Origin of the sequence: Streptomyces sp. AK010 (assembly GCF_014207295.1) — a bacterium.
In the GTDB taxonomy this organism is placed as follows: Bacteria; Actinomycetota; Actinomycetes; order Streptomycetales; family Streptomycetaceae; genus Streptomyces; species Streptomyces massasporeus.
Genome location: NZ_JACHCX010000028.1, coordinates 1 through 57,671, shown reverse-complemented (window position 1 = coordinate 57,671; position 57,671 = coordinate 1). Strand labels below are relative to the sequence as shown.

Genomic DNA, 57,671 nt, shown 5'->3' with positions numbered 1-57,671 from the left:
GGGAGAACGTCTGGCTGGAGGCGGGCCTGCTGGCGGACCTGGTCGCCGACGAGGAACCGGAGGCCGTCGTCTCGTTCGTGCCGCCCGTCCACCTCTATGGCGCGCTCGCCAGCGTGGTGGTGCCGGCCCGGATGGGGCTGCCGGTCTGGTACCGGTCCTCGTTCGCGGGCCGGATGCCCGATACGGGCTGCGGACGGGTCGTCGTGGCGGCGACTCCCTGGATCTTCAGCCTGCTGCTCCAGCACATGGACTGGGTCGAAAAGCTCGACCACCTCACGGTGTTGTACGGCGGTGCGCTGCTGCCGGACGACGCCCACCGGTTCCTCGCCGCGGCGGGCCCCGAGCGCGCACTCCTCGTCGAGGTACTGGGCTCCACCGAGGCGGGCGGTACGGCCACCCGCCGGTGGCGCGGCGGTGAACCGCCGCACTGGACCCTGTTCCCCGACGTCTCCTTCGCCGACTCCGTGCCGATTGACCCGGCGGGCGAAGAGGAGGTGCCGCTGGCCGTGCGCAGCCCGCGGCTGGCGTTCCGGCCCGGGGGATCGCCGCCCGCGGTCTTCGAGGGTGACGACCAGGTGACGCGGACCGGTGAGCGCACCTTCCGGTTCGCCGGGCGCCGCGGCCGGCTGGTCAAGGTCAACGGACGCCGCGTCAACCTGGACGAGATGGAGAACGCGCTGCGCGCTCTGATCGACTGCCGGGATCTTGCGATCCGGCCGGTGACCGACTCCATGATCGGCGAGCACTTCGAGCTGCTGCTCGTCCTGCATCCCGGCGTGACGCTGGCCGACACCGATCTGACGGCTGGTTACCAGCGCCTCGGCATCCGGCCCAAGCGGGTCCGCGTACTGAACAAGATCGAGCGCTCTGCCCTGGGCAAGGTCCGCCACGCCCAGAACACGAGCATGACCGACGTGAAGGATTGACATGACTGTTGCCCTTGAGACCGCGAACAGCGACACGAGCAGCGGCCGGCGGCTCGCCGAGATCGTCTCGAGTGCCGCCTGGGACGCCCGGCTCGAACCGTGCACGCCCGCGGAGGTCGCCCGCCTGGAGCAGAGCGCGGCCACGATCGCGGAGCACCTCGCCGGTGGCCAGCCCATCTACGGGCTCACCCAGGGTTTCGGGCCGCTGGTGCTCTTTCCCGCCACCTCCGAGATGGAGCAGGGCAGTTCGCTCATCTCGCATCTGGGGACGAGCCAGGGCCGGCTGCTGTCGCCCGAGACCAGCCGGCTGGTGCTGCGTCTTCGTCTGAACAGCATGCGCAGCGGCTTCTCCGCGGTCTCCCCCGAGTTCTGGCAGGTCCTCGCCGACCTGTGGAACCGCGGCTTCACCCCGGCGATCCCGCGTGACGGCACGGTCAGCGCGAGCGGTGACCTCCAGCCGCTGGCCTGCGCGGCCCTCGCCTTCACCGGGCTCGGCGAGGCCTGGGTGCGCGGCGACGACGGCCAGTGGCGGACGCGCCCGGCGACGGAGGCGCTGGCCGATCTGGGCGTGAAGCCCCTCGAGTGGCCTGTCCGGGAGGCCCTGGCGTTCGTCAACGGCACCGGCGTGGGCCTGGCCGTCTCGGTCCTCAACCAGCATTCGGCCACGCGACTGGTGAGGGCGCTGTCGGTGCTCACCGGCCGGCTCGCGACCCTGCTGGGAGCCAACCCCGAGCACTTCCACGCCGGGGTGGGCCAGGCCCGGGGACAGATCGGGCAGCAGGTCGTGGCGGGCTGGATACGTGACGCGCTGCCCGAGGGACTGGAGCGGTCCGAGCAGCGTCCGCTGCAGGAGCCGTACAGCCTGCGCTGCGCGCCTCAGGTGCTCGGTGCCGCACTCGACCAGATCTCCTTCGCCGGCGAGGTGCTGCTCCGTGAAGCCGAAGGCTGCACCGACAACCCGATCACGTTCGAGGGGGAGCTGCTGCACGGCGGCAACTTCCACGCGATGCCGGTCGGGCTGGCCTCGGAGCAGATCGGCCTGGCCCTGCACACCGCGGTCTATCTGGCCGAGCGTCAGCTCGGTCTGCTGCTCAACCCGGCGACCAACGGCGACCTGCCGATCATGCTGACCCCGCGCGCCGGCCGGGGCTGCGGTCTGGCGGGTGTCCAGATCAGCGCGACCTCGTTCGTCTCGCGGATCCGGCAGCTGGTCTACCCGGCCTCCCTCACGACGCTGCCGACCAACGGCTGGAACCAGGACCACGTCCCGATGGCGCTCAACGGTGCCAACGGGGTAAGTGACGCGCTGGAGCTCGGCTGGCTCACCGTCGGTTCGCTGGCCCTGGGCGTCACCCAGCTCGCGGCGATGGTTCAGCCCGATGCGCGGCTCAGCGGCGTGTGGGCCCGGCTCGCGGAGCTGTCCCCGCCGCTGGACGCCGACCGGCCCATGGCGCAGGAGGTCCGGGAAGCCGCGCAGCTTCTCTCGGAGCACGCCGCAGAACTGCTCGAGGCTCCCGGCGCCGGCCGGGAAGGATGAGGGGCCGCAGATGAGCCAGGCGGCGTCCGGTCCGCACTCCCCCGTGGTCCCTGACCCGGACGACGTGGACGACTTCTACGACCGCAACAACCGGGTGCTGACCGAGCTGTTCGGCGGCAGCATCCACTACGGCTACTGGCACGGGCCGAACGACATCAGCGGCCTGGAGGTCGCCGGCGCCCGGATGACGGACGAGGTCCTGGACCGCCTGGACGTGCAGCCGGGAATGAAGGTGCTCGATCTCGGCTGCGGCACGGGCGGGCCCGGGGTGCGCCTGGCCAAGTGGTCCGACGCGGACATCACCGGAATCTCCGTCAGCGCCCAGGACGTCGCCCTCGCCTCACAGCGCGCCCGGGACGAGGGCGTCGCGGACCGCATCAGGTTCCAGCAGGCCAACGCGACCCGGATGCCGTTCGAGGACGGCACCTTCGACCGTGTGCTGGCGCTCGAGTCGGTGGTGCACATCACCGACCGTGTCCGGGCGCTCAAGGAGATCGCACGGGTCCTGAAACCGGGCGGCCGTGTGGTCCTGACCGACTACATCGTCCTCGGCCCCGAGATCGAGGACGAGGACAAGAGGGCGGCCACCGCACAGATCCTCTCCGCGATGCGGACGGCCCCGATGGTGCGGGCCGACGCCTACCCGGGCTTCCTGGCGGCGGCCGGTCTGACGGCGGTGGAGATCACCGACATCACCGAGCACACCAAATACACGCTGGGGCGCCTGCACCTGGCGATGGCGGCACACAGCCGGGAGCACGGTGCCCTGCCCCCGGAACTGAAGCTCGTGCACGACATGTGCGAGGGCATCGACTGGGTGGAGTACGCCCAGCAGCCGCAGACCGACGGTGTCGTCCTCGTGGTGGGGCAGATCCCGCCGGCCCGCGACTGACCAGGAGGTCCCGCACGCGCCCCTGCCGGCCGAGGTCACCCAGGCCTCCACACCGGCAGGGGCTTTTCCGCGCGTGCCGCACCACCTGGGTGTTTAGAAGTCGTCGAGGAGTCTTCTATACCCGCTCTGCCATGATCCGAATGAGAGACCAGGCACGAACGGAATGAGAACCCCACAGTGATCAACCCCCGTCCTTCAGCCGGTACGAGGCCACCTCTGATTCCGCAGCAGAGGACCGTCAGGAAACAACCACCACCGAACGGCACGGCGGTACGGCGTATGGCGCACGATGGTGGGGCCATGGAAGCAAGAGCGGTGACGAAAAGGACCGCTCTGCAGATTTCTCAGGGAATATCCATAGGCGAGTGGTGCGATCTGGGACGCCATATCTTCGTCATCGCGGACTCGTCGGCCTGGTGGCTCGGGGACTGGCTCATCTACGGCCAGGCCAAGTACCCGAACCGCTACAAGCATGCGATCGCCGAGACCTCGCTCGACTACCAGACACTGCGCAACTACGCGTGGGTGGCCCGCCGCTTCAGTCCGGACCGGCGGCGCGAGAAGCTGAGCTTCCAGCACCATGCCGAGGTCGCCGGCCTGCCCGAGGAGGACCAGGACCGCTGGCTCGGCCAAGCCGAGGAGCAGCGCTGGTCGCGGAACGAACTCCGGCGGCAGATCCGCCGCAGCCGGGAGGTGGAGCGCGGCGCCGCCGCGGACGTCGTGCACTTCCAGGTCAGTCTCATCGCCGACCAGAAGCAGCGGTGGGAGGCCGCCGCCGAACGGACCGAAAAGAATCTGGCCGACTGGATCATCTCCACCCTGGACAACGCGGCCATCACCGTGCTCGCGACCGAGGAAGAAGAGCACTGAAAATTCCCGGAACGCTACGCACACCGCCTCTCCGGTAAACCACCGGAAAACGGGGCTCCGCGTCGTCCCGAAGATTCCGTCGATTGCTGTGGACAGCCGATGTGATGCAGCATGTCGCCATGACCGAGGAACTGACCGGAATGACCTTGGCATCGAATCTTGAAATGACGCTTGGGATGCGGTCCCCGCGCAACAGAGTCGAACGCAAAAGCATCCTGTGGTGGACGACGGCGAATCTGGCCAAGGCTGTCGGCGTGCTCGGTGCCCTGGCTCTGCTCCACGCCGTGTCCGAACCGTCCCGGCCATGGCTCGAGCCGGTGCTCGGGGTGCTCGGCGTCGTCTACGCGCTGCGCGTGACGGTCGCCCCGACCTGCCGGTATCTCATCCACCGCTGGGAGGTGAGCGACGAGGCGGTGTACTCCCTCAGGGGCTGGGTGGTCCGCGAGTGGCGGGTCACCCCCGTCTCCCGTATCCAGACCATCGACACCATACGAGGGCCCCTTCAGCAGCTCTTCGGTCTGGCCACGCTGCGGGTCACCACGGCGTCCCGGCAGGGCCAGGTCATCATCTCCGGCCTGGACGCCGACGTGGCCACGCGCCTCGCGGCGGAGCTCACCGCCGTCACCCAGGCCACACCCGGAGACGCGACATGAGCGCCGGCACCGCGGTCCGCCCGGAAACGGACTCGGCCGGCTGGCTGCGCCTCGACGTCCGGGTGGTCTGGATGGACACCATCGCCTTCCTGCTCTCCATGCTGCCCAGCTACCTGACGGTGTTCCTGCTGGACCTCCAGCCCGGCTCCGCCGCGGTCTGGGGCTCGGCCGTGAGCAGCGCGCTCGGCGCCGTCCGTCCCCTGGGAGACCTGTTGCGCTGGCTCAAGACCAGGTACCGGGTCACGGACGAGCGGGTCGAGCAGCGCGTCGGCGTTCTGGTCCGCAAGTACCGCTACGTCCCCCGGGACCGGATCCGCAGTGTGGACGCCACGGCCCGCTTCTGGCACCGGCTGGCCGGGCTGCGGGTGGTGCACATCGGCTCGGGTGACGCGCAGGCCCCCTTCCGCCTGAACGCGGTCTCCAAGGCCACGGCCGAGCGACTGCGCCAGGAACTGCTCCGCGGGCGGACGCCGCCCACCGCGCCGCCGGCGGAGCAGACGGCGGCGGCGGCCGCCGCCGAGCACGACGAGGCGGCCGGGGAGACGGAGTTGGCCACGCTGCGATGGTCGTGGATGGCCTACAACCTGGTCAGTATCTGGGCGTTCTTCGTCGCCGGATTCCTGATCGCCGGCGTCTACTGGTCCCTGTTCCTGGTGGGCATCGACCTGCGCAGGACGGTGGGCTCGCTCGTCGACCGCGTCGGCATCGGGCCGGGCTGGACCATCACGCTCGGTACCGTCGCCGTGTTCCTGATCGGCCTCATCGGTCTCGCAGTGGGCTTCGTCACCGAGAACTACGGCTTCCGGCTGGTCCGTACGCCCACCGAGCAGGGCACCGCGCTGGTCACCCGGCACGGGTTGTTCCAGACCCGCGAGGTCCACCGCGACGACGCCCGCCTGCGGGGAATCCACCTCAGTGAGCCGCTGTTCTGGCGCTGGATCGGCCTGGCGGAGACGGAGGTCATCTCCACGGGGCTCGGCAGCTGGTCGCTGAGCAGTGAGCCCGCCAGCCGTATCCTGCCGCGCGGGCCGGTCACGGAGGCCCGGCGCGTCGCACGCCTGGTGCTCGACGACGACGTGCATCCGCTGGAGGTGCCGCTACGGCCGCACCCGCGGGCGGCGCTCTACCGGAGGCTGTGGTGGGCGCTGTGCGTTCCCCTTGCCGCGGCGGGACTCCTGGCCTGGCTCGGGGCCACCGGCGCGGTCGCGGCGTGGGCCTGGCTCGTCCCCGTGACCGGGCTGCCCGTCACCGTCGTCCTCGCGGTCGTCGCCCACCGGGCCCTGGGCCACACGGTGGTGGGTCGTTACGTCGTGCTGCGCTGTGGACTTCTCAGCAGGTCCACGGCGGCGCTCCAGACAAAAGCGGTCATCGGCTGGACAGTGCGCCAGTCATTCGTGCAACGTTGGCTCGGCTTGATGACCGTGCGGGTTTCCACGGCGGCCGGATATCGCACTTACCAGGCACCTGACATCGGCGCAGAAGACGCCGTGGCCTTCTTACGTCAGGCGAGTCCGGAGCTACTTTCTTCCTTTGTCGAAGAACGTGAGTCACCACATCCCCTTTCCTATACCGACGGATTGTCAGAATGATGCGGGAGACGTTTCTTTCCGAGGACTTCCGAGTGAGCGCACTCGGTCTTGGCTGTAGTTCCATGTCCCACGGTTACAACCCGGGCGACCGTGACGACGAGGAGTCGATCCGGGTCATCCGCCGGGCCGTCGACCTCGGCATCGACCTCTTCGACACTGCGGACGTCTACGGCCCCTACACCAACGAGCAACTGCTGGGCCGGGCGCTGCACGGCAGCAAGGGCCAGGTGGCCAGCAAGTGCGGCCTGGTGCCGGCTCCCGACGGCACCCTCAGCAGGAACGGGGCGCCCGGCCATCTGCGGCGCGCCTGCGAGGGGTCGCTGCGCCGGCTCGGCCGGGAGACGATCGACCTGTACCAGTTGCACCGTGTCGACCCGGCGGTACCGCTGGAGGAGTCCTGGGGGGCGCTGGGCGAGCTGGTGACCGAGGGCAAGGTGCGGGCGCTGGGCATCTCGCACGCCACTGTGGAGGAACTGACGCGGGCACACGCGGTGTTCCCCATCACGGCCGTCCAATACGAGCTCTCGGTCTGGGCCACCGGCAACCTGACCACCGTGCTGCCCTGGTGCCGCCGCAACGGCGTGGGTTTCCTCGCGTTCGCCCCGCTCGGCCGCGGTTATCTCTCGGGCACGGTCGACCGGTCGGGGCTAGACGCGAGCGACTCCCGCAGCCGGGACCCGCGCTTCGCTCCGGACGCCTTCCGCGCCAACCAGGTGATCGTGGAGGTGCTGCGTGCCATCGCGCGGCGGCACGAGGCCACGCCGTCGCAGGTGGCCATCGCCTGGGTCCTGGCGCAGGGCCGCGACGTGGTGCCGATACCGGGCACCAGACGGCTGTCCTGGCTCGAGGAGAACGTGGCCGCCTGTGACGTGCAGCTCACCGAAGAGGACTTCGCCCAGATCGCCGGACTGCCCACGACCACAGGCGAGATGGGCTGGGACCGCGACAGGTTCCCCACAGCATTGGAGCAGCGCTGATGTTCCCGCACACCCAGACCCGCAGGATCGTCCTCGACCCCGCCTCCACCGCCGACGCACGGGACAACGTGGTGAGCACGCTGCTGCGGACGGGGCTGGAGAGCGTGCGCCCCGTGGGCGACCCGGCAGCGGCCCTGATGGAGCGGTGCTGCGCGGCCTTCCTGGTCAGGCAACGGGCCAGCGGCGCCGTGCTCGGCTTCAGCATGCTGCACGGCCTCAGACCCGCCGGGCACGTCCGGTGCGGGCTGTATCTCGACCCGCAGCAGGCGCGGATGGGGGTCGGAGCGGAGGCCGTCCACCTCACGGTCAACTACGCCTTCGCCGCGTACGACGTCACGAAGGTGATCGCGCAGACGACCCGGGCGAGCTTCGCCGCCTTCGGGCTGAGCGAGGACGAACCCAGCCGGACGGCGGTGCTCGATGACTTCCTCTATTTCCGCGGGCGTTTCTGGGACCTGCACACCTTCGAGGTCCAGCGGTGGGAATGGGAGTACTACATCGGCCGGAATCTGGACCGGCTCCTTCCCCCGCCACTGAGCTGGCGCACCGCTCCGGCGTGACGACGGCATCAGGAATTCCCGGACCTCGACAACGGCAACCTCCGTGCGGATCACGGCCGGAATATCTAAGGAGAACGTGTGGCAGGCCAAGAAGCGAAGCCGACCGTGGTGGTGCTCGGTGCTTCGGGTCTCCTGGGCACAGCCGTCGCCCGTGAGCTGGCGACGCGGCCGGTCCGGCTGCGCCTGGTCGGGCGGCGGGCCCCCCGGGTGCCCCGCGCGGGCGTCGCGGACGTCGAGACGCACCGGGCGGACCTCACCACGGCCGGCGCCGTAGCCGAGGCGGTCGAGGGAGCCGACGCCGTGATCCATCTGGCCGCCTACATGACGGGGCCCAACGCCTGGCGGGTGGCGGGCACCGACTCCGCCGCCGAGCGGGTCAACGTCGGGACGATGCGCGCGCTGGTCGCGGCAGTGCGGGCCCAGCGCCGGCGGCACGCACCGGCGGTGCTGTTCTCCGGGGCGATGTCCCAGTGCGGCGCCTCGGCCGTCGGCCGCATCACCAGCGATCTCCCGGACCGGCCCCTGACCGGGTACGACCAGCAGAAGGCGGACGCCGAGCGCACCCTGCGCGAGGCCACTCGCGAGGGCCTGACGCGTGGTGCGACCCTACGGTTGGCCACCCTGTACGGGCAGGGCACCGACCCGACCGACCTGGACCGCGGCGTGGTCGCGGTCATGGCCCGCCGGGCGTTCGCGGGACAGCCGCTCACTATGTGGGACGACGGCACGGCCAAGCGCGACCTGCTCTGTGTCGACGACGCGGCCCGGGCGTTCGGCGCCGCGCTCGACGCCGTGGACGCGCTGGCCGGCCGGCACTGGCTGGTCGGCACCGGGCAGGGCACCAGCATCTGCGAACTGTTCTCCGAGGTCTCGCGGAGCGTCGCCGCGTGCACCGGCGGCGCCGCGGTCCCCGTGGTGTCCGTCCCGCCCGCCGCGCACGCCCTGCCGACCGACCGGCTGGACCTGGTGGTGGACCCGTCCGCGTTCCAGAGCGCCACCGGCTGGCGGGCCCGGGTGCCCCTCGCCGAGGGCGTCCGCCGGGCCTGCGCCGCCGTGGCCGGGGAGCCGGGGGTCGCCGACCGCGCGCGGGCCGACCGGCTGTGACCGGTGGAGAGGAGCAGTAGCCGATGCGCGTCCTGTTCGCCACGTACGCCGAACGCACCCACTTCCTCGCCATGGCGCCACTGGCCTGGGCCTTGCGCACCGCGGGGCACGAGGTGCGGTTCGCCGGCCAGCCGACGTTCACCGACGAGATCACGCAGGCCGGTCTGACCGCCGTCGGCGTCGGCCGCTCCCTGGATCCGGCGCGGATGATGGAGCTGGCCCCCGACGACGCGGGCAGAGCCGGGCTTCCGGAGCCGTACGACGTCGCCACCCGCCTGCCCGAGCAGATCGCGTGGGGTCCGCTGCGGGACGCCTACGCCCGGCAGGTACGGCACTGGCACCGCGTGGAGAACGTGCCGATGGTCGCCGACCTGGTGGCGTTCGCCCGCTCCTGGCAGCCGGACCTGGTGATCTGGGAGCCCACCACCTTCGCCGGAGCGATCGCGGCGAAGGCGTGCGGCGCCGCCCATGCCCGGCTCATGTTCGGCCTGGACGTCTACGGCGTCACCCGGGACCACTTCCTGCGGCTGCGTGCCCTCCAGCCCGCGACCGAGCGCGCGGACCCCCTGGGCGAGTGGCTGGCCTCCTACGGCCGCAGGTACGGCTTCGACTTCTCCGAGGACCTGGTCACCGGCCACTTCACCATCGACCAGCTGCCCGGCTCGGTGCGCATGGAGGCGGACCTGCGTTATGTACCGATGCGGTACGTGCCCTTCGGGGGCCCCGCCGTCGTACCGCGGTGGCTCTGGGCGGCCAGGCCCGAGCGGCCGCGGGTGGCGCTGAGTTTCGGCCTGGTGGCGACCGAGCGGTACGGCGGGTACGTCGTCGGGGTGCGGGAGATCCTCGAGTCGCTGGCCGACCTGGACGTCGAGGTCGTCGCCACCATCGCCGAGTCCGAGCAGAGCAAGCTCGGCACCGTGCCCGGCAACGCCAGCGTCGTCTCCTACGTCCCGCTGCACGCGCTCGTACCGACCTGCTCCGCCGTCATCCACCACGCCGGGTTCGGCACCTTGTCGACCGTCGCGCTGCACGGGGTGCCGCAGTTGCTGCTGCCCGTGGACTCCGACGCGCCGGAACTCGCCCGCCGCCTGGTGGCCCAGGGGGGCGCCCGGTGCGTCCCGGCCGGTGAGGCGACCGGCCCCGTGGTGCGGGAGCGGCTGGTGGAACTGCTGAGCGAACCGTCCTTCCGGGAGGGGGCGCGCCGGCTGCGCGCCCAGGTCCACGACATGCCCGCCCCCAACCAACTGGTTGCCCACCTAGAGCAGTTGACGGCCGCACACCGCGGCCGCCCCGCCCATCGTCCATCTGCCTGAAAGAGGAGGCCCGGTGCGCGTCCTGCTCGCCGTAAATCCCGAGAAGACCATTTTCCAGTACATGGTGCCGCTGGCCTGGGCGCTGCGCACCGCCGGTCACGACGTGCGGGTGGCCGGCCAGCCGGCGTTCGCCGACGTCGTCACGCAGGCCGGCCTGACGGCGGTGCCGCTCGGCAGCGACCGCAACCCGTGGCGGATCACGGCGCACAAGCCGCAGGCCCGCGCCGAGATGCGGGTGGGCATACCCGAGCCGTACGACGCCTTCGACGACCCGGCCAAGTCCACCTGGGACTACCTGAAGCCCGGCATCCACGCCGCGGCGAAGGGCTGGCACCGGGTCAGCAACTTCCCCATCATCGCGGACCTGGTGGAGTTCGCCCGGTCCTGGAAGCCGGACCTGGTGATCTGGGAACCGCTGACGTACGCCGGGCCGATCGCGGCGAAGGCGGTGGGCGCCGCCCACGCCAGGATCCTGTTCGGCATCGACGTCTTCGGCGGCGTCCGCCGGCGCTACCTCGAACTCAAAGCCCAACAACCCCCCAGCGAACAAGCCGACCCCCTCGCCGACTGGCTCGCCGGATACGGCCGCACCTACGGCTTCGACTTCACCGAAGACATGCTCACCGGCCACTTCACCATCGACCAGTTCCCCGCCAGCCTCCAGACCGAAGCACCCGGCCTGCACTACCTCCGCATGCGCTACGTCCCCTACGGCGGCCGCGCCATCGTCCCCGACTGGCTCCGCGACCCCCCCAAACGCCCCCGCGTCGCCCTCACCATGGGCCTGAGCGCCACCGAGATCTTCGACGGCTACACCATCTCCCTCCAGGACATCCTCACCGCCCTCGCCGACCTCGACATCGACATCGTCGCCACCGTCGCCGACAACGAACGCAAACACCTCACCCACATCCCCGACAACGCCCACCTCGTCCCCTACGTCCCCTGGCACGCACTCGTCCCCACCTGCTCCGCCGTCATCCACCACGCCGGAGCCGCCACCCTCGCCACCACCAGCCTCACCCCCGTCCCCCAACTCGCCCTCCACTACCACTTCGACCAACCCATCCTCGCCCGCAAACTCGCCGACACCGGCGCCGGACTCGCCATCCACACCAGCCAAGCCACCGGCCCCGCCGTCCGCCACGCCGTCCAACGCCTCCTCACCGAACCCCACTTCCACCAAGCAGCCTCCCGCCTCACCCACGAAATCACCACCCTCCCCAGCCCCAACGAACTCGTCCCCCAGATCGAGCGCCTCGTCGAGACCCATGCCCACGCCCGCTGACCTCACCGGAAAGAGACCGATGCGCGTCCTGTTGACGACCTACCCGGAGAAGAGCTTCCTTCAGGCGATGGTGCCGCTGGCCTGGGCGCTGCGCACCGCTGGCCATGACGTCCGCGTCGCCAGCCAGCCCGAGCTGATCGACACCATCACGCAGGCCGGCCTGACCGCGGTGTCCGTCGGCCGCAACCGTGGCATCTGGCGCGTGGCGGAGCTCGACCCGGAATCGCGCGAGGCGGAGCGAGAGGGCCTGCCGGACCCCTACAACGCGGCCGTGCTCGATCCGCAGGAGCTGAGCTGGGAGGCGATGCGCGACGGATACCAGCACCATGTCGAGCACTGGCACCGGTTCGACAACTTCCCCATGATCGCCGACCTGGTGGAGTTCGCCCGCTCCTGGCAGCCCGACCTGGTCCTGTGGGAGCCCACCACCTACGCCGGACCGATCGCCGCGCGGGCGTGCGGCGCCGCCCACGGCAGGCTGCTGTGGAGCATCGACGTGTTCGGGGTGACCCGCGAGCGGTACCTGCGGCTGAACGAACAGCGTCCGGCCGGTCACCGTGCCGACCCGCTGGGCACCTGGCTGGAATCCTACGCCCGCAAGTACGGCTTCGACTTCGGCGAGGACCTGGTCACCGGGCAGTTCACCATCGACCAGCTGCCGGACTCGCTGCGCATGGAGGCCGGGTCGCTGGAGTACCTGCCCGTGCAGTACGTGCCGTACGGCGGCGCGGCCGTCGTACCGAGGTGGCTGTGGACCGAGCCCGAGCGGCCACGGGTCGCCCTCACACTCGGCATCACCGCGACCAACCGCTTCAGCGGGTACGTCGTCGGGGTGCGGGAGATCCTTGAGTCGCTGGCCGACCTGGACGTCGAGGTCGTCGCCACCATCGCCGAGTCCGAGCAGAGCAAGCTCGGCACCGTGCCCGGCAACGCCCGCGTCGTCTCCTACGTCCCGCTGCACGCGCTCGTACCGACCTGCTCCGCCGTCATCCACCACGCCGGCCCAGGAACGCTGCTCACCACGGCTCTGGGCGCGGTGCCCCAGGTGTGTCTGCCCTGGGACTTCGACGAGCCGGAGCTGGCCGGGCGGCTCGCGGCGCAGGGCTCGGCCACGACGATCCTCGCCGACCAGGCCACCGGGCCAGTCGTACGCGAGCATGTGCGGCGGCTGCTGGACGACCCGGCCTTCGGGCAGCGGGCCCGCGCGATGCGTGACGAGATCCGAGCGCTGCCGAGCCCGAACGCGCTCGTCCCGCGTCTGGAACAGCTCACCGACAAGTACCGCGCAGCCGGCCGCTGACCGACCCCACAAGGAGACCGCGCCATGCGCGTGCTGTTCGTCACCAACCCGGAAAAGACGATCTCCCGCTATCTCGTGTCGCCGGCCTGGGCGCTCAGAACGGCCGGGCACGACGTCCGGTTCGCGGCTCAGCCCGGCTTCGCGGACGTCATCACCGGCGCCGGGCTGACCGCCGTGCCGGTCGGCTCCAACCGCAACCAGATGCGGATCGCGCGCATGGCGCCGGAGCAGCTGGAGGCCCAGCGGGCCGGCCTTCCGGAGCCGTACGACGTCCTGGACCACCCGGACAGGGCGTCCTGGGAGTACCTCCGATCAGGAATGGAGGTGTCGCTGCGGGACTGGCACAAGATGGAGAACTTCCCCATCATCGCGGACCTGGTGGAGTTCGCCCGGTCCTGGCAGCCGGACCTGGTGATCTGGGAACCAACCGCCTACGCGGGGGCGATCGCGGCGAAGGCGGTGGGCGCCGCCCACGCCAGGATCCTGTTCGGCATCGACGTCTTCGGCGGCGTCCGCCGGCGCTACCTCGAACTCAAAGCCCAACAACCCCCCAGCGAACAAGCCGACCCCCTCGCCGACTGGCTCGCCGGATACGGCCGCACCTACGGCTTCGACTTCACCGAAGACATGCTCACCGGCCACTTCACCATCGACCAGTTCCCCGCCAGCCTCCAGACCGAAGCACCCGGCCTGCACTACCTCCGCATGCGCTACGTCCCCTACGGCGGCCGCGCCATCGTCCCCGACTGGCTCCGCGACCCCCCCAAACGCCCCCGCGTCGCCCTCACCATGGGCCTGAGCGCCACCGAGATCTTCGACGGCTACACCATCTCCCTCCAGGACATCCTCACCGCCCTCGCCGACCTCGACATCGACATCGTCGCCACCGTCGCCGACAACGAACGCAAACACCTCACCCACATCCCCGACAACGCCCACCTCGTCCCCTACGTCCCCTGGCACGCACTCGTCCCCACCTGCTCCGCCGTCATCCACCACGCCGGAGCCGCCACCCTCGCCACCACCAGCCTCACCCCCGTCCCCCAACTCGCCCTCCACTACCACTTCGACCAACCCATCCTCGCCCGCAAACTCGCCGACACCGGCGCCGGACTCGCCATCCACACCAGCCAAGCCACCGGCCCCGCCGTCCGCCACGCCGTCCAACGCCTCCTCACCGAACCCCACTTCCACCAAGCAGCCACCCGCCTCACCCACGAAATCACCACCCTCCCCAGCCCCAACGACGCCGTGGCGATGCTGGAGTCGCTGGTCGAGCGCCGGCGCAACCGCACCGAGCGGGCGGCCTGATCGTCATGCGCGTGCTGTTCGCCTGCTATCCCGAGAAGACCCACTTCCTGGCCATGGCACCGCTGGCCTGGGCGCTGCGCGCTGCGGGTCACGACGTGTGCTTCGCCAGTCAGCCCAAGTTCGTCCCGGAGATCACCCGGGCCGGTCTGACGGCTGTCGCGGTCGGCGGGAACCGGGACCTGTGGCAGGTCATGACCCGCGACCCAGACTGGCTGGACAACGGCGTCGCCGGATGGCCAGAGCCCTACGCGGCGGCCGACGAGACCGACACGTCGGCGATCACGTGGGAGCGGCTGCACGACGGCTACGCCTTTCAGGTGACGCGCTGGCACAAGATGACCAACGTGCCGCTGATGGCGGACTTGGTGGAGTTCGCCCGGCAGTGGCGGCCCGACCTGGTGCTGTGGGAACCCTCCACGTACGCCGCCGCGGTGGCCGCCAAGGCGTGCGGCGCGGCGCACGGCCGGGTGCTCTTCGGCGTGGACGTCTTCGGCGTCACCCGGGAGAGATTCCTGCGGCTGCGCGACGAGCGTTCCGGGGAGCGCCGGTCGGACCCGCTGGCCGAGTGGCTCGGCGCCTACGCGGGCAAGTACGGCACGGAGTTCGGCGAGGACCTGGTCACGGGGCAGTTCTCCGTGGATTTAATGCCGCGCTTCCTCCAGACCGAGGCCGCGCTCAAGTACGTACCGGTGCGCTACACGCCCTACGGCGGCGCGGCCGTCGTACCGCAGTGGCTGCGGGACGAGCCCGAACGCCCTCGGGTGGCCCTCACCACCGGGCTGAGCTCCGCCGAGTACGACACCGAGCATGCGGTGCGCGCACGGGATGTGCTGGACGCGCTAACGGGCTTGGACGTGGAGGTGGTGGCGACGGTCTCCGCGGGCGCGCGGGAGGGGCTCGGACCGGTCCCCGACCGGGTGCGCCTGGTGGAGTTCGTTCCGATGCAGCCGCTGCTGGCCACCTGTTCCGCCATCGTCCACCACGGCGGCTTCGGCAGTCTGTGCACCGCGGCCCTGCAAGGGGTGCCGCAGTTGGTCCTGCCGTACGACTGCGACGAGCCGGTGCTCGCCGAGCGTCTGGCGGCCCGCGGCGGCGCACTCGCCCTCCACGCGACGCGGGCCACGGCGGACGGGATCCGGGAGCGGGTGCGGCGGCTGCTGACCGAGCCCTCGTTCGCCCGCTGCGCCGAGGACGTCCGCCGGGAGCTGGCCGCCGTTCCCGGTCCGCACCAGCTGGTAAAGCGGCTGGAGGATCTGGCCGCCCGTCACCGCCGGCGCCGCTGAGACGGTCCTGCCGAGCACCGTCCGGGAGGACGGTGCTCGCCGAGGGGCGCGGCCCCGATCCAGGCCGGGGCCAGGCCGGAGGAGGAGTGTTCGGTGACCGGGGCCAGGATCCGCGCGGAGGTGAACACCAGCCGGTTCCGTACTGCGGTACCTGGGGAGGCTCCTCCTGCTGGATGATCTGGCCGTAGAGCTCCTGCACATGCTGGCCGGGCTCGATGCCCATCTGCTCGGCGAGTCCGGCGCGCAGCCGGTGATAGGCGTTGAGCGCGTCGACCTGCCGGCCCAACCCGATGCAGCAGATCATCAGCAGCTGGCAGAGCCGCTCGCGCAGCGGGTTCTCACGGGCCAGCGGCATGAGTTCGCTCAGCACCTCGTGGTGCAGCCCCTGCCCGAGCAGCAGTTCGGCCCGCTCCTCGATGGCGGTGAGCCGCAGTTCTGTCAGGCGGTCGCGTTCGTCGTCGGCGTGAGGGCCCGGGACACCGCTGTAGGCCGTGCCCTCCCACAGGCCGAGCGCGGCGTCCAGGGTGGACACGGCCCGGTCGACGGCTCCCAGGGCGCGGTGCTGCCACGCGGCCTTCAGGAGGGACTCGAACCTCAGCTGGTCGACCTGGTCCGGTGCCAGCATCAGCGTGTAGCCATTGCGTCCGGAGGGCAGCAGCTCGGAGTCGCCGCGGCCGCTGCGGCCGGGGTCGAACGCCTTCCTGAGCCGCGTGACATAGGTGTAGACGCTGTTGATCGCAGCAGGCGGTGCCTCCCAGTCCCACACGGCCTGGACGAGTTCCCCGCGGCTCACCATCTGCTGTGCGCGTGCCGCCAGAACGGCGAACACGGCCTGCTGCTTCGGCGAGCCCAAGTCCACTTGTCGTTCGCCGATCCACAGTCCTGCCGGCCCGAGAAGCCGTGCTCGTAAAATGTCGGTCCCGCTGGCCAACAGCATTGGCAACCCCCATGTTCCGGGGGCCGGAAACCGGTGGGCACGGCCGCGGGCCGCTCAGGCGAAAAGCCGTCACAGGATGCGCTGGTCAGGCGCATCCGCACCACCAGTGCCAAGCCCCCCTTAACAACTGCCGTCTTGATGTAATCGCAACCGTAACTCACCAGTAACAGCAGTGCACAATTGTTTTTGGAGGGACCGATTCCGGAGGGGGAACGGGGAGTGCGGCCGACAGCGGGGGATTCCGTCGGCCGCACGCTAGGGGGCCCCTCATCCCAGGGGCGGGCACCTCATTGCTGCTGGATCGCCCGCAGGACGTGCATCCTGGCGGCCCGCCTGGCCGGCCAGAGCGCGGCGAGCAGGCCGACCGCGATGCCCCCGAGGAGGTACAGCGCGAGCGGCAGCAGCGGGAGGGCCAGGTGCTCGACGCCGCTGTCCGTCATGGCTCGCTGGAGCAGCCAGCCGGTGCCCACTCCGAGGCCCAGCCCGACCACCACACCGAACACCGCGATGATCACCGACTCCATCGAGACCATGGCGCGCACCTGGCCTCCGCTCATCCCGACCGCCCTGAGCAGGCCGATCTCCCGGGTGCGCTCCATCACCGAAAGCCCGAGGGTGTTGACGAGACCCACGGCCGCGACCAGCACGGACAGCACGAGCAGGACCGTGACGATGTTGAGCAGCCGGTCCACGTCGGACCGGGCGTTGGCCTTGGCTCCCTCACTGTCCTTCAGTGCGACGTTCGGGAAGGCGCGCAGCGCCGAGGCCAGCGCCTGCCGCATCCCGGGCGGCGCGCTGTCGTCGAGGGTGACGAACGCCTGGCGCACCAGGGTGCCCGACGAGTGCGCGCGGTAGCCGGCGGTACTCATCACCAACGGTTCCTCGACGATCTCGTTCGCCTCGTACAGGCCCTTGATCCGGAAGGTCGCCCGGTGCCCGTCGGGGTACTCGCCGGGGACCGCGCTGCCCACCTTCCACTTCTTCTGCTCGGCGAGCGACCGCTGGACCAGCACCTCGTCCTCGCGCAGTGACGCGCTGCCGCTCGACACGTCCAGCGTCGTGACGTCCGCCAGCGCGACGGGATCGGCCACGGCCACACCCTGCTCGTCGGACTTCAGCTTGACGACGCCCTGCCGCAGCGACACGGTCTTCTTCACGCCGCGCACGGCGGCGACCCGGTCCACGGCCTCGGCGGTGAAGCCCTTGGTGCCGCGCGACTCCATGAAGAAGTCGGCGCGGAACTGGCGCTCGATCCTCCGGTCGGCCGAGGTGTTCATCGAGGCCGCCAGGACGGTGGCCATGGTGATCAGGGCGAGCCCCACGGTCATCGCCGAGGCGGTAGCCGCGGAACGCCGCGGGGCGCGGCGGGCGTTCTCACGGCTGAGCCGGCCGACCATGCCGCCGAGGCGGGCCGCGGGCCAGCCGAGCACCTTCACCATCGGGCGGATCAGGACCGGGCTGAGCATGACGACGGCCACGAACACGAACACGGCGCTCAGTGCCACCAGTGTCGCCCCCTCCTCACCGCCGTCCTGCAGCCCGGCGGTGACCCCGAAGGCGCCGAGGAGCAGGAGCAGCACGGAGAGGACCGTGCGGACCTTCATGCCGCGCGCCGGCAGGCCGATGTCGTCGCGCAGCGCGGCGACCGGGGGCACCTTCGCGGCCCGGCGGGCCGGCAGATAGGCGGCCACCACGGTGACGAGGACACCGACCGCGAGGGACCAGGCGACCGTGTCCGCCTCGATCACCGGGGAGGCCAGGGGCAGTTTCGTGCCCAGGCGGGAGAACACGGCGCGCAGCAGGTAGGACAGGCCCGCGCCCGCGCCCAGACCGAGCAGCGCGCCGAGGAAGCCCACGCAGGCCGCCTCGCCCAGCACCGCGCGGGTCACCTGACCGCGGTGGGCGCCCACGGCCCGCAGCAGGGCGAGGGACCTGACGCGCTGCGTCATCAGCATGCTGAAGGTGTTGAGGATGATGAAGGAGCCGACCAGGACGGCGACGCCCGCGAAGGCCAGCAGGAACCAGTTGAGCATGCCGAACAGGGACTGGATCTGCGTCGTGTTCTCGTCGGCGACCTCCCGGGCCGTCCTGGCCTCGAAGCCGGCCGGCAGCTCGGCGCTGATCGCCTTCTCCAGGCGCTCGGAGGAGACGCCCTTCGCGGGTGCGGCCCACAGGGCGGTGTAGGACCCGTCCGCGCCGAGCAGGTCCCGGGCCGCGTCCGGGGCGAAGCCGACGAAGGACACGTCCTCGCTGGTGTCGTCGCCCAGGGTGAACAGCCCGGCCACCCGCATGCTCCGGGTGGTGCGCTCGGTGACCACGGTGATCCGGTCGCCGACCGTGATGGCGCCGTCCTTGGCGGTGTTGTCCTCGACCACGACCTCGTCGGCCGCCTCGGGGCGCTTACCCGAGCTGATGCGCATCTCGGAGTCGGGGCGCTCCACGTAGGACCGGCCCAGCTGGGCGAGGCCGTCACCACGGACGACCTTGCCGTCGTCCTGCAGGATGGCGGCGTAGCCCTCCACCGCTCCGACGAGGGACCGGGCCTCGTCGACGTTCTTTTCCAGGTCGGTCATGACCTTCTGCGGGATCAGGCGCGGGGCGGCGCCGTCGCTGGAGAACGAGTCCGCGGGCCGGACCATCACCTCGTCCCGGCTCGCGATGCCGGCGAACTGCCCGGACAGGGCGCGCGTCGTGGTGTCGGTGAAGATCATCGTCCCGGCCACGAACGCGACTCCGAGCGCGACCGAGATCAGGGTGAACAGCAGCCGCAGCCGGTGGGCCGCGAGATTGCGCAGGGTCAGCTTGGTCATCATCGCCCGGACGCCCCCGCGGACACCGGCTCGAAGCTCTTCATGAACTCCAGCACCTGGGCGGCGCTGGGCTGTGACATCCGGTCCACCAGGCTTCCGTCGGCGAGGAACACGACCTCGTCGGTGTATCCGGCCGCGATCGGGTCATGGGTCACCATGACGATCGACTGGCCCATCTGCCGGGCCGACTCCCGTAGGAAGGCGAGGACTTCGGCACCCGCACGCGAGTCCAGGTTGCCGGTCGGTTCGTCGGCGAAGATCACCTCGGGCTTGCCGACCAGGGCGCGGGCGCACGCCACCCGCTGCTGCTGACCGCCGGACAGCTCGGAGGGGCGGTGGTGCAGGCGCCCGGTCAGGCCCGTCGTCTCGATGACGGAGTCGAGCCAGTCCCGGTCCGGTTTCCGGCCGGCGATGCCCAGCGGCAGCGTGATGTTCTCCAGGGCGCTGAGCGTCGGCACGAGGTTGAACGACTGGAAGATGAAGCCGACTCGCTCCCGGCGCAGCCGTGTGAGCTTCTTGTCGCCGAGTCCGGTGATCTCCTGCTCCCCGATGAAGACCTGGCCGCTGTCGACGGCGTCGAGTCCGGCGAGGCAGTGCATCAGCGTCGACTTGCCCGAGCCCGAGGGGCCCATGACGCCCATGAACCGCCCTCGGGGGACGCTCAGCGACACCTCGCGCAGGGCCTTCACCTCCACCGCGCCGGAGGCGTACGTCTTGGAGATAGCCACGGCCCGGGCCGCGGCGGTTCCCGCACCGCCGTCGGCCGACCGGTTCTCCGCTCTCTGCGGCATCGCTGACTCCCCCGCTCTCTGCTCCACGGACGTTCTGAGGAAAGGTGACCCGGCAACGAGCCGGCCTCCGTCATCCTTCAGCGACCGGCACCACGCTGACCAGCGTTTCTGCGAGGGATAGACCAAAGTCGACATCATGCTGGCCGATGGTCGGGCCGGGTTGCCGACCTTCCGGTCAACCGTTGGCGGCGTGTGCGGCCAGCGCCGCGACGGTGTTCCGCAGGGCGAGGGGGAACGGGGTCCGGGGGTGCCATCCGGTGACCGCGTGGAAGGCGGAGTTGTCCACCACCACGTCGCGGAAGTCGGTGACCGGCGCGTGGTCCGGAGGCTCGACCGTGACGACGGGGACGGGCGGCCTGTCGGTGTGCGCGGCGACCGTCGCGGCGATGGCGCGGAACACCTCGCCCAGCGGAAGGCTCCGGCCCGCGCCCACCGGCCAGCGCCCACCGGCCAGTTCGTCCGCGTGCTCCAGCGCGGCCAGCACGGCACGGGCCACGTCGTGCACGTAGATCAGGTCGCGGAGTACCGTGCCGTCGTGCCACATGGTGAGCGGCTCCCCGGCGAGCGCGCGCCGGATCATGGCGGCCACCACGCCGCGGTCGTGGACGTCCCGGTGGCCGTCTCCGAACACGGTGGGGAGCCTGAGCACGACACCGCGCACCACGCCCTCCCGGCCGGCCTCCTCAAGTGCCCGCTCGGCCTGTTGTTTCTGCTGTTCGTAGACGGTGGCGGGTTCCTCCGGCACAGGCCCCTGCGGGACCGCCCCCGCCTGGATCACGACGGGCGGGGCCCCGGTGCCCCGGCGCCGTCCCAGGACACCGAGCAGGTCGTGCAGGACCCCCACGTTGACGCGTCGGCCCTCGGCGCTGTCGGCTGCCCGCCAGCCCCCGCTGCTCAGGACGAGGTTGACGACCGCGTGGGAGCCCGCGACGGCGTCGGCGAGGTGTGCGGGGTCGGTCAGGTCGGCGGTATGCACCTGAACGAGGTGGGCGTTCCGCTCGGGCAGCGGTGAGGGGCGGCGGGCCACCGCCCGGACGCGGGTGCTCCGGGCGGCGAGCGCCGCGGTGACCACCGAGCCGATGAAGCCGGAGGCTCCGAGCACGGTCACCACGGGTGCCTCGCCTGTGTCCCGGCTCCTGCCGGGCGCGGTCTCGTCGGTCGGAATCCTCGCCACGGGGCCTCCCTCGGCCACGGTCTGCTGGTTCGGGGCTCGCGCGCGGTCCCGCTGGCGGGACAGGCGGTGGTGTGCCGCACCGGGCGGCACTGGTCAGCGGCGGCTCGAAGGCCGCACGTCGTAACTGGCGCGCTCGTTCAGCACGGCGGGATCGAAGCCGGCCAGGCGCTTGTAGCGTCGCGCGATTTCGTCCCGCTCCGCGCGCGGCAGCACGGTCTCGAGGTCCGTGAAGGGCTCCGGGGACCGTTCGTGGACGAGTTTCATGACCACTTCGGGCCCCTGCTGCCGGTTGGCCAGCTGGACCGCCGTGGTCGGCGGGCGGCGCGCCTCCTCGTAGGCAGGCAGCGTACGTTCGGGGTCCGGCCGGCGGGCCAGCTCCCGGGCGAGGACCCGGCCGTCGAGGACGGCCTGGGAGGCGCCGTTGGAACCGATGGGGTACATCGGGTGCGCCGCGTCGCCGAGCAGCGTGACGCGGCCATGGCTCCAGCGCGGCAGCGGATCGCGGTCGACCATCGGGTACTCGTAGGCCTCCTCGGCGCCGCCGATGACCCCGGGGACGTCCAGCCAGTCGTAGCGCCAGTCGGCGAAGTGGCTTTGCACGGCGGCGAGATCGGCCCGTCCGTGCCAGTCGCCCCGTCCGGTGCGGACCTCCGCGAGGGGGCGCTCGGCGATCCAGTTGACCAGCACCCGGCCATCGGGGCCGGGGCCGGATATGGGGTAGGCGACGAACTTCTCCGTACCGTTCCCGGCCATGATCATCGAGCGGCCGGTGAGGAACGGCTCGGCGCGGGTGACGCCACGCCAGAGCACGAGTCCGTTCCAGCGTGGCTCCCCTTCGTCCGGGTACAGCACGCGGCGTACGGCGGAGTGGATGCCGTCCGCGCCGATCAGCACGTCGCAGCGGACCTCCTCGGCGCCGAACTCGGCGACCGCGCCCCGCTCGTCCTGCCGGAAGCCGGTCAGTGCGGCGCCCGTGCGCACGGCTTCGGGCCCGAGCCGCTCCCGCACGGCGGTCAGCAACAGCATCTGCAACCGGCCGCGGTGCACCGAGTACTGAGGCCAGTGGTAGCCGGCTGCCCTGCCGCGCGGCTCGGACCAGATGGCCTGGCCGTGACGGCTGTAGTAGGCGAGCTCCGCGGTGGCGACGGAGAGGGCCGCCAGCCGCTCCGCGAGGCCCAGCTCGGTCAGCTCCCGTACGGCGTGCGGCAGCAGGTTGATGCCGACGCCGAGGGGCCTGATCCGCGGGGCGGCCTCGGCGACCAGCACGTCGTGGCAGCCGGCCGCGTGCAGGCTCAGCGCTGCGGCGAGGCCGCCGATCCCGGCGCCCACGATGACCACTCTCACTTCCGGGCCCCCGTCCCGTGGTGCCGTGCGGCCCTCATCAGTGCCCCCACGCGCCCTCGGAGACCGGGATGCGGCCGCGCAGCGGGGCCCACCACTCCCGGTTCTCGGCGTACCAGCGGATCGTGTCCTTGATGCCTGTGCCGAAGTCGACGAGGGGGCTCCAGCCGAGCTCGGTGCGGATCTTGCGGGAGTCCAGCAGGTAGCGCCGGTCGTGTCCGGGCCGGTCCGGGACGATCATCTTGCGGTCCTGCGGCAGGCCGAGTTCCGCGAGGACCAGGTCGGCCATCTCGTCGACGCTCACCTCGACGCCGGTGCCGACGTGGTAGGTCTCGCCGATCCGTCCGCCCTTGAGTACGGCCTCGACGGCCCGGCAGTGGTCCAGGACGTGGATCCACTCGCGGCGGTTGTCCTTGGAGGCGTAGACCGGGATCGGCTCCTGGTCCAGGGAGCGCGTGATGAACAGGGGGAGAACCTTCTCCGGGAACTGGTAAGGCCCGTAGTTGTTGGCGCAGTTGGTGATGGTGACCGGCAGCCCGAACGTCTCGTGGTAGGCCCTGACGGCGTGGTCGGCGGCGGCCTTGCTGGCGTTGTAGGGGGTGCGCGGCCGGTACGGGCTCTCCTCGGTGAAGACCCGGTCGTCGTCGAGTGCCAGATCCCCGTAGACCTCGCAGGTGGAGATGTGGTGGAACCGGGCGACGCCGGCCCTGCGGCAGGAGTCGAGCAGCGCGTGGGTGCCCATGGTGTTGGTCTGGAAGAAGCGCCGGGGGTCGAGGACCGCGAGGCTGTTGTGCGACTCCGCGGCGAAGTTCACCACGGTCTCCACCTCGTGTTCGGCGAGCACTCTGTCCATGAGGGCGGAGTCGCCCATGTCGCCGTGCACGAAGGTCACCCAGTCGCGTACGTCGGCGAGATTCGCCTCGACTCCCGCATAGGTCAGCGCGTCCAGGGCCACAACGGAATCGTCCGGATAACGGCCGACCCAGTGGCGAACGAATTGGGAACCAATAAAACCGGCCGCACCGGTCACCAGAATTGAAGCCATGCTGGGCACATTACTACCGCCCTATGAATGTGTGCACGCCTTGAAAAAATGCAGCGGTTCACGCTAACCATGAGCCATGACTGCCACACCTTTGATACCTTCCTTCTCGGTCGTCTCCGGCGCCCAGGTGCACAGCGTCGTCGACGGCCGAGAAAGCCGCCTGCGGGAGATCGTGGAGTACGCCTATCGCCTGCACGGCGGCGGCGAGACCGTCAATCCGGACTCGTACTTCCTCAGATTTCCGGACCGTCCGTCGTCCCGCATAATCGCGCTTCCCGCGTCGGTCCGCGGCGATGTCGACGTACACGGCATGAAGTGGATATCCAGCTTCCCGGAGAATGTCGCGTCCGATATTCCCAGGGCATCAGCAGTGCTGATTCTCAATGACACGGCGACGGGTTATCCGTTCGCCTGCATGGAGAGCTCCATCATCAGCGCCGGCCGCACCGCGGCGTCGGCGGCGCTCGCGGCGGTACGGCTGAGCGCGTCGCGCGGGGTGCGGCCGCGGCGGGTCGGTTTCTGCGGGACGGGGCTGATCGCCCGCTATGTGTACCAGCATCTGCTGGCATCGGGACTGCGGTTCGAGGAGATCGGACTGCACGACCTGGCCGGCGAGCACGCCGCGGCGTTCCGGCAGCGGCTGCGCCGCACCGACGACACCCCGGTCGTCCTGCACGACCGTGCCGAGGACCTGGTCCGCTCCAGCGACCTCGTCGTCTTCGCGACGGTCGCCGGCGCCCCGCACCTGCACGACCCGGCGCTCTTCGCCCACCACCCGCTGGTGCTGCACGTCTCGCTGCGCGATCTGTCCCCCGAGATCATCCTGGAGTCCTGCAACGTCGTCGACGACGTCGACCACTGCCTGAAGGCGGACACGTCGCCGCATCTGGCCGAACAGCGCACCGGCAACCGCGACTTCGTGGCGGGCACCCTGTACGACGCGCTGACCGGGCGCCTCTCCGCGCCAGCCGACCGCACGGTCGTCTTCTCCCCGTTCGGCCTCGGTGTTCTCGACCTGGCAGTGGCCCGGTACGTGTACGACGAGCTCGCCGCCGCCGGCCGACTGCACACGGTTCCCGGCTTCTTCCACGAGACCCGCCGCTACGGCTGACGTGGCCGGAAGTCGCCGGAAGCGTCGACTTTCGGCTACTGTCCAGCCCCGCACGGCACTCCCTAGCATCGGTCACTCCTGAGCAACTCATGAGACGACTCATGACCAAGAGCGCCGTCGGCGGGGAATGAGAGCTGCACAGCCATGACCAAAGAGCAGCCCGGCAAGAAGAGCAACGGGCACACACCCGAAACGTCCGGCACTGTGACGGTGCTCGGCTACCCACGCTCGGACATGATGGTGATCCTGCTGGGCATGCCGCTGCTCGGCGTCGCTCTCGGCCTGCTGCTGCCGGTGGTGGCCCGCTGGGCGATCGAGCTGCCCAAGCTGCCCCTGCGGACGGTGTTCAAGTTCCTGGCCGCCGCGGACGAGCCGTGGAAGGTGGCCGCGTTCATGGGCGGAGGCCTCCTGCTCGGCATCGGGTTCGCCTTCGTGGCCCTGTCCGAGTCGCTGAAGATCACGCTCACCGACGCACGGATGGAGATCGAGCGCGAGGACCGTAAGACCATCGACCGCGCCGACGTGGCGGCCGTCTTCATGGACGGAAAGTCCCTCGTCGTGCTCGACCACGACTCCCGGCAGTTCGTCCGTGGCACCCACGAGGCCCCTGTGGAGAAGCTCGCCGCGGCCTTCCGGGCCCATGGCTACCCCTGGCTGGACCACGACCCCTACGGTGACCTGTTCCGGGCCTGGGCCCCGGACTCGCGCGAACTGTCCGCGGAGGTCAACTCCCTGCTCAAGGCCCGCCAGGAGGCGCGGAAGCGGAAGTCGAGCAGCGGCGTGCAGGAGCTGACCCACAGTTTGGAGAACCTGGGATACACCGTGCGGGACCAGGGAAACGAGCAGTTCTGGCGGCCCCTTGTCCGGTCGTGACCAGGCGTCGTCCGCCGCGCCCCGGGTCCGATCCGTGCCCCGGGTCCACCCCCTGGAGAAGACGGGCCTGCCGTGATCATGAAACTCCCCCGGCGCCCCGGGCGGGCCAGGCTGCTCGACGTGTTGTGCGCCTCGGCCTCCGCCATGGCGGCCCTGGCGTGGACCGTGGCGGCCTTCGAAAGCGGGGAGGTCACCGGCGACCTGCTGTTCTGGCTGATGTCGCTGGGCATCGCGGGCAGCGCGCTGCTGTGGTGGCGCCGCGCGCACCCGGTGCGGGTGGCGGTGGCGCTGGCGTGCTGTTACGCGGTGACCGACTTCGTGTTCGTCGCGGTGCTCTTCGCCGTCGGCACCGTCGCCGCGTACCGTCCCCGCAGGGTGGCCAACACGGTGGCCGCGTCGTGCGCGGTGGCGTACCTGCCGTTCTCCGCGAGCCATCTCCAGGGAACGGCCTCGCTCGTGGCCGCCAACGGGTTCAACATCGCGGCGCTGGTGCTGGCCGTCGGGCTCGGCCGCTTCCTGGGTTCCCGGCGTGACCTGGTCACCTCGCTCCAGGCGGAGGCCCGGGCCGCCGAAGCGGCCGCGCAGGCCCGCACGGACCGGGTCCGAGCCATGGAGCGCGAACGCATCGCGAGGGAGATGCATGACGTGCTGGCCCACCGGATCTCTCTGGTCAGCCTGCACGCCGGGGCCCTGAAGATCAGGACGGACCTGCCTCCGGAGGAGGTGGCCCGGGCCGCCGACACCATCCACCACAGCGCCCACCAGGCGATGGAGGACCTCCGGGCGATCCTCGGCATGCTGCGCTTCGGTACCGACGGCCAGGGCCTGCGGCCCCAGCCGGATCTGACCGATCTGCCGCGGCTCCTCGCCGAATGCCGCACGGCGGGCATGGACGTCACGGTGGACGACCGTCTGCCGGACAAGCCGGTGTCGCCGAACGTGGGCCGCACCGTCTACCACGTGGTCCAGGAGGGGCTGACCAACTGCCGCAAGCACGCGCCCGGATCACCCGTGGACCTCCTGCTGGAGCGCACCGACGACGGTCAACTGCACGTCCGGCTGCGCAATCCGCTGGCACGCAGCTCCGACGGGCCGTTGCTGCCCGGCTCCCACTACGGCCTGGTGGCGCTGGCCGAACGCCTGGATGTCGTCGGCGGACGGCTGGAACACGGCGTTCGGCGCGACGGGGTTGGGAAAGTCGCCTTCCATCTGGAAGCGTGGGTGCCATGGTCGATGTGATCCGCACCGTCGTCGTGGACGACGATCCGTTCGTGCGTATGGGGCTGACCATGGTCCTCGGAGCCGGGGACGGCATCGAGGTGGTGGGCGAGGCGTCGGACGGCGCCGAGGCGATCGAACTGGTCGAACGGCTGCGGCCGGACGTCGTGCTCATGGACATCCGCATGAACGGCATGGACGGTCTCACGGCGACCGCGCAGCTGCGGTCCCGCGCGGACGGGCCGGCCGTGATCGTGCTGACCGCGTTCGACACCGACAAGCATCTGCTGCGGGCCCTGCGGGCCGGCGCCAACGGTTTCCTGCTGAAGGACACCCCGCCGGACGACATCCTGGCCTCGGTGCGGCGCGCGGCCGGCGGCGAGTCGATCCTCGCCCCCGCGGCCCTGACCCGCCTCATCGACCACGTGGTACGCCTGGAGGACCAGGAACTGGTCGAGAGCCGGGCCGTCCAGACGCGTGCGGCGCTGGACCGGCTCACCGCCCGCGAGCGGGAGGTGGCGGTCGCGATCAGCGAGGGCAGGTCGAACATGGACATCGCCGCCTCGCTCTACATGAGCGTCGCCACGGTGAAGGCCAACGTGACGCGCATCCTCGCCAAGCTGGGGTGCACCAACCGGGTCCAGGTGGCCATCCTCGTCCACGAGGCCCGAGACGTGCCGTCTTCGGCGGCCGCCGACCGGCACCGCGCCGACCCGGGCGGCGGAAGGGCCTGACGCCGACGGCCGCACGGTGGTGTCCCACTCGGTGCGGCCGTCGTACGCCCACTCGCGCTCAGCGGTCGGCCATCACCCACTCCAGCACCGCCATCGCGCTGTACAGCTTGAACCGCGCCTGCTCGAAGGCGATGCTCGACGGCCCGTCCAGCACCTCGGCGGTCACCTCCTCACCCCGGTGGGCCGGCAGGTCGTGCAGGAAGAGAGCACCCGGCCAGCGGCCCATCAGGTCGCCGTCGACGCGGAACGGCTCGAAGCCGCGGCGCCAGTCGGGGTCGGGCTTGGTGGTTCCGGTGGTCTGCCAGCGCGTCGTGTAGACGACGTCGACCCGCTCCGGCAGGTCGTCCATGTCGTGCCGCTCGGCGATCCGGCCACCGCGGTCCCGGGCCAGCGCCCGCGCCTCGGCCAAGAGCCCGGCCGGCAGTCCGTAGCCTTCGGGCGTGCGGAACTCCACCCGCGTCCCGGGGAAGCGGGACAGTCCGAGGGCGAGCGCGGTGGCGGTGTTGTTGCCCTCCCCGACGTAGAGGACGCGCAGGTTGTCCACCGCGCCGAACCTGGCGGTCAGGGTGGACAGGTCGGCCAGCGCCTGGGTGGGGTGCTCGTCACTGGACATCGCGTTCACCACGGCCAGCCCCGTGTCCGCGAACAGCCGTAGCTCCTCGGGGTCACCGGCGGTTCTGACCACCAGCCCGTCGAGCATGCCGCCCAGGACGCGCGCCGTGTCCCCGGGTGTCTCACCTGTGTTGAGCTGGAGGTCCCCGGGGCCGTACGCGATGACCTGGGCGCCGAGCCGCAGGGCGCCGGTGGTGAAGGCCGTTCGGGTACGGGTCGAGGTCTTGCTGAAGTAGACGCCCACGACACGGCCGCTGAGCGGCCGGCTGTGCGCCGTGGGGTCCGCCGCGAACTCCGTACCGCGCCGGACGAGCCGGGCGAGGTCGTCGTCGGTGAGGTCGCGCAGCGAGATCACCCGTCGCGTGCCCTCAGCAGTGGTGACAGCCATGTCAGTCCCTTTCTCCGCGTGTGCCGGCTGCGGCGGGGCCGGAGCCCCGGTCCGCCCCGCCGGAATCGAGCAGCCCGCTCAGCTCCGCGGCCAGCACGGCCACGTGCGGTGCGCGCAGACAACTCTCGTGCCCTCCGGGCACGCGGCGCACGTGCAGGCCGCCCACCGCGAGCTCCCGCCAGCGATTGAGGTAGGGGTCGGTGCCCCCACCCGGGTGCGCGCGCCCGGACGCGAGGTCGTCGGACAGCAGCAGGTCCAGCCGGCCAGGCCAGGCCGGGAAGACGTGGTCCAGCTGCATCTCCAGCAGGACCCGCCAGGACCTCAGCCGCTGGGCCCAGGCATCGCCGATGCCGCCCTCGGTGTCCTGTTCGCTCCAGGTGTCCCCGTCGTCGACCACGCTGCGGACGAGGTCCACGAGTTCGGCCCGCCGCTGACCGGCGCCCGGCGCGTACGGTCGCTCCCGCAGCGCCCGGAACAGGTCCTCGGCACGCCGCAGCCGGGCCACCGCGTCCCGCAACGGCCCCTGGTCCGCGCCCTTGTCGTCGCAGACGGGGTCCAGGAGCAGCAGCCGGACGTCCTCCCCCGCCGCGGCGAGCGTGCGCGCCATCTCCCAGGCGATGCCGCTGGACCCGGAGTAGCCCAGGATGTGGTACGGGCCGTCGGGACGGGCGGCGCGCAGTCGGCCGAGGTAGGCGGTGGCCACGCCCCGCACGGTGGGCTCCGGTGTGGGGCCGCCGTGCAGGCCGGGCCACTCCAGTGCGGCCAGGGGCCGCCGGCCGGCGTAGTGGTCGGCCAGCTCCCGGTACCAGTGGGCGCTGCCGCCGCTGGGGTGGACGCAGAACAACGGCGGCAGGTCCCCGCCGCGCCCGAACCACTGCAAGGTCCGCTCGGGGCGGGCCGGCCGGTTCGCGGACACGGCGGCGGCCAGGGAGCGTACGGTGCGGTGCCGCTGGAAGTCGCGGAAGGACAGGTCGATGCCGTGTCCGTGGCGCAGGCGCACGATGATGCGCACGGTCAGCAGCGAGTGGCCGCCGAGCGTGAAGAAGTCGTCGTCCGGGCCCACCCGGTCCACGCCGAGCGCCTCGGCCCAGACCTCGGCGATGGCCCGCTCGACGGCGCCGTCCGGCGCGTCGGCGGGTGCCGCGGGCGCTGCGGCGGGGTTCTCCCGAGGGCGTTCCCCCGCGTGCCGTGCGGGGGCGGGCCGCCCCTCGGGCAGCAGTTCGGTCAGTTCCCGCTCCGACAGCAGCGGCACGCGGGCGTCGCCGTCGGCGTCGGCGGCCATCCGCTCCATCGCGGTGCGGTACATCCGGGCCAGCAGTTCGGTGTACCGGCGTCCGATCCGCCGGGACTGCCCGGCCAGCAGCAGCCCGTCGCTGCGCGTGGCGACCTCCAGCGGGAACTCGTTGGGGCTGATGTCCGTACTGCCGTCGGTGTCCACGCGGGTGCGGTCCAGGACATGGAAGTCGAGGTAGTTGAAGTCGACTTCCAGCAGGCGGCGGCCGCCGCCGAACTCCCGCTGGAGCTCCGGCAGCGGGTATCTGCGGTGCGGCCACAGCGCCAGCTCCTCCTCGAACACCCCGCGGACCAGTTCCCGCCAGGTGGCCGCCTGGGTCGGGGCGACGAAGGGCAGGGGGTTGAGGAACATCCCGGCCACCCGGTCGCCGCCCGCGACCTCGGTACGGCCGTTGCACACCAGCCCCATGTAGTACGGCTCCTCACCCGCGACCGTGCGCCAGACGGCCAGGTGGGCGGAGAGCAGCACGCTCTTCAGCGAGGCGCCGGCCCGGTCGGCCAGGGCACGCAGCCCGGGTTCCAGGTCCCGGAAGGGCACCACGACGGAGTACGTGGCGGGGCCGTCCGGATCGGCCCACGCCCCGGGCAGGGCGACCCGGTGGGCCCCGGCCAGCCGGCCGGCCCAGAAGGCCCGGTCCTCACCGTCCGCCAAGGAGCGCTGCTCCTGGGCGATGAAGTCGGCGTACCGCACCTCGGTGGAGCGGCGCTGCGGCGGCCGCTCACCGGCGCGGTGGGCGCGGTAGCGGTCGAGCAGCTCGGTCACGAGGGAGTTGTGGCTCCAGCCGTCCAGGATGGTGTGACACTCCGTCAGCGACAGGTACCACTCGTCGTCGGTGCGCCGGTGGGCGTGGAAGCGGATCCGCGGCGCGGTCCCGAGGTCGAAGACCCGCTCGCGTTCGCCGTCCCTGAACCGGCCCAGCAGCGCCTGGCGTTGGACGTCCGGCAGGGCGCGCAGGTCGTGGCAGCCGACCTCCGGCTCCGCCTCGGCGTGCACCAGTTGCAGCGGTTCCCGGTAGCCCGCCGGGTCGAAGGACGTGCGCAGCACCTCGTGCCCGGCGACCACGTCACGGACCGCGGCTCTCAGCGCCAGGGCGTCGAACGGCCCGTCGTCGCGGATGAGGTAGCTGGTCACGTTGTGGTAGGGCCGGTGCTCGGGGTCCGCGAACATCTCGTGCAGCATCCCGCTCTGCACCCGGGACATCGGGTACGCGTCCACCAGCCCGTCCGGCAGCTTCGCCCGGTCCTCGGCGCCGATCAGCTCGAAGGGCCGCGTGCCGGCCCGTTCCGCGCCGTCCGGTCCCGAGCCGCCCGCAGCGCTGCCCACGAGCTCCGCGACCGTCTGGTGGCGGAAGACGTCCTGGACGGAGCACTCGAAGCCCTGGGCCCGCAGCATGCCCACCAGCCGTACGGCCCGGATGGAGTCGCCGCCGAGCGCGAAGAACCCGTCGTAGACGCCGACCTGGTCCAGGCCCAGGACCCGCTGCCACACGCGTGCGACGGCCTGCTCGGTGGGGGTGCGCGGTGCGACGGGTCCCGCGGCCCGCACCTGCCGGCCCCGGTCGGGGGCGGGCAGGGCACGCCGGTCCACCTTGCCGTTGGGGGTCAGCGGCAGCCGGGGCAGCACCATCACCAGGGACGGCACCATGTAGCCGGGCAGGGCCTGCGCCGCGTGCGCGCGGATGTCCGACGGGGTGACCTCGGCGCCCTCCTTGGGGACGGCGTAGCAGACGAGTTCGCGTTCGCCGCCGTCCGGTCCGTGGGCGACGGCGACGACCGAGTCCAGCCGCGGGTGCGCGGCCAGACAGGCCTCGACCTCGCCGAGCTCGATGCGGAAGCCCCGGATCTTGACCTGGTCGTCGCGGCGCCCGACGAAGGCCAGTTCTCCGTCGGGCAGGACCCGGGCGAGGTCGCCCGAGCGGTACAGCCGCGCCCCCGGCGCGCCGAACGGGTCGGGCACGAAACGCCCGGCGGTCAGCCGGGGCCGGCCGAGGTAGCCCCGGGCGACGCCGGGCCCGCCCACGTGGATCTCGCCGACGACACCGACGGGTACCGGCCGCATTCGGTCGTCCAGCACGTACAGCCGCAGATCGCACAACGGGCGGCCGATCGGGCTGCGGTCGCCGCCCAGGTCCGCCCGGGACAGCGGGCACAAGCTCGCGTGGACGGTGGTCTCGGTGATGCCGTACATGTTGACGATGCGGGGCGCCTCGTCCCCGAAGCGGTCCCACCACGGCCGCAGCATCTCGATGTCGAGCGCCTCGCCGGCCAGGACGACCCACCGCAGGCGGAGCCGGTCCAGCGGCCCCTCGCCGCGCTCGGCCAGCTCCACGAGGGAGCGGAACGCCGACGGCGTCTGGTTGAGCACGGTGACGCCCTCGGCGGCCAGCAGGTCCATCAGGTCCCACGGGGAGCGGGTGACGTCATAGGGGACGACGACCAGCCGGCCGCCGTGGCAGAAGGCGCCCCAGATCTCCCACACCGAGACGTCGAACCCGTAGCTGTGGAACAGCGGCCACACGTCGTCGGGGCCGAACAGGTAGTCGCCCTGGGCCGAGTTGAGCAGCCGGACCACATGGGCGTGGTGGATCTGGACTCCCTTGGGGCGGCCCGTGGAGCCGGACGTGTAGATGACGTAGGCCAGGTCGTCCGGGTCGGCCGCCACGGCCGGTGCGTGCGCGGGCAGCCGGGTGAGGCGGGCGGCCTCCTCCGGGTCGTCGAGCAGCAGCACCTCCTCGACGATGCCCGCTCCGGTGTCCGTTCCGTCGTCGGCCTGCCCGGTGAGGGTGAGCAGGACGGTGGCGCCCGCGTCCTGAAGGATGTACGCGATGCGCTCGGCGGGCTGGTCCGGGTCCAGCGGGAGGTAGGCCGCACCCGCCTTGAGCACGCCGAGCACCGCGACGATCATCTCGATCCCGCGCGGCATGCGGATCGCGACCAGCCGGTCGCGCCCGGCACCGAGCCCGCGCAGCCGGTGCGCCAGCCGGTTGGCCCGGGCGTCGAGTTCGGCGTACGACAGGTGTTCGTCGCCGAAGGTCAGGGCGGTGGCGTGCGGGTGTCGCGCCGCCTGCTCGGCGAAACGCTCGTGCAGACAGGGGCCGTGGGCCACCGTGCGGGCCGGGCCGCCGGTGAGCAGGGCTCGCTCGGCGTCCCCGAGCAGGGGCAGCCGGCTGACCCGGGTCGCGGGGTCGGCGGCCACCGCCTTCAGCAGCCGGACGTAGTGGCAGGCCATGCGCTCGGCCGTCCCGGGGTCGAACAGGGCGGTGGCGACGGTCGCCTCGCCGCCGATCGAGCCGTCCTGACGTTCCTCCAGCGTCCAGCTGAGGTCGAACTTGGCCCGGTCGGACAGCACCGGCACGGGTTCGCCGGTGATCTCGCCGGCCCGGAAACGGGCCGGGTCGTTGTTCTGCACGACGAAGTTGACGTTGACCAGCGGATGGATGGAGGTGTCCCGGCCGGGGGCGAGCGCGTCGACGACGGCGTCGAAGGGGACGTCCTGGTGGTCGAAGGCGTCCAGCGCCGTGTCCCGGACGCGGTCGAGCAGCTCCGTGAAGGTGGGGTCGCCGCTCAGGTCGACGCGCAGTGCCAGGAGGTTGATGAGGGCGCCGAGCAGTGAGTGGGTCTGGGGATGCGTGCGCCCGGCGATGGGGGTGCCGACGGCGAAGTCGTCCTGCCCGGTGTACCGGCCGAGCAGGGCGCAGAACCCAGCGAGCAGGACCATGAACGGCGTGGCCCGCTGTTCCCGGGCGAGCGCGGCGAGCCGCGCGGCGGTGGGCGCCGGGATGTCGAAGGGCACGGTCCGCGCCTCGGCGGCCCACACGGCGGGCCGGGCCCGGTCGAGGGGCAGCCTGAGGACGGGCAGGTCGCGCAGCCGTTCCCGCCAGTGGGTGAGACCGTGCTCGAGGCGCTCCCCGGTGAAGTGGCCGCGCTGCCAGGCGGCGAAGTCGGCGTACTGGAGGGAGGGCGGCGGCAGGGTCTTCCCGGCGCACAGCGCGGCCAGTTCGTCGACGAGCAGGGCGCACGACCATCCGTCCACGGCGATGTGATGCAGGACGATCACCAGCAGGTGTTCGGTGTCGGCGAGCCGGACGAGCCGGGCCCGCAGCACCGGGCCGGTGGCGAGGTCGAAGGGCCGGGTGGTCTCTGCCGTCAGCAGGGCGTCCACCGCGTCCTGGGGCCTGCCGCGCAGGTCGTCACGGGCGAGCGGTACCTCGCCGGGCGGGTCGACGAGCTGCACGGGCCCGCCGTCCTCATCCGTGCCGTACCGCGTGCGCAGGATCTCGTGGCGGCCCACCAGGGCGGTCAGGCCCGCCTGGATGTCGAGCGCGGACACGTCGCCGCGCAGCCGCAGCACCACCGGCACCAGGTAGTCGGTGCCTCCTGGGCGCAGCCGGTCCATCAGCCACAGCCGCCGCTGGGCGAAGGAGAGCGGCGGCGCTCCGTCACGCGGCACGGTGGGGATGTGCGGCCGGGCCGCGGCCGGGCGGGACCCGCGCTCGCGCAGCCGGTCCCGCAGCAGCCCGGCACCTGCCGTGCGCCGCGGACTCGTTGCCCTGGAGCCCAGCGGGCTCGCTCCCTCAGAACTCATCGGTCCTCCCGTCGGAGAGGCGGTCTCCGGTGGCCGTGGGGCCGTCGTCGAGGCGCGCGGCGAGTTCTTCCAGCGCTGCGGCCTGGGCACCGACGGACGTGGCGTCGAACAGCACCCGGAGCGGAATGGTCATGTCGAACAGGTCCTCGAGGCGGGTGAGGAGGCGGGTCAGCGCCAGCGAGTGGCCGCCCAGCTCGAAGAAGCCGGTCTCCCGGGAGGGCGGAGCCACCCCCAGCACCTCGGTCCACACCTCGGCGATGGCCTCCTCCACCTCACCGGTGAAGTCGGCGGCGGCAGCGGCGCCCTCGAGGACCGCCTCCGTCGTGGGGGCGGGCAGGCGACGCCGGTCCACCTTCTTGTTGCTGTTCAGCGGGAGCTCGTCGAGCGTCATCCACACGGCCGGAACCATGTAGTCGGGGACCCGGTCCCGCAGGTGCTCGCGCAGGGCGGCCGGCTGCACGGTGGCCCCGGCGCGCGGCACCACGTAGCACACCAGCTGCTTCTCGCCCCGCTCGGACTCGTGCGCCGTGACGGCCGCTGCCCGCACCCGCGGGTGGGTGGCGACGGCGGCCTCGATCTCACCGAGTTCGATGCGGAAGCCCCGCAGCTTGACCTGGGCGTCGATCCGGCCGACGAACTCGATGGCGCCGTCGGCCCGGTACCGGGCGTAGTCGCCGGTGCGGTACATGCGCGACCCGGGCGGGCCGAAGGGATCGGGCACGAAACGGTCCGCGGTCAGCCCCGGCCGGCGCAGGTAGCCCCGGCTCACGCGGGGCCCGGCCACGCACAGTTCGCCCGTCACCCCGACCGGGGCGAGGTCGCCGCCCTCGTCCAGCACGTACGTCCGCGTGCCGGGCACCGGCCGGCCGATCGGCACCGGACGGTCCGGCGGGGCCTCCCGCAGCTCGTCCGGGGAGACCGGGTGGGTCATGCAGACGATCGTGGTCTCGGTCGGCCCGTAGGCGCACACGAACCGTCCCGGCAGGCCGGCCTCGTACCACCGCTGCGCGTCACGGTAGGTGACGATCTCACCGCCCACGAAGACGGCGCGCAGTGCGTCCAGGCGTCGGTCGCCCGGGCCCACGTGGTCCATCACCTCGCGGAAGTAGGCGGGGGTGAACAGGACCTGGCGGACCTGTGCGGCCGCGAAGCGGTCGGGCACCTCGGCCGGGGGCCAGAACCGTACGTCGCTGATCAGCACCGTGCCGCCGGTGATCAGCGGCACGCCCATCTGCTCCATGGCGAGGTCGAAGGTGGGTGCCGACAACAGCACGCCCCGGTCGCCCGCCGCCAGGCCGTTCACGGGGCCGGCGACCCGGCAGTGGTGCAGGTACGCGCCGTGCGGGACCATCACGGCCTTGGGCCGGCCGGTGGAGCCCGAGGTGTAGATCATGTACGCGAGCCGGTCCGGATCGGTCGGCGGCAGCGGCCGCTCCTGGCCGGGTCCGGCGCCGGGCGCGTCGTCGCGCGGGGCGACGGTGAGGACCGCCGCCCGGCCCGCGTCGAGACCGGGCACCAGGCGTGGCTCGGTGACTACCGCCGACGGGCGCAGGTCGGCGAGCATGGCCGCGCGGCGAACGGCCGGCTGGTCGGCGCCGAGGGGGACGTAGACGCCGCCGGAGCGCAGCACGCCGAGCATGGCGACCACGGTGTCCGGGGAGCGGTCGAGGCAGACCGCGACCGGATCCTCCGGTCGCACACCCGCGGCGACCAGACGCACCGCCAGGGCGGCCGAGCGCCGTTCCAGCTCGGCGTAGCTCAGCGTCGCGCCGTCCGCGGCCAGCACCGCGGGGGCGTCGGGCGTGCGGGCCGCCTGGGCGGCGAACGCCTCGGGCAGCCCCCCCGCGAAGGCGGGGACCGGCGCCCCGGTGCTCAGTTCCAGCAGCCGCTCCCGCTGCCCCGGCTCCAGCAGGGCGAGCCCGCCGACCCGCTGCCGCGGTTGCCGGGCCGCCGCTCGCGCCAGGGTGACGAAGTGCCCGGCGAGCCGTTGGGCGCGGTCCGCGGAGAACAGGGCGGTGTCGTACTCGAGTTCCAGGTCGTACCCGCCGTCCGGGCGGGCGGTGAGGAACGCGGTCAGGCCGAACTTGGCCCGGGTCGCGGCGAGCCGGATCCGCTCGGTGCGCAGACCGGGCAGCACGGGCGCCGCCGGCGGTGTCTCCGTGACCTCGAGCATCACGTCGATCAGCGGGGCGCGGCCGGCCTCCCGCTCGGGGGCGAGCTCCTCCACCAGACGGTCGAAAGGGACCTCGCCGTGTTCCAGGGCGTCCAGGACGTCGTCCCTGACCCGTCCGAGGAGGGTCGTCCACTCCGGGTCGTCGGAAAGGTCCACCCGGGCCGCCACGGTGTTGACGAAGAAGCCGACCAGTCCCTCCAGTTCGGGCCGTACCCGCCCGCTGACCGGGACGCCGACGGCGATGTCGGTGCCGGCGCCGAAGCGGTGCAGGAGGGTGGCGAGCACCCCGAGGAAGGTCACGTACGCGGTCGCGCCGTGCTCGCGGCTGTGGGCGAGCAGCGGCCGGACGACCTCGGCGGGCAGCGTCGCGACGGCCCGGGCTCCGGCCCCGTCGCGCGCCGTGGCACGCGGCAGGTCGGCGGGCAGGTCGAGCGGGCGCAGCCCCGCCAGCCGGTCCCTCCAGTGGCGCAGGCCGTGTTCGGCCTGCGGGTCGGCGAGCCGGGCGCGCTGCCAGGCGGCGTAGTCGCGGTACTGCAGACCCGGCGGGTCGAGCGCGGCGGGGCGGCCGGTGACGCGTGCGGCGTACAGCTCGGACAGCTCGCGGCCGACGATGTCCTCGGACACCTCGTCGGTGACGATGTGATGCAGGGCCAGCACGAAGACGTGCTCGTCCGGCCCGAGCCGCAGCAGCCGGGGCGCGACCGGCGGTGCGGCCGTCAGGTCGAAGGGACGCACGGCATGCCGGCGGACCGTCTCCAGCAGCCACGCGGCGCGGCCCGGGCCGTGCGCGTCCGGGGCGCCGGTCACCTCGGTGACGGGCAGGACGACCGGCCGTGGCGGTTCCACCCGCTGCTCCGGGACCCCGTCGGGGCCGGCCGGGTAGCGGGTGCGCAGGATCTCGTGCCGGGCGAACAGCTCCTCCAGCGCACCCTCCAGGGCCGCCCGGTCGAGCCGTCCCGTCAGCCGCAGCGCCCAGGTGACGAGATAGGCGGCCGGGTCGACCCGGTCGAGCAGCCAGAGCCGCCACTGGCCGGAGGACAGCGGCTGCGGACGGTCCCGTTCGGCCGGGCCGAGCGGGCGGACAGCTCCGTCGTCCCTCGTGTCCGGCCCGGTCAGCTGCCGGGCCAGGGCGGCCGCGGTGCGGTGCTCGAAGACGGCACGGACCGGGACCGGGGCGTCGAACAGGGAGCGCAGCCTGCCGGCGAGCCGCATCGCCAGCAGCGAGTGGCCGCCGATCCGGAAGAAGTCCTCGTCCCTGCCCACGGCCTCCCGGCCGAGGACGTCGGCCATGACGTCGGCGACCAGCCGCTCGGCGCGGGTGCGCGGTGCGGCCGCGGCTCCGGCGGCGGGTCGTGGGGCGGCGGGGGCGGCCGGCAGCGCCCCGCGGTCGATCTTGCCGCTCGCGGTGAGGGGCAACGTGCCGACGCCGACGAACAGCGACGGCACATGGGTCTCGGGCAGCCGGTCGAGCAGGAAGTCACGCAGCTCGGCACCGTCGTCGTGCCCGGGAGCCGCCGTCCGGTACTGCACGAACGCGACCAGCTGCGGACGGCCGTCGGGCCCGGGCCGCGCGGCCACGGCCGCCGCCGCGACGGCGGGATGCCGGGCCAGTACGGCCTCGACCTCGCCGGGCTCGACCCGGACACCGCGGATCTTCAGCTGGTGGTCGACGCGGCCGAGGAACTCCAGCACGCCGTCCGCCCTGCGCCGTACGAGATCGCCCGTGCGGTAGGTGCGCGACCCGGGCGGGCCGTACGGATCCGGCAGGAAGCTCGCCGCCGTCAGCGCGGGCCGTCCCACGTAACCGCGGGCCAATCCCTCACCGGAGAGGTACAGCTCCCCCGGCACCCCGATGGGGGCCGGTGCTCCGTCCGGGGTGCGGACCAGGGCGCGGCAGTTGTCCAGTGGCAGCCCGATCGGCACGGTGCCCTCCGGTTGCCGGCCGTCCGGGTACGGCGTCACCGTCCAGAACGTGGCGTCGATCGAACTTTCCGTCGGGCCATAGGTGTTGACCAGCGTGGCCGTGGGCACGCGGGCGTGCAGCCGGGCCGCCAGCGCCTCGGGCAGCGCCTCTCCGGCGGAGAACAGCAGGCGCAGCGCTCCGCACCGGTCCAGGCCCGGCTCGTCCGCGAGCACCCGGTAGAAGGACGGCACGCCCTGGAGCACGGTGACGTCGTGCCGGACCATCGCACGGACCAGCTCGGCCGGGTCGCGCTCGGCGCCGGGTGGAGCGAGGACGACGGTGCCGCCCGAGACCAGCGGGGCGAGGAACTCCCACACCGAGGCGTCGAAGGTCGGCGTGGTCTTCTGCAGGAAGCGGTCACGCGGTCCCAGCCCGAACTGCTCCACCGCCCACAGGACCCGGTTGCGGATGCCGCGGTGCGGTACGCCGACGCCCTTGGGCCGTCCGGTGGAGCCGGAGGTGTAGACGATGTACGCCAGCGCGTCCGGGTCGGTGGTGACCGGGGCGCGGTCGCCGGGCAGCGCGTCGCTCGCGGCGCGCTCCGCCGCAAGGTCCAGGACCCGGCGGCCGCCCTCAGCGAGGGCCGCGTCGCGGGTGCCGTCGGCGTCGGTCAGGACCAGCGTGGCGTCCGCGTCGGCGAGCATGGCGCGGACGCGTTCGCTGGGCCCGCCCCGGGGGTCGAGCGGGAGGTACACCGCTCCGGCGCGCAGCACGCCCAGGATCGCCACGACGAGGTCGGTGCGGCGGGGCAGCCGGACGCCGACCGGCTCTCCGGGGCGTACGCCGAGGGCGCACAACCGGTGTGCGAGCTGGTTGGCCCGCAGGTCCAGCTCCCGGTAGCTGAGGACGTCCTCGCCCGCCACCACGGCCGGTGCCGAGGGGGTTCGGGCGGCCTGCCGGGCGCACAGCTCCGGCAGGCCCTGGGCCGGGCGCTCGGCCGGCGGTCCGGAGCCGTCCCGCAGCGCCGCGGCGTGGTCCGCCGCGGTCAGCGTCTCCAGGTGCCCGATCCGGGTGTGCGGCGCGGCACCCGCCTGGTCCAGGATCCGCCGGTAGTGCCGGGCGAGCCGCCGTACGGTCGTGGCGTCGAACAGTCCGCTCGCGTACTCGATCGTGCCGTCCAGGGCACCGTCCGGTCGCCGGGACAGCTCCAGGGTGAGGTCGAACTTGGCCGTGCGTACGGGGACCGGTTCCCGGGTCGTTCGGACGCCGGGCAGCTCGTGGCCGCGGGTGCCGGGCTCGCGGAAGGCGAACAGCAGCTGGAACAGCGGATGACGCGACGGGTCGCGCTCCGGTGCCAGTTCCCGGACCACCTCCTCGAAGGGCAGCTCCGCGTGGGTGAAGGCGTCCTGCGCCGCGTCCCGGACCGTGCGCAGGAGACCGTCGAAGGACGGGTCGCCCGCCGCGTCGACCCGCAGCACCAGCGTGTTGACGAAGCAGCCCACGGCGTCGTCGAGCGCACTGTGGTCCCGCCCCGCGACGGGCACGCCCACCGCCAGGTCGGTGCGCCGGGTGTAGCGGGCCAGCAGGGCGTAGTAGCCGGTCAGGCAGGCCATGAAGAGGGTCGCCCCGTCCCGGCGGGCCAGCTCCTCGATCCGGGCGGCCGTGGCGGCCGGGACGGTGAAGCGGTGCACCGCCCCGCGCGGGTCGCGCTGGGCGGGGCGGGGCCGGTCGGTGGGGAGTTCGGTGGGCGGCAGGTCCGCCAGCCGGGCCCGCCAGTAGGCCAGGTGGGCGTCGCGCGGCGGGCCGTCCAGCCGGGCGCGCTGCCAGGCGGCGAAGTCGGCGTACTGGGCCTTCGGCGGGGGCAGGGTCTCGCCCTGGTAGGCGGCGGCGAGGTCGGCCGTCAGGACGTCGTTGGACCAGGCGTCCACGGCGATGTGATGGGCGACCAGGACCAGGACGTGCTCGGCGGGGCCGGCGGTGTCCGACGGCTCCTCGGGGACGACCCGCAGCAGCCGGGCGCGCAGCATGAGGGCCGCGTCCAGGGGCAGGGGCTCGGCGAGTTCCGCCTCCAGGGCACTGAGCACCCCGGACTCGGTGACGTCGCCGACCGGCAACGGCACCGGTGAGGGAGCGCCTATGACCTGGACCGGCTCGCCCGCGTCGTCGGTGACGTAGCGGGTGCGCAGCACCTCGTGACGGGCGACCACCTCGTTCAGCGCGCGCTGGAGCCGGTCGTGGTCGAGCGGGCCGCGCAGCCGCAGGGCGGTCATCACGAGGTAGTCCACGCCGCCGGGGTTCATCTGCTCGTGGAACCACAGACGTTGCTGTGCGAAGGAGAGCGGCAGGGCACCGTCCCGGGGCACCGGCACGAGGGGCGCGGGCGCGCCGGCCGGCGCCGGTACGGCCGGTACGGGGACGCCTTGAGGGAGGGCGGAGGCGGCGTCGGTGCCGAACACCTCGCTGAACCGTGCCATGGTCCGGGCGGCCAGCAGCCGGGCGAGTTCCGCCACGGTCTGTGCGGTGAACACGTCGCGGACCGACACCGGTACGGCGAACCGCTCGGTGAGCCTGGTCGCGACCCGGGTGGCGTCCAGGGACTGGCCGCCGAGCTCGAAAAAGGGGTCGCGCGTTCCGACCCGGTTCACCCCGAGCACCTCGGTCCACACCTCGGCGATGGCCCGCTCGGCCGGCGTGCCCGGCGCGACGTACTCCCGGCCGGAGGTCCGCAGCGGCCGGGGCCGGGGCAGGGCACGCCGGTCGAGCTTGCCGTTGGCCAGCAGGGGCAGCGCGTCGAGCACGCTCCACAGCGTCGGCACCAGATGCCCCGGCAGCCGGGCGGCGAGATGGTTCCGCAGTTCGGCGAGTTCCGGCTCACCCAGTTGCCCGGCCCGCGGGACGACGTGCGCCGCCAGCCGGGGGCCGGCCGGGTCGGAGCGGTCGGCGACCACCGCGGCGGCCCGTACGGCGGGGTGACCGGCGAGCACGCTCTCGGCCTCGCCGGGTTCCACCCGGTAGCCGTTGATCTTCAGCTGCTGGTCGCGCCGGCCGAGGAAGACGAGGGTGCCGTCGGGCTGCCGGCGTGCCAGGTCCCCGGTCCGGTACAGCCGCGCGCCGGGCCGGTCCGCGTACGGGTCGGGCACGAAGCGGTCCGCCGTCAGCCGGGGATCGCCGGTGTACCCCCGGGCGACGCCGGCGCCGCCCACGTGGATCTCGCCGGGCGCCCCCATCGGCACCGGCCGCAGCGCGTCGTCCAGCAGCAGGACCGTGACACCCGGCAGGGGACGGCCGATGGGTACGGGCCCGGGTTCGAGCCGGCCGGCCCGGACGGTGTGGGTGCAGCAGGCCACGGTGACCTCGCTCGGACCGTAGCTGTTGACGACGAGCGTGTCCGGTGCGTGACGGGTCCAGGTGGCCACCTGCTCGCCGCGCAGCTCCTCCCCGCCGATCACGAGGCAGTCGGCGGCTCGCGCCGCGGTGTCCGGCTCGACGGTCTGTTCCAGCAGCCGCAGGTGTGTCGGGGTCAGCTTCAGCACCCCGTACGGCCCTTCGGCGAGGGCGTCGGCGAGGTGCTGCACGCCGGCGTTCTCCTGAGCCGTCAGGCGCAGCGGGGCCCCGGCGGCCAGCGTCGGGTAGAAGCCGGTCAGGGCCAGGTCGTGGGCCAGGGAGGTGTGCAGCACCGAGCCCGCCGCCGCCCGCCGCGAGCCGAAGGGCAGTGTGTCGCGGGCCCAGCGGGTGTAGTTGACCAGGCCACCGTGGGTCACCTCGACGCCCTTGGGCTGTCCGGTCGACCCCGAGGTGTGGACGACGTAGGCCAGATCGTCGGCGGTGAGCGGGATGTCCGGTGCGGTCACCGGGCACGCACGGGTCAGCGTCGTCTCGGCCGGGTCGTCCACGTCGAGCCGGCGCACGCCGGCCGGGGACTGCGCCGCCCCGGCGGTGATCAGCAGTACGGCGCCGGAGTCGGCCACCGTCCACGCGGCCCGCCGCAGGGGATGGTCCGGGTCGAGGGGGACGTACGCGGCACCCGCCTTCAGCACCGCGAGCAGCGCGATCACCAGGTCGGTGCCACGGGGCAGCCGGACCGCGACCCGGTCGCCCCTGCGGACGCCGAGGGCGCGCAGCCGGTGGGCCAACTGGTTCGCCTGCCGGTCGAGTTCCGGGTACGTCAGGGTCCGTGCGCCGTCGATGACGGCCACGCCCGACCGGTGTGCCGCGATCAGCTCGTGCACGGTGTGCGGACCGTCCGCGCGGCTGGGCACCGGGTGTGCGCGGGCGGCGGCCAGTTCGGGCTCGTCGAGGAGGGGCAGCCGGGCCACCGGGGTGTCCGGCGCGGCGACGGCCGAGTGCAGCAGCTGGACGTACTGGTCGGCGAGTCCTCGAACGGTGACCTCGTCGAAGAGGGCGGTCGCGTAGGTGACCGAACCGTCCAGGGCGCCGTCCGGCCTGCGGGTCACGTGCCACGACAGGTCGGTCTTGGCCCCGGCGGCCCGGGGCAGCCGCCCGATGCCCAGCTCGGGTGTGTCGTGGAACGTGAAGAGCACACCCACAAGCGGGGTGCGGGACGGGTCGCGCTGCGGCGCCAGCTCCTCCACCAGCAGGTCGAAGGGCAGGTCGGCATGGCGGCGGGCGGCGGTGACACCGTCCCTGGTGCGTAGCAGCAGGTCGCGGAAGCCCGCCGTGGGCGGGGCCGTGACCCGGAGCATCACGGTGTTGACGAAGACCCCGGCCAGGTGCTCGGTCTCGGACCGGTCCCGCCCGGAGAAGGGCACACCCACGGCGAGGTCGTCACGGCCGGTGCAGCGGCCGAGCAGCGCGAAGAACCCGGCGAGCAGGGTCATGAAGGGGGTGGAGCCGTTCTGCTCGCCCAGCTCCCGCAGCCGTGCGGTGAGTTCCTCAGGGAGGTGGAAGCGCACCGTCGCACCGCGCGTGTCGCGCACGGCGGGGCGGGGCCGGTCCGTCAGCACCTCGGTGCGTTCGAGTCCGGCCAGCCGGTCCCGCCAGAACCGCAGGGCACGTTCCCGCTCGGCACCGTCCGTCCGGGCGCGCTGCCAGTGCGCGTAGTCGACGTAGCACACCGGCAGCGGCGGCAGCTCGTACCCCTGGTACAGGCTCACCAGGTCGGCTGCCAGGATGTCGTTCGTCCGGTCGTCGGTGGCGATGTGGTGCAGGACGAGGACGACCGTGTGCGTGCCGTCGTCGTCGCGTACCAGCCGCAGGCGGACCGGCGGGGCCGCGGACAGGTCGAAGGGACGGGTCAGTTCGGCCGCGAGGACCTCGCGCGGATCGCCGTGTTCCGCTTCGGGCCGGACCGGCCGGGGCGGCTCGACGATCTGTTGCGGCGGGCCGTCGTCCGTGGCCGTGTAACGGGTGCGCAGCACCTCGTGCCGCTCGAAGAGCTGGTCGAGGGCCGTGTGGAGGCGCTCCGGGTCGAACGGCCCCGGCAGGCGGACCGCGAGCGGCTCCAGGTAGGAGACGTCCTCCGGGTCGAGCTGCTGGAGGAACCACAGCCGCTGCTGGGCGAAGGAGACCGGAACCGGTCCGCCGCGCTCCCGTGCGGCCGGCGGCAGGCCGGTGTCGGTGTCGGTGTGCAGGGCGAGCCGGCGCGCGAGTTCCGCGACGGTGCGGGCCTCGAACAGCGCGGCCAGGGGCAGGGACCGCCCGGTCCAGGCGCGCAGCCGGTTGACGGCCTGGACGGCGAGTACGGAGTCGCCGCCCCGGCGGAAGAAGTCGTCGTCTGCAGCGAGCCCGGCGCACTCCAGCACCTCGGCGAACGCCTTGGCGACCAGCCGTTCCTCCTCGGTGGCCGGTCCCCGTCCGCCTGCCTCCTCGGCCTGCCCCGCCTGGGGCACGGGCAGCGCGGCCACGTCGAGCTTGCCGTTGGGCGTGGTCGGGAACGCGTCCAGCACGACGAACCGGGCGGGCACCATCACACTCGGCAGGACCCGGGCGCAGTGGGCCCGCAGGGCCGCCTGCGACGGCGGGCCGTCCGGGTGCGCCGGCGTCAGGTACGCCACGAGTCGCGGGGCGCCGTCCGGGCCGGGAACGGCGCGGACCACGGCGGCACGTACGCCCGGGTTGTCGGCGAGTACGGCCTCGGCCTCACCCGGCTCGATCCGCACACCGCGGATCTTGACCTGGTCGTCGGCCCGGCCCAGGATCTCGATCCGGCCGTCGGGACGGCGCCGGGCCAGGTCTCCGGTGCGGTACATCCGGGCACCGGGGGTCCCGGCGTAGGGGTCGGGTACGAAGCGGTCGGCGGTCAGGGCGGTGCGGCCCACATAGCCGACGGCGACGCCCGCGCCGCCGATGTGCAGTTCGCCGACGCTGTCGAGCGGCACGGGTTCGAGCCGGTCGTCGAGCACGTACAAGGTGGTGTCGGCGACGGCACGGAAGTCGCTCACCTCGCCGCCGCGCAGCCGCGCGACCGAGGACCAGACCGTCGTCTCGGTCGGGCCGTACAGGTCCCACAGCTCCGCTCCCGCCGCGCACAGCCTGCGGGCCAGTTCCGCGGGCAGCCGCTCCCCGCCGCTGAGCGCGACGAAGCCGGGGGGCGGTGTCCAGCCCGAGTCGAGCAGCAGCCGCCAGGTCGTCGGGGTCGCCTGCATCACCCGGGCACGGACCCGGGCGAGCAGCGCCGCCAGCCGCTCGGGGTCCTGGGTCTCGGAGCGTTCCGCGAGCGCGATCCGGCAGCCGGTCAGCAGGGGGAGGAAGAGTTCCAGCGCGGCGATGTCGAAGGCCACCGTGGTGACGGCGGGGAAGACGGTGCCGGGCCGCAGACCGGGGCGCTCGCGCATCGACCACAGGAAGGTGACCAGCGAGCGGTGCGTCACCATGACGCCCTTGGGGCGGCCGGTGGAACCGGAGGTGTAGATGACGTAGGCGGGGTCGTCCAGGGAGACCGGCGCGGTGTCCGGCACCGTGTCCCGCGGTGCCGCGGGGGCGGTGTCGACGTCCACGATCCGCAGCCCCTGTCCGCCGACCAGGTCCGGACGGGAGGCACCGCTGGTGACGAGGATCCGCACGCCCGCGTCGGCCAGCACCTGGGAGAGCCGTTCGCGCGGATGCTCGGGGTCGAGCGGCAGGTAGGCGGCTCCCGCGCGGTGCACACCGATCAGGGCGGCCGGCAGGTCCGTGCCGCGCGGCAGCAGGACGCCGACGAGTTCCCCACGGCGTACGCCCGCGTCGCGCAGCAGTTCCGCCAGGGCGGCGCTCCTGGCCGCCAGTTGACGGTACGTCAGCTCTCGTCGGCCGCACTCGACGGCGAGCGCGTCCGGGGTGGCGCGGGCCCGCTCCAGGACGAGGTCGGCCATCGGCCGCTCCGGCAGCGGTTGCGCCGGAGGGACCGGCAGGGGCAGCGCCACCCGGCGTTCGGCCGGCGGCAGCAGGTCGCACCGGCCCAGGGGCTGGTCGGGCAGGGCGGCGCACAGGGTCGCCAGCCGGTCCGCGAGCCGGGCGGCCGCCTCCGCGGTGAACAGCGCGGAGGCGTACACCAGTTCGCCACACAATCCACCGTCCGGGTCGCGCAGCACGCGCGCGACCAGGTCGTGCCGGGTGGCCCGGTCGGGCACGGGCAGCCACTCGGCCGTCAGCGTCCCGAAGACGGGACGCGGCCGGTCGACCACCTCCACCAGCACCGTGTACAGCGGGTTGCGGGAGGTGTCGGCCGACGGGCCCGGCTCGCGTGCCAGGTCCTCCGCGTCCAGGCCCGCCGCCCGGTCCACGGCGTCCGCCGCGAGCTGGACGGCGGTGGAGAAGCTCAGCTGCGCAGTGAGCGCGAGGGACAGCGGCCGGACCACTACGTGCTCCCGGAACCCGAGCACGCCGCGCCACCGCCCACTGTGCCGTGCGAGCACCGTGTGGACGGCCGCGGCCAGCGCCGCCCCCGGCCGCTCGTCGCCGAACCGCGCGGGCAGGGCGAAGGGGACGACAACGCCGGCAGGCTGCCAGACGGCCGGACGGGAACGGTCGACGGGGGCTTCCAGCGCGGCGTCGGCCACGGGCGGCGCGCCGGCCGGCAAAACCGCTGTGGGCGCGGCCTGCGTGTCGCCACCGGGCACCGGGGAACCCGCCGGTCCCGTCCGGCTCCCTGTCCCGCCGCCCGCGAACTCCTCGTACCGCCGGCCCAGTTCGCAGGCCAGGCCGGTCAGGGACGCGAGGTCCCCGCCCGCCTGGTGCACCACCAGCAACAGGACGTGGTCGTCCGGGGCGAGGGTGGCCAGGGCCGCGGCGAAGGTGTGCCGGGAGGCGGGCGCGGCGAGGCTGTCCAGGAGGCGTTCGCACACCTGCTCGGGCGTGGCGCCGGGGGCCGCCTCCTCAAGACGCAGCGGTGTGCCGGGCCCGGCCGCGACGACCTGGGGGCTGCCGTCCTCGTCGAGGCAGCGCACCACCAACTCGGGGTGCCGGCCGAGGAGTTCCGACACGGCGGCGGACAGGGCCGGCAAATCCACGGCCCCGCGCAGACGGACCGCCTGGGCCGTGAAGTAACCCTGCTCCGGAGCCAGCTGCTCCAGGAACCACAGGCGCTGCTGGAGCGGTCCGGGCGCGGCGGCGGCCGTGCTCGGCGGATGGGGGCGGTTCATCGTCACCTCGGCTCGGCTGCGGTTGGTCAGAGGTCCTGTTCGGCCATGCGTCGGCGAAGACTCAGCGGGCGCATATCGGTCCAGATCCGCTCGATGTGGTCCAGGCACTCGTCCCTGGAGCCCTCCGTGCCCTCCGCTCGCCAGCCGGCCGGCAGGGGTCGGTCGGCGGCCCACACGGAGTACTGCTCCTCGTCGTTGACCACAACGAGATGCTTGTCGTCGGCAGTCATTGCGTCTCCCTGGAATGTCCGCGTGGCGGTGGCGTCAGCCCTTCCACAGGTGCCGGATGTCACCGAAGTGCCGCTCGACCCACGCGTCGGAGTAGATGGTGTCCATGTAGCGCTCGCCCCTGTCGGGCAGCACCAGCACGCAGTTGGCCCCCTCGGGCAGCTCACGGGCGCGCCGGGCGGCCGCGCCGACCACCGCACCGGAGGAGCCGCCGCCGAGAATCGCCTCGGCGGCCACGAGCCGTCGGCAGCCGATGACACAGTCCTGGTCCGTCATCAGCTCGGCGGAGTCCGCCATGCCGTCGTGGTGCAGGGCCGGCCGCCGGGCCGCGCCGTGTCCGGGAACCAGCCGCTGGCACCCCGGCTGCCCGAAGATGGCACTGCCCACCGCGTCCACGGCCACGACGTGCGTGGTCATGCCGTGCTCGGCGATGTAGCGGGCGCAGCCGTGGATCGTGCCACAGGATCCGGTGGCGACGAAGAGGACGTCGACCCGGCCGTCCAGGTCCCGCGCGACCTCCCGCATCAGCTGCTCCTGCGCCCGCGCGTTGAGGACGTTGGCGTACTGGTCGGGCCAGAACGCCCCCGGGATCTCCTCGGCCAGCTGCCGGGCGCGCCGGATCCTGGCTCCGAGGAAGTCGCCCAGCTCGTTGTCCGGCTCGGTGACCATCTCCAGCTCGGCGCCGTAGGCCTCGAGGATCGCCAGGTTCTGTGTGGTGGTCCTGGGGTCCACCACACAGACGAACCGCAGGCCGAACCAGCGGCAGACCTGGACCAGGCCGATACCGAGGTTGCCGGAGCTGGACTCGACCACGGTCGACTTCCCGGGGACGAGGCGACCGCTCTCGATCGCGCCGACCACCATGCTCATGGCGGCGCGATCCTTCATACTGCCCCCCGGGTTCATGCCTTCCAACTTGGCGTGGAAACGGGCGGGCGATTCCGGGAAGAGCCGCTCCAACTGCACGAGCGGCGTGTCCCCGACAGCGGAGAGAACCCCCTTGCCGATGTGCGCGCTCATCACCCGTTGGCGACTTCGTCTTCCGCCAGCAGGCGGGCTATGAATTCAGCGAGGTCACGGAACGACTTGCCCTCGAACTCCTCGAGACGCTCCAGGATTTTCCGGTCGAGGATGTTCTCGAGCTCCAGCAGGACCTGAACCATGGAGAACGAGTCCAGGTCGGCCAGGTTCGCCGGCTCGGGCACGTCGGGCTGTTCCGCGCAAATCTTGATCGCGGTCTCACGCACGGTTTCCTCGAGCTTGTCGACAACCTGCGGGTCGAGGTTTTCGTAGGTGTTGGACTTCTGCGCGAGTTCGTCATTCGCCATGTGCTGTCAGCACCCCTCACTGAATTCGACCGGTCACGCCTTTGCGAAAGCCGCGCCGACACTAGACAGGCGCCCAGTGAACGGTCAACCGCACTGTCCCGCTGGCGGGACGGCCCCGCTGGAACACGCTTGACACCGCTGATCACCCGTGGTTGGTTCCGTGCACCGTGCATTGCACGAAACGCTCATGTCGTTTTTCCAGCATTCCAGCGTTCACGGAACCGGGGGATGACAACCGTGCTGTACCCGCACACCACGACCAAGCGAATAAAACTCCGTCCGGCCGGCGCCGCCGACGCGCCCGCCGCCTACGACATTCTCTTCCGGAACGGCCACGGACCGCTCCCGCTGCTCGACAGATATGCCGCCGACTTCTGCAACGGTCTCTCGGCGTGCTTTATGATCCATGACGCGGAAACAGACGAGCTGCTAGGCTTCAGCACTCTCTCCGACCTGAAGCCCGCCGGTCATCTGCGGACCGAGGTGCATCTGCGCCTGGGCACCCGTGAGGACCTGCGGTCCGAGGCGAACGCACTCACCGTGAATTTCGCCTTCTCCATGTGGCGGACACGCAAGGTGTACTTCGAGGTGACGGACCCGACCCTGGCGCGCATCGGATTCGGACGGCACAAGAAGGCCATGCGCCCGGAGGCCGTCCTGCCCGACCACGTGTTTCTGCACGGAAAACTTCAGGACGTTCACGTCATTTCCTACGGCCGGGACGACTGGGACGCCCACGGTCTGGACTTCATCCAGCAGGTCGTCTGACCGGACGCACGTCCATGTTGTCCCTCGCCCACCCGTCGTCGAATACGCGTCGTCGACATACCCGTCGTCGAATACCCGTCCATAACCGATCGAGTCGAGTGCGGAGGTGTCACTGCGGTGACCATGTACGTCTGGGGCTATCTCGCGGAGTACGAGAAGGAGCGGTCCGACATTCTCGACGCCGTCGACACGGTGTTCCGCTCCGGGCACCTCGTGCTCGGGGCCAGCGTGAAGGGGTTCGAGCAGGAGTTCGCCGCGTACCACGGGCTCGACCACTGTGTCGGGGTCGACAACGGAACGAACGCCCTGGTCCTCGCCCTCAGGGCGCTGGGCGTCGGCCCCGGTGACGAGGTCGTCACGGTGTCCAACACCGCCGCACCGACCGTCGTGGCCATCGACGCGGTGGGCGCGACGCCGGTGTTCGTCGACGTCCACCCCGACACCTACCTCATGGACGTCGACCAGGTGGCGGCGGCGATCACCAAGCGCACACGGTGCCTGCTGCCGGTGCACCTCTACGGCCAGTGCGTCGACATGGCACCGCTCAAGGAGCTCGCCGACCGGCACGGCCTGCCGATCCTGGAGGACTGCGCGCAGGCCCACGGAGCCCGCCACCACGGCCGGACGGCCGGCACCATGGGCGACGCGGCGGCGTTCTCCTTCTACCCGACGAAGGTGCTGGGCGCGTACGGCGACGGCGGCGCGGTGCTGACCGCGAACGCCTCGGTCGACGCCGACCTGCGCCGACTGCGCTACTACGGCATGGAGACCACGTACCACGTCGTCGAACTGCCCGGCTACAACAGCCGACTGGACGAGGTGCAGGCGGAGATCCTGCGCCGGAAGCTGGGCCGCCTGGACGACTACCTCGCCAGGCGGCAGGCGATCGCCGAGCGGTACGCGGAGGCCTTCGCGGGCACCGACCTGATCACCCCCGTGACCGCCCCGGGCAACACGCACGTGTACTACGTGTACGTGGTGCGCCATCCCCGCCGGGACGCCATCATCGAGGCACTCAAGGAGCACGACGTCCACCTCAACATCAGCTACCCCTGGCCGGTGCACACCCAGAAGGGCTTCGCGCACCTGGGGTATCGCGAGGGGTCGCTGCCCGTCACCGAGGCCGCCGCGCGGGAGATCTTCTCCCTGCCGATGTACGCCTCACTCGCGCCCGCCGACCAGGAGCGCGTCATCGACCTCCTGCACGACGTCCTCGCGCGGGTCTGACTCGTGACACAGATCCTGCACGCGAGCATCGACGCGCCGGCGGTCGGCGACGGGCCGCTGACCTCCGCGGCCGGCTTCCACGCCTGGTGGGCCGACCGGCACCGGGCCGGACGGCACCGGGTGGAGCAGGTCGGCCTGGCCGACCTCAAGGACTGGGCCTTCGACCCACGCACCGGGAACCTCGGGCACTCCAGCGGCCGCTTCTTCTCCGTCGAGGGCCTGGAGGTCCGCGAGGGCAGCACGGTCACCTGGCAGCAGCCGATCATCAACCAGCCCGAGATCGGCATCCTCGGCATCGTGGTCAAGGCGTTCGACGGCGTCCTGCACTGTCTGATGCAGGCCAAGATGGAGCCGGGCAACGTCAACGTCCTGCAACTGTCCCCCACGGTGCAGGCGACCCGCAGCAACTACACGCAGGTCCACTGCGGCGACAGGACCCCGTACCTGGAGTACTTCGCGGGGCCCGGACGCGGTGAGGTGCTCGTGGACGTGCTGCAGTCGGAGCAGGGGGCCTGGTTCTGGCGCAAACGCAACCGGAACATGGTCGTCCTGGTGACCGGGGACGTGCCGGTGCACGAGAACTACTGCTGGCTCAGCCTGGCCCAGGTGCGCGCGCTCACCCGGGTGGACAACCTCGTCAACATGGACGCGCGCACCGTGCTGTCCTGTATGCCCTTCGCCTTCCCCCAGGAGGCCGAGGCCGACGGCCGGGACCCCTTCCGGGACGCGCTCATCCGCTCGTACCAGTACGAGGCGGGCGAGCCCGGGCTGCACGGCCGGCACAGCGCCGGGGAGATCCTCAGCTGGTTCATCGAGGCCAAGACCCGCTGCGAGTGGTCGGCGCGCCTGGTTCCGCTGGGCGAGGTGTCGGGCTGGTCTCACGACCGGCGGGAGCTGAGCGACGAGGACCGGCGGCAGTTCCGCGTCATCGGGGTCTCGGTGGAGGCCGGCGACCGTGAGGTCAAACGCTGGACCCAGCCGCTGCTGGCCCCGCGCGGCCAGGGACGGGCCATGTTCCTGGTGCGTGTCCTGGACGGCGTACTGCACCTGCTGGTCCAGGCCCGGCCGGAGTACGGGCTGATGGACATGGTCGAGATGGCGCCAACCGTGCACCTGCTGCCGGGCGAGGACCTCGCCGGAATCCGGGATGTGCGGCTGCGCGAGGCGGTGAGCGATCCGGCCGCCCACGGGCACACCGTCCGCTACGACACCGTGCAGTCCGAGGAGGGCGGCCGCTTCCACCACGCCCTGACCCGTTATCAGGTCATCGAGACCGGCCCGGACTTCCCCGACGAGGCACCGCCCGGGCACCTGTGGGTGACGGTCCGCCAGCTGACCGACCTCCTGAGGCACGGCCACTACCTGAACATTGAGGCCCGGAGCCTGCTGGCGGGTCTGCACAGCCTGTGCTGACCCGCGGCGTTCCCGGGCTCGCGCCGAGGCGGGCAACGTCAAGGAAGGAAACAACGAGTGCGGCTGCTGTTCACGACCGCGCCGCTGCGCGGCCACTTCCATCCCCTGGTGCCGCTGGCCTGGGCCGCCCGGTCCGCCGGTCACGAGGTCCTGATCGCCACAACCGGGGACTTCGCCGCGACCGTGGCACGCGCCGGCCTGCCCGCCGTGTCCTGGGCACCCGCCACCGACGTGGTCGCCCTGACCTACGCGGAGGTGTACGGCGGCTCCCCAGCGGGTGCTGGTGAGCCGCCGCGGCACGGCTCGGCCGGGCGGCGTCTCGCCCACGGCCGGGCCTTCGGGCGCCTGGCCGAGCTGTGCCTGCCCGGCGCGCACGCCCTGCTCGACGCGTGGCGGCCGGACCTCGTCGTGAGCGAACGCGCCGAGTCGGCCGGCCCGCTGGCGGCCGCCGGCCACGGCATCCCGCACGTGGAGTTCCACTGGGGCGCGGCCGAACTGCCCGAGTACCGCGAGGGCGCGGCGGCCCGCCTCGACCGCGACCTGCCCGTGCCCGACGAGATCCTCAACCCGTGGCCCTCCTCGCTGCGCCGCCCGTACGCCGCACGGCACCGGGCCCTGCGCAGCATCGACTACAACGGCGACGCCGAGATCCCGTCCTGGGTCCTGGCGCCCCGCACCGGCCACGGGTGTGCGTCACCTTCGGCACGGTCATCCCGCGGCTGCGCGATCTGCCGCTGCGCGACACGATGACTCCGGTGCTGCGGCGGCTGGCCGAACGCGACTACGAGTTGCTGGTCGCCACGGACGAGGAGACCGCGGCCGACTGGCCCGAGCTGTCTCGGTACGCGCACCGCATCGGCCGTATCCCGATGGCCCAGGTCCTGCCGAGCTGCGATCTCCTCGTCAGCCACGGCGGCCAGGGCTCGGTGCTGGCGGCACTGGCCGCCGGGTGCCCGCAGCTGCTGCTGCCCCAGTTCGACGACCAGTTCGACAACGCGGACATGGTGGAACGGGCGGGTGCCGGCCTGTGCGTGACGCCGGACCTGATCACCCCCGACCTCGTCGCCGGGCACGTCGAGGCCCTCGTCGAGGACGCGGTGTGCACGGCCCGGGCGGCAGGGCTGGCCGAGGAGATCAGACGGCAGCCGCCCCTGTCCCGGACCGTGGACCTGCTGACGCGGTTGGCCGGCCCCGGCTCCCCGCGGGGGCCGGGGCCGGGCACCAGTAACGTCCGAGCGACCTCCGGAGTGTGAACAATATGTCCGCGGTCAAGACGACCGAGATGGCCGTGCCCCACGCCTATCGGATCACCCCGACCCAGTACCCGGACCGGCGCGGCTACTTCTACGAGGCCTTCCGGTCCGAGGAGCTCTCCGAGCTGATCGGCTACCCGTTCGTCGTCCGGCAGGCGAACTTCTCGCGCAGCCGCGCGGGCACCCTGCGCGGTATCCACGGCACGGTCCTGCCCCCTGGCCAGGGAAAACTGGTCACCTGCGTCCGCGGCGCCGTCATGGACGTCGTCGTAGACCTGCGGGTGGGCTCCCCCACCTTCGGCCGGTACGACATCACGTACCAGGACGAGGAGTCGGGGATCGCCGTCTACCTCTCCGACGGCCTGGGCCATGCCTTCCTCGCCCTGACCGACGACGCCTGCATGAACTACCTCTGCTCGGAGGTGTACGTCCCCGGCACGATGATCGAGATCAACCCGCTCGACCCGGACATCGCGATCCCCTGGGAACTCAAGGGCGCACCGATCATGTCCGACAAGGACGCGGGCGCCGTCGGGCTGATGGAGGCCGCGGAGTCGGGCCTGCTGCCCGGCTACGAGGAGTGCCTCGCCCACTACGCGGCCCTGCGGCCCCCGGTGTAGCGGACCGGCCGCACCGCCGGGCGGCTCAGTTCCGTGGTGACACCGCGCGCCGCACACGGCGCACCCCGCGCGCGACGCGCCGCACGGTCCGCGTCCTCGGCACGAAGGCGAGCTTCGCCGGTGTGCCGCCGGGCAGTGCGAGCCGGGTCAGCCGCCGCCGGTCGAAGTAGCGCCAGGTACGGCTGTCCAGCCGACCGGCGAGATAGCGCTCCGCCGTCGGCCTGAGCGAGGGGTGGCTGTCGGGCTGCATCGTGTACCCGACCGTCGAGACCAGATCGCGCAGTGCTCGGGGCGTCCCCGTCCCAAGGCCGCGGTCCAACGTCCAGGACGTCACGGCGGACGCGTCCTCCAGGTCGGGCAGGAGCGCGTCCACGATCGTCACGGGAACGCGGTTGCTGTTGTGGTAGGGCCTCAGCCGCTCCAGCACCGTCTCCGTTCCGATCCGGGCCACCGGGAGGCCGAACAGACGCGAGGCGGTGAGCAGGGCCGTGGAGAAGCAGCCGGCCACCAGGGCCGGCCGCAGACGCTGGAAGACCACCTCCGCGAGGACGGGCTCGTCGAGCACCCGGAACCCGACGCCCAGCCGCGCCGCTTCGTCCTCCAGCGCCCCGGCCCAGCCGCGGGGAGCCGACGGATGGGGCTTGAACACGACGTGCCGGTGGCCGAGTCGTGCGGCGCCACGCAGCATCCTCAGGTGCAGCCGCTGTTCCTCCTGGGCGGACAGGAGATCGATCGCGGACAGGTACTGCCCGAGCAGCAGCGCCGGCCGCTCGGCTCTGGCAGGTCCCGGCCCGTCCGCGTGCCCGCCGAGTGCGCGCAGCACCTCGGTGACCGTCTCGACGGGTACGGGTTCCGACTCGACACCGAACTCCCGCAGCAGGAGCGGCCGCAGCCCCGGGACGAGGTCCACGTGCAGCAGGCGCCCAATGCGCGTCCCCACCTGGGGATCCAGCCTGCCCCGCGTGGGCCCGTAGCTCATCAGGCCGTCGGCGTAGACATGGACGGGGCTGTCGCTGAAGATCCGCGCCGCGGCGTTGGACGGGCCACCCTGGATCGACTCGCACGCGATCTCGATGTCCCCGGTGCCCAGGTCCCAGGTCCGCCGTAACACCCGCTGCCACAGCGGTGCGTCCTGCTCCCTCGGGGACCAGGCCATCGGGTGGAAGGGCCGGATGAACTCGTTCCAGGAACGTACCTCGTCGAACTCCGGCCGCAGCGCGGTGAACCCGGACATCCGGTCGAGGGGCGTACCGACCTCGGGGATCGCCGCCGGGTCACTCACGACGAGGATGCGCCGGTGTTCCGCCCTCGGCCCGAAGAGGCCCGCCCGAATGGCCGCGGTGACCGTGACAGCGGCGTACTGCGAACACGCGAAGAAGAGTTGGGTGACCACGCAGGGACGGTACCGGGTGTCCCGCGCGGCGGGACACCGGACCGGACGCGACGCTCATTTCACGCTGATAAAGCGGTCGAAATCCATGACAGAGTTGACGTCATTTCATGGACGCCTAGGCTGTTTTCATCGACCAGCGGAGGTTTTCAGTGGATACAGTCAGCCTCACCGACGACGAGGTCGAAGACTTCGTCAAAAGCGGCTTCGTGAAAATCGCCGGAGCATTCTCGAAGGAGACGGCGGACGAGTGCCGCGAGCGTCTTTGGCGGGAGACCGGCAAGGATCCGGAGGATCCCAGGACGTGGACCGAGCCGGTAGTCCGGATTCCGCCGATCAACGATCCGCCGTTCCTGGAGTCATGCAACACACCGCGGCTGCGCCGGGCCTACGAGCAGCTGTACGGTGCCGACCGCTGGATCGAGCCGGACTGGCCCGGCACGTTTCCGGTGCGCTTTCCCCATCCCGGCCGGCCGGGAGACACGGACTGGCACGTCGACGCCGGCTGGCATGTCGACGAGCAGTGGTTCGAGGCCCTCGAGGACGGCGGCGACATCGGTAAAGTCGATCCGCACGGCTTCCGCATCAATATCAAGTCCCGCGGTCGCGCGCTGCTGATTCTGCTGCTCTACTCGGAGGTCGGACCTGACGACGCGCCCACCAGAATTCGCGTGGGCTCTCACCTGGATATTCCCCCCATGCTCGCCCCGTACGGCGAAAAGGGTCGCGGTCTGTTCCGTGACGATATCCTCGACAAGGCGACAGCTCACCGGCCGGAGGTTCTGGCCACGGGTGGGGCCGGCGATGCTTTCCTGGTGCATCCTTTCTTGGTGCACGCCTCCCAGGCAAACCTGAGGGGCCGGCCGCGTTTCATGGCGCAGGCGGCGGTGGAGCCGCGCGAACCGCTCGAGACGGAACGGGCCGACGGACAGTACAGCCCGGTGGAACGCGCCGTCCGGATGGGACTGGGACTTACCTGACGCGCTGCGCAGACGTGACGTCCCGCGTGCCCGGCTGAGGCCGGGCCGCTCTCCGCCCCCCCCATGAGGCCGAGCCCTCCGTGGAAAACGACGCCGCGGACCGTCTCCGCTCCTGCCTTGACCTTGTGCATGGCGGCGTCGGCGCCGCGCAGGATGCGGTCGGGCGCTGTCACGTTATTGAGTGGTTCTCTGACAGCGCGTGAGGCATGTGGCGGGACCGGGCTTCGGGCCGGTGTTCAGGCCCCGGCGGCGCCGGTGGCCTGGTCCCAGATTGCAAAGCGGATGGTCATCTCAGCTCGGTAGCCGGGAGCGGTCATCAGGTGGCGGCGGGGTCGGAAGTGCGGTGAGATGCCACTGAAGGCAGCCAGGAACCGTTGGGCCCCACCGGTACTGCGGAAGCCTTTCATCGCGCGTTCACGCTGCCTTGTCGGCTGATGACTGTTCTCTGCCCGGTTGTTCAGGCCCTTGTGCGAGCGGTGCTCAACGGAGGGCATGACCTCGCGGTGGGCCGCGCTGTAGGAGCGCAACTTGTCGGTGACGACCACCCTGGGCACCGTATGGGTCTTCTTCAGCAGCCTGCGGAAGAAGCGCCGGGCCGCAGCGGTGTCCCGCCGGCTCTGTACGAGGATGTCCAAGACGGTGCCGTCGGCGTCCACGGCCCGCCACAGGTACTTCCGCTCTCCGTTGATCTTCATGAAGACCTCATCCAGGTGCCATTTGTCCCCGGGGCGGGGCCGCCGACGGCGCAGCGCGCCGGCGTAGGTCTGCCCGAACTTGGCGCACCAGCGGCGGACCGTCTCATAGGAGACGAGCACGCCGCGCTCCAGCATCAGTTCCTCGACCTCGCGAAAGCTGAGCGGGAAGCGAAAGTACAGCCACACGCAGTGCGCGATGATCTCCACCGCGTATCGGTGCCCCTTGTACGACGGCGGCGCGCTGTCCACGGACGACCCCTCCCCGCATGACCAACCAGAAGATCATCCCACCCGGTCAGTCAACGTGACAGTGCCTTCAACCGTGCTGGAGAAACGAAGCACGCGGTGCATCACTTCATCCTTGCCGGCCGTAGGAAGGACGCCCGGTCCGCCGCCGAATCGGTACCCGAGTTCCTCGATGTGCGCGACTTGCTACAGAAACGGGCACGGTGGGTATGCGGCGCAGCCGCAGCGGTGATCGATCAGCAGGCGGACCTGATCCCGCGGAAGATTTCAAGTCCAGTGAGACGGTCGTGACGCTATGAGGTTTGTGGTGCGGGTTCCCTGCGCTTGGCCGGGTCGTTGATCCATGCCTGCTG

Annotated in this window: 38 protein-coding genes and 1 pseudogene (1 of these 39 running past the window's edge); 25 read left to right on the top strand and 14 right to left on the bottom strand. The window is 72.1% G+C overall.

All coding sequences use genetic code 11. The features are described from left to right. The 14 genes from HDC93_RS34525 to HDC93_RS34460 form a co-directional block, all read left to right on the top strand. On the top strand, positions 1-926 hold the 3' portion of the coding sequence (locus HDC93_RS34525) for a class I adenylate-forming enzyme family protein (RefSeq protein ID WP_185014762.1). It extends 199 nt beyond the left edge of the window; only the last 926 of its 1,125 coding nucleotides appear in the window; its start codon lies beyond the left edge, outside the window; its stop codon occupies positions 924-926. A 1-nt stretch (position 927) separates the two neighbouring features. Next, on the top strand, positions 928-2,463 hold the full coding sequence (locus HDC93_RS34520; RefSeq protein WP_185014761.1) for an aromatic amino acid ammonia-lyase: 1,536 nt from the start codon (positions 928-930) through the stop codon (positions 2,461-2,463). Between the two features lie 10 nt (positions 2,464-2,473). Then, positions 2,474-3,355 (top strand): cyclopropane-fatty-acyl-phospholipid synthase family protein, encoded by an 882-nt coding sequence (locus HDC93_RS34515; RefSeq protein ID WP_185014760.1) that lies wholly within the window; start codon positions 2,474-2,476, stop codon positions 3,353-3,355. Between the two features lie 315 nt (positions 3,356-3,670). After that, the gene (locus HDC93_RS34510) at positions 3,671-4,225 is read left to right on the top strand and encodes an LmbU family transcriptional regulator (RefSeq protein WP_311774708.1); all 555 of its coding nucleotides are present in this window, start codon (positions 3,671-3,673) and stop codon (positions 4,223-4,225) included. A gap of 164 nt (positions 4,226-4,389) precedes the next feature. Next, positions 4,390-4,878: a PH domain-containing protein gene (locus HDC93_RS34505; protein WP_185014758.1), complete on the top strand. Its 489-nt coding sequence runs from the start codon at positions 4,390-4,392 to the stop codon at positions 4,876-4,878. Further along, entirely contained in the window at positions 4,875-6,467 is a 1,593-nt protein-coding gene (locus HDC93_RS34500) for a PH domain-containing protein (protein WP_185014757.1), read from the top strand. Before HDC93_RS34505 ends, HDC93_RS34500 begins: the two co-directional genes overlap by 4 nt. Then, positions 6,464-7,444 (top strand): aldo/keto reductase, encoded by a 981-nt coding sequence (locus HDC93_RS34495; RefSeq protein ID WP_398987538.1) that lies wholly within the window; start codon positions 6,464-6,466, stop codon positions 7,442-7,444. The genes HDC93_RS34500 and HDC93_RS34495 overlap by 4 nt, the downstream gene beginning before the upstream one ends. Continuing rightward, the gene (locus HDC93_RS34490) at positions 7,444-8,004 is read left to right on the top strand and encodes a GNAT family N-acetyltransferase (protein WP_185014756.1); all 561 of its coding nucleotides are present in this window, start codon (positions 7,444-7,446) and stop codon (positions 8,002-8,004) included. Before HDC93_RS34495 ends, HDC93_RS34490 begins: the two co-directional genes overlap by 1 nt. A 78-nt stretch (positions 8,005-8,082) precedes the next feature. Continuing rightward, positions 8,083-9,108 carry an NAD-dependent epimerase/dehydratase family protein gene (locus HDC93_RS34485; protein ID WP_311774707.1) on the top strand — a complete coding sequence of 342 codons (1,026 nt, stop codon included), beginning with the start codon at positions 8,083-8,085 and terminating at the stop codon, positions 9,106-9,108. A 23-nt stretch (positions 9,109-9,131) separates the two neighbouring features. Beyond that, positions 9,132-10,421, top strand: coding sequence for an activator-dependent family glycosyltransferase (locus HDC93_RS34480; RefSeq protein WP_185014755.1), 1,290 nt, complete (start codon positions 9,132-9,134; stop codon positions 10,419-10,421). Positions 10,422-10,434: 13 nt separating this feature from the next. After that, positions 10,435-11,709 carry an activator-dependent family glycosyltransferase gene (locus tag HDC93_RS34475; RefSeq protein ID WP_185014754.1) on the top strand — a complete coding sequence of 425 codons (1,275 nt, stop codon included), beginning with the start codon at positions 10,435-10,437 and terminating at the stop codon, positions 11,707-11,709. Between the two features lie 19 nt (positions 11,710-11,728). Beyond that, a complete protein-coding gene (locus HDC93_RS34470) occupies positions 11,729-13,009 on the top strand; it encodes an activator-dependent family glycosyltransferase (protein ID WP_185014753.1) in 1,281 nt (426 codons plus the stop codon). Between the two features lie 24 nt (positions 13,010-13,033). Further along, entirely contained in the window at positions 13,034-14,320 is a 1,287-nt protein-coding gene (locus HDC93_RS34465) for an activator-dependent family glycosyltransferase (protein WP_185014752.1), read from the top strand. Positions 14,321-14,325: 5 nt separating this feature from the next. Then, positions 14,326-15,603: an activator-dependent family glycosyltransferase gene (locus tag HDC93_RS34460; RefSeq protein ID WP_185014751.1), complete on the top strand. Its 1,278-nt coding sequence runs from the start codon at positions 14,326-14,328 to the stop codon at positions 15,601-15,603. A gap of 235 nt (positions 15,604-15,838) precedes the next feature. On the opposite strand, the pseudogene HDC93_RS39845 reads toward HDC93_RS34460, so the two are convergent. The 6 genes and pseudogenes from HDC93_RS39845 to rfbB all read right to left on the bottom strand — a co-directional run. After that, a pseudogene (locus HDC93_RS39845) lies at positions 15,839-16,399 on the bottom strand (BTAD domain-containing putative transcriptional regulator); the annotation flags it as partial. Between the two features lie 428 nt (positions 16,400-16,827). Further along, on the bottom strand, positions 16,828-19,353 hold the full coding sequence (locus HDC93_RS34450; protein WP_221517492.1) for an ABC transporter permease: 2,526 nt from the start codon (positions 19,351-19,353) through the stop codon (positions 16,828-16,830). Beyond that, on the bottom strand, positions 19,350-20,141 hold the full coding sequence (locus tag HDC93_RS34445) for an ABC transporter ATP-binding protein (RefSeq protein WP_185014750.1): 792 nt from the start codon (positions 20,139-20,141) through the stop codon (positions 19,350-19,352). The genes HDC93_RS34450 and HDC93_RS34445 overlap by 4 nt, the downstream gene beginning before the upstream one ends. A 175-nt stretch (positions 20,142-20,316) precedes the next feature. Then, positions 20,317-21,315 carry an NAD-dependent epimerase/dehydratase gene (locus HDC93_RS34440; protein ID WP_311774706.1) on the bottom strand — a complete coding sequence of 333 codons (999 nt, stop codon included), beginning with the start codon at positions 21,313-21,315 and terminating at the stop codon, positions 20,317-20,319. Between the two features lie 93 nt (positions 21,316-21,408). Further along, a complete protein-coding gene (locus HDC93_RS34435) occupies positions 21,409-22,659 on the bottom strand; it encodes a flavin-dependent oxidoreductase (protein ID WP_185014749.1) in 1,251 nt (416 codons plus the stop codon). Positions 22,660-22,696: 37 nt separating this feature from the next. Beyond that, a complete protein-coding gene (gene rfbB / locus HDC93_RS34430; RefSeq protein WP_185014748.1) occupies positions 22,697-23,701 on the bottom strand; it encodes a dTDP-glucose 4,6-dehydratase in 1,005 nt (334 codons plus the stop codon). Positions 23,702-23,777: 76 nt separating this feature from the next. Here rfbB and sbnB point away from each other — a divergent pair, with 76 nt between their 5' ends. The 4 genes from sbnB (at position 23,778) to HDC93_RS34410 (ending at position 27,637) form a co-directional block, all read left to right on the top strand. Then, positions 23,778-24,812 (top strand): 2,3-diaminopropionate biosynthesis protein SbnB, encoded by a 1,035-nt coding sequence (gene sbnB, locus HDC93_RS34425; RefSeq protein ID WP_185014747.1) that lies wholly within the window; start codon positions 23,778-23,780, stop codon positions 24,810-24,812. 144 nt (positions 24,813-24,956) lie between these two features. Beyond that, positions 24,957-25,685, top strand: coding sequence for a hypothetical protein (locus HDC93_RS34420; protein WP_185014746.1), 729 nt, complete (start codon positions 24,957-24,959; stop codon positions 25,683-25,685). 78 nt (positions 25,686-25,763) lie between these two features. Next, positions 25,764-26,924 carry a sensor histidine kinase gene (locus HDC93_RS34415; RefSeq protein ID WP_185014774.1) on the top strand — a complete coding sequence of 387 codons (1,161 nt, stop codon included), beginning with the start codon at positions 25,764-25,766 and terminating at the stop codon, positions 26,922-26,924. Beyond that, positions 26,912-27,637: a response regulator transcription factor gene (locus HDC93_RS34410; RefSeq protein WP_185014745.1), complete on the top strand. Its 726-nt coding sequence runs from the start codon at positions 26,912-26,914 to the stop codon at positions 27,635-27,637. The genes HDC93_RS34415 and HDC93_RS34410 overlap by 13 nt, the downstream gene beginning before the upstream one ends. A 58-nt stretch (positions 27,638-27,695) precedes the next feature. On the opposite strand, the gene HDC93_RS34405 is transcribed toward HDC93_RS34410, so the two are convergent. The 6 genes from HDC93_RS34405 to HDC93_RS34380 are packed head-to-tail and all read right to left on the bottom strand — an operon-like array spanning position 27,696 to position 48,726. Beyond that, positions 27,696-28,637, bottom strand: a complete 942-nt coding sequence (locus HDC93_RS34405) for an ornithine carbamoyltransferase (RefSeq protein ID WP_185014744.1) — start codon at positions 28,635-28,637, stop codon at positions 27,696-27,698. A 1-nt stretch (position 28,638) separates the two neighbouring features. After that, the gene (locus HDC93_RS34400; RefSeq protein WP_185014743.1) at positions 28,639-34,515 is read right to left on the bottom strand and encodes a non-ribosomal peptide synthetase; all 5,877 of its coding nucleotides are present in this window, start codon (positions 34,513-34,515) and stop codon (positions 28,639-28,641) included. Then, positions 34,505-47,170, bottom strand: coding sequence for a non-ribosomal peptide synthetase (locus HDC93_RS34395; protein ID WP_185014742.1), 12,666 nt, complete (start codon positions 47,168-47,170; stop codon positions 34,505-34,507). The genes HDC93_RS34400 and HDC93_RS34395 overlap by 11 nt, the downstream gene beginning before the upstream one ends. A 26-nt stretch (positions 47,171-47,196) precedes the next feature. After that, the gene (locus tag HDC93_RS34390) at positions 47,197-47,400 is read right to left on the bottom strand and encodes an MbtH family NRPS accessory protein (protein ID WP_185014741.1); all 204 of its coding nucleotides are present in this window, start codon (positions 47,398-47,400) and stop codon (positions 47,197-47,199) included. Between the two features lie 34 nt (positions 47,401-47,434). Then, the gene (sbnA, locus tag HDC93_RS34385; RefSeq protein WP_185014740.1) at positions 47,435-48,418 is read right to left on the bottom strand and encodes a 2,3-diaminopropionate biosynthesis protein SbnA; all 984 of its coding nucleotides are present in this window, start codon (positions 48,416-48,418) and stop codon (positions 47,435-47,437) included. Further along, complete coding sequence (locus HDC93_RS34380) at positions 48,418-48,726, bottom strand: hypothetical protein (protein WP_185014739.1); 309 nt, start codon at positions 48,724-48,726, stop codon at positions 48,418-48,420. The genes sbnA and HDC93_RS34380 overlap by 1 nt, the downstream gene beginning before the upstream one ends. Positions 48,727-48,954: 228 nt before the next feature. On the opposite strand from HDC93_RS34380, the gene HDC93_RS34375 reads away from it, so the two are divergent. From HDC93_RS34375 to HDC93_RS34350, 6 genes are all read left to right on the top strand, one after another. Continuing rightward, positions 48,955-49,494, top strand: coding sequence for a GNAT family N-acetyltransferase (locus HDC93_RS34375; RefSeq protein ID WP_185014738.1), 540 nt, complete (start codon positions 48,955-48,957; stop codon positions 49,492-49,494). 117 nt (positions 49,495-49,611) lie between these two features. Next, positions 49,612-50,721, top strand: a complete 1,110-nt coding sequence (locus HDC93_RS34370; RefSeq protein WP_185014737.1) for a DegT/DnrJ/EryC1/StrS aminotransferase family protein — start codon at positions 49,612-49,614, stop codon at positions 50,719-50,721. 3 nt (positions 50,722-50,724) lie between these two features. After that, positions 50,725-52,134, top strand: coding sequence for an NDP-hexose 2,3-dehydratase family protein (locus HDC93_RS34365; RefSeq protein ID WP_185014736.1), 1,410 nt, complete (start codon positions 50,725-50,727; stop codon positions 52,132-52,134). 57 nt (positions 52,135-52,191) lie between these two features. Further along, positions 52,192-52,884 carry a hypothetical protein gene (locus HDC93_RS34360; RefSeq protein ID WP_185014735.1) on the top strand — a complete coding sequence of 231 codons (693 nt, stop codon included), beginning with the start codon at positions 52,192-52,194 and terminating at the stop codon, positions 52,882-52,884. Beyond that, complete coding sequence (locus HDC93_RS34355) at positions 52,821-53,387, top strand: nucleotide disphospho-sugar-binding domain-containing protein (RefSeq protein WP_185014734.1); 567 nt, start codon at positions 52,821-52,823, stop codon at positions 53,385-53,387. Before HDC93_RS34360 ends, HDC93_RS34355 begins: the two co-directional genes overlap by 64 nt. Before the next feature lie 5 nt (positions 53,388-53,392). Then, positions 53,393-54,007: a dTDP-4-dehydrorhamnose 3,5-epimerase family protein gene (locus HDC93_RS34350; protein WP_260419925.1), complete on the top strand. Its 615-nt coding sequence runs from the start codon at positions 53,393-53,395 to the stop codon at positions 54,005-54,007. Between the two features lie 25 nt (positions 54,008-54,032). Here HDC93_RS34350 and HDC93_RS34345 read toward each other — a convergent pair whose 3' ends face one another. Further along, positions 54,033-55,400 (bottom strand): polysialyltransferase family glycosyltransferase, encoded by a 1,368-nt coding sequence (locus HDC93_RS34345; RefSeq protein WP_185014733.1) that lies wholly within the window; start codon positions 55,398-55,400, stop codon positions 54,033-54,035. Between the two features lie 149 nt (positions 55,401-55,549). Here HDC93_RS34345 and HDC93_RS34340 point away from each other — a divergent pair, with 149 nt between their 5' ends. Then, on the top strand, positions 55,550-56,377 hold the full coding sequence (locus HDC93_RS34340) for a phytanoyl-CoA dioxygenase family protein (RefSeq protein WP_185014732.1): 828 nt from the start codon (positions 55,550-55,552) through the stop codon (positions 56,375-56,377). A gap of 236 nt (positions 56,378-56,613) precedes the next feature. Here the strand turns inward: HDC93_RS34340 and HDC93_RS34335 are convergent, their stop codons facing one another. Next, a complete protein-coding gene (locus HDC93_RS34335) occupies positions 56,614-57,321 on the bottom strand; it encodes an IS6 family transposase (RefSeq protein ID WP_185014731.1) in 708 nt (235 codons plus the stop codon). Positions 57,322-57,671: the final 350 nt, after the last annotated feature.

Excerpts from the sequence above, each read along its gene's own strand:
- HDC93_RS34415 (WP_185014774.1), top strand. The coding sequence starts at position 25,764 with ATGAAACTCCCCCGGCGCCCCGGGCGGGCCAGGCTGCTCGACGTGTTG.
- HDC93_RS34515 (WP_185014760.1), top strand. The coding sequence starts at position 2,474 with ATGAGCCAGGCGGCGTCCGGTCCGCACTCCCCCGTGGTCCCTGACCCG.
- HDC93_RS34490 (WP_185014756.1), top strand. The coding sequence starts at position 7,444 with ATGTTCCCGCACACCCAGACCCGCAGGATCGTCCTCGACCCCGCCTCC.
- HDC93_RS34470 (WP_185014753.1), top strand. The coding sequence starts at position 11,729 with ATGCGCGTCCTGTTGACGACCTACCCGGAGAAGAGCTTCCTTCAGGCG.
- HDC93_RS34500 (WP_185014757.1), top strand. The coding sequence starts at position 4,875 with ATGAGCGCCGGCACCGCGGTCCGCCCGGAAACGGACTCGGCCGGCTGG.
- HDC93_RS34445 (WP_185014750.1), bottom strand. The coding sequence starts at position 20,141 with ATGCCGCAGAGAGCGGAGAACCGGTCGGCCGACGGCGGTGCGGGAACC.
- HDC93_RS34460 (WP_185014751.1), top strand. The coding sequence starts at position 14,326 with ATGCGCGTGCTGTTCGCCTGCTATCCCGAGAAGACCCACTTCCTGGCC.
- HDC93_RS34400 (WP_185014743.1), bottom strand. The coding sequence starts at position 34,515 with ATGAGTTCTGAGGGAGCGAGCCCGCTGGGCTCCAGGGCAACGAGTCCG.
- HDC93_RS34480 (WP_185014755.1), top strand. The coding sequence starts at position 9,132 with ATGCGCGTCCTGTTCGCCACGTACGCCGAACGCACCCACTTCCTCGCC.
- HDC93_RS34390 (WP_185014741.1), bottom strand. The coding sequence starts at position 47,400 with ATGACTGCCGACGACAAGCATCTCGTTGTGGTCAACGACGAGGAGCAG.
- HDC93_RS34375 (WP_185014738.1), top strand. The coding sequence starts at position 48,955 with ATGACAACCGTGCTGTACCCGCACACCACGACCAAGCGAATAAAACTC.
- HDC93_RS34410 (WP_185014745.1), top strand. The coding sequence starts at position 26,912 with ATGGTCGATGTGATCCGCACCGTCGTCGTGGACGACGATCCGTTCGTG.
- sbnA (WP_185014740.1), bottom strand. The coding sequence starts at position 48,418 with ATGAGCGCGCACATCGGCAAGGGGGTTCTCTCCGCTGTCGGGGACACG.
- HDC93_RS34350 (WP_260419925.1), top strand. The coding sequence starts at position 53,393 with ATGTCCGCGGTCAAGACGACCGAGATGGCCGTGCCCCACGCCTATCGG.
- HDC93_RS34420 (WP_185014746.1), top strand. The coding sequence starts at position 24,957 with ATGACCAAAGAGCAGCCCGGCAAGAAGAGCAACGGGCACACACCCGAA.
- HDC93_RS34505 (WP_185014758.1), top strand. The coding sequence starts at position 4,390 with ATGACGCTTGGGATGCGGTCCCCGCGCAACAGAGTCGAACGCAAAAGC.
- HDC93_RS34450 (WP_221517492.1), bottom strand. The coding sequence starts at position 19,353 with ATGATGACCAAGCTGACCCTGCGCAATCTCGCGGCCCACCGGCTGCGG.
- rfbB (WP_185014748.1), bottom strand. The coding sequence starts at position 23,701 with ATGGCTTCAATTCTGGTGACCGGTGCGGCCGGTTTTATTGGTTCCCAA.
- HDC93_RS34520 (WP_185014761.1), top strand. The coding sequence starts at position 928 with ATGACTGTTGCCCTTGAGACCGCGAACAGCGACACGAGCAGCGGCCGG.
- HDC93_RS34380 (WP_185014739.1), bottom strand. The coding sequence starts at position 48,726 with ATGGCGAATGACGAACTCGCGCAGAAGTCCAACACCTACGAAAACCTC.
- HDC93_RS34405 (WP_185014744.1), bottom strand. The coding sequence starts at position 28,637 with ATGGCTGTCACCACTGCTGAGGGCACGCGACGGGTGATCTCGCTGCGC.
- HDC93_RS34395 (WP_185014742.1), bottom strand. The coding sequence starts at position 47,170 with ATGAACCGCCCCCATCCGCCGAGCACGGCCGCCGCCGCGCCCGGACCG.
- HDC93_RS34495 (WP_398987538.1), top strand. The coding sequence starts at position 6,464 with ATGATGCGGGAGACGTTTCTTTCCGAGGACTTCCGAGTGAGCGCACTC.
- HDC93_RS34465 (WP_185014752.1), top strand. The coding sequence starts at position 13,034 with ATGCGCGTGCTGTTCGTCACCAACCCGGAAAAGACGATCTCCCGCTAT.
- sbnB (WP_185014747.1), top strand. The coding sequence starts at position 23,778 with ATGACTGCCACACCTTTGATACCTTCCTTCTCGGTCGTCTCCGGCGCC.